52 protein-coding genes, 1 tRNA gene and 4 pseudogenes (2 of these 57 running past the window's edge) are annotated in these 56,416 nt (G+C 64.2%); 30 read left to right on the forward strand and 27 right to left on the reverse strand.

Annotated features, from left to right (window positions below):
- From hemA to ACRHIG_RS02340, 6 genes and pseudogenes are all read left to right on the forward strand, one after another.
- On the forward strand, positions 1–436 hold the final stretch of the coding sequence (gene hemA, locus ACRHIG_RS02315) for a glutamyl-tRNA reductase (protein WP_070313089.1). It extends 839 nt beyond the left edge of the window; only the last 436 of its 1,275 coding nucleotides appear in the window; its start codon lies beyond the left edge, outside the window; its stop codon occupies positions 434–436.
- 84 nt (positions 437–520) lie between these two features.
- On the forward strand, positions 521–1,597 hold the full coding sequence (gene prfA, locus ACRHIG_RS02320; RefSeq protein WP_475416953.1) for a peptide chain release factor 1: 1,077 nt from the start codon (positions 521–523) through the stop codon (positions 1,595–1,597).
- Between the two features lie 185 nt (positions 1,598–1,782).
- Entirely contained in the window at positions 1,783–2,253 is a 471-nt protein-coding gene (locus tag ACRHIG_RS02325) for a disulfide bond formation protein B (RefSeq protein WP_489629261.1), read from the forward strand.
- 10 nt (positions 2,254–2,263) lie between these two features.
- Positions 2,264–3,093, forward strand: a pseudogene (gene prmC / locus ACRHIG_RS02330) (peptide chain release factor N(5)-glutamine methyltransferase).
- Positions 3,094–3,308: 215 nt separating this feature from the next.
- Positions 3,309–4,910: a glutamate--cysteine ligase gene (gene gshA, locus ACRHIG_RS02335; RefSeq protein ID WP_475416951.1), complete on the forward strand. Its 1,602-nt coding sequence runs from the start codon at positions 3,309–3,311 to the stop codon at positions 4,908–4,910.
- A 19-nt stretch (positions 4,911–4,929) separates the two neighbouring features.
- A pseudogene (locus tag ACRHIG_RS02340) lies at positions 4,930–5,972 on the forward strand (histone deacetylase family protein).
- A gap of 98 nt (positions 5,973–6,070) precedes the next feature.
- Here ACRHIG_RS02340 and ACRHIG_RS02345 read toward each other — a convergent pair.
- From ACRHIG_RS02345 to ACRHIG_RS02355, 3 genes are all read right to left on the reverse strand, one after another.
- Positions 6,071–6,652: a PEP-CTERM sorting domain-containing protein gene (locus ACRHIG_RS02345; protein WP_489629262.1), complete on the reverse strand. Its 582-nt coding sequence runs from the start codon at positions 6,650–6,652 to the stop codon at positions 6,071–6,073.
- Positions 6,653–6,832: 180 nt separating this feature from the next.
- Positions 6,833–7,615, reverse strand: a complete 783-nt coding sequence (locus tag ACRHIG_RS02350) for a LytR/AlgR family response regulator transcription factor (RefSeq protein WP_475415721.1) — start codon at positions 7,613–7,615, stop codon at positions 6,833–6,835.
- Positions 7,602–8,867 carry a histidine kinase gene (locus ACRHIG_RS02355; RefSeq protein ID WP_489629263.1) on the reverse strand — a complete coding sequence of 422 codons (1,266 nt, stop codon included), beginning with the start codon at positions 8,865–8,867 and terminating at the stop codon, positions 7,602–7,604. The genes ACRHIG_RS02350 and ACRHIG_RS02355 overlap by 14 nt, the downstream gene beginning before the upstream one ends.
- A 284-nt stretch (positions 8,868–9,151) precedes the next feature.
- On the opposite strand from ACRHIG_RS02355, the gene ACRHIG_RS02360 reads away from it, so the two are divergent.
- Positions 9,152–9,577: an organic hydroperoxide resistance protein gene (locus ACRHIG_RS02360; protein WP_099377761.1), complete on the forward strand. Its 426-nt coding sequence runs from the start codon at positions 9,152–9,154 to the stop codon at positions 9,575–9,577.
- Between the two features lie 58 nt (positions 9,578–9,635).
- On the opposite strand, the gene ACRHIG_RS02365 is transcribed toward ACRHIG_RS02360, so the two are convergent.
- Positions 9,636–10,469, reverse strand: a complete 834-nt coding sequence (locus ACRHIG_RS02365; RefSeq protein WP_475415723.1) for a type 1 glutamine amidotransferase domain-containing protein — start codon at positions 10,467–10,469, stop codon at positions 9,636–9,638.
- Between the two features lie 107 nt (positions 10,470–10,576).
- On the opposite strand from ACRHIG_RS02365, the gene ACRHIG_RS02370 reads away from it, so the two are divergent.
- Genes ACRHIG_RS02370 through ACRHIG_RS02380 form a run of 3 tightly spaced genes read left to right on the forward strand, consistent with a single transcriptional unit; the run spans position 10,577 to position 12,661 of the window.
- Positions 10,577–11,485: a LysR family transcriptional regulator gene (locus ACRHIG_RS02370; protein ID WP_489629264.1), complete on the forward strand. Its 909-nt coding sequence runs from the start codon at positions 10,577–10,579 to the stop codon at positions 11,483–11,485.
- Between the two features lie 40 nt (positions 11,486–11,525).
- Positions 11,526–11,993, forward strand: coding sequence for a GNAT family N-acetyltransferase (locus tag ACRHIG_RS02375; RefSeq protein ID WP_475415725.1), 468 nt, complete (start codon positions 11,526–11,528; stop codon positions 11,991–11,993).
- Positions 11,990–12,661, forward strand: a complete 672-nt coding sequence (locus ACRHIG_RS02380) for a Dph6-related ATP pyrophosphatase (protein WP_489629265.1) — start codon at positions 11,990–11,992, stop codon at positions 12,659–12,661. The genes ACRHIG_RS02375 and ACRHIG_RS02380 overlap by 4 nt, the downstream gene beginning before the upstream one ends.
- 64 nt (positions 12,662–12,725) lie before the next feature.
- On the opposite strand, the gene ACRHIG_RS02385 is transcribed toward ACRHIG_RS02380, so the two are convergent.
- Together ACRHIG_RS02385 and ACRHIG_RS02390 are read right to left on the reverse strand one after the other, a co-directional pair.
- The gene (locus ACRHIG_RS02385; RefSeq protein ID WP_489629266.1) at positions 12,726–13,187 is read right to left on the reverse strand and encodes an FKBP-type peptidyl-prolyl cis-trans isomerase; all 462 of its coding nucleotides are present in this window, start codon (positions 13,185–13,187) and stop codon (positions 12,726–12,728) included.
- A gap of 155 nt (positions 13,188–13,342) precedes the next feature.
- Positions 13,343–15,220, reverse strand: coding sequence for a potassium transporter Kup (locus tag ACRHIG_RS02390; protein WP_475415728.1), 1,878 nt, complete (start codon positions 15,218–15,220; stop codon positions 13,343–13,345).
- A gap of 237 nt (positions 15,221–15,457) precedes the next feature.
- On the opposite strand from ACRHIG_RS02390, the gene rarD reads away from it, so the two are divergent.
- The gene (rarD, locus tag ACRHIG_RS02395; protein ID WP_489629267.1) at positions 15,458–16,342 is read left to right on the forward strand and encodes an EamA family transporter RarD; all 885 of its coding nucleotides are present in this window, start codon (positions 15,458–15,460) and stop codon (positions 16,340–16,342) included.
- A gap of 87 nt (positions 16,343–16,429) precedes the next feature.
- Positions 16,430–18,097, forward strand: coding sequence for an energy-dependent translational throttle protein EttA (gene ettA, locus ACRHIG_RS02400; protein ID WP_034752850.1), 1,668 nt, complete (start codon positions 16,430–16,432; stop codon positions 18,095–18,097).
- Positions 18,098–18,167: 70 nt separating this feature from the next.
- Here ettA and ACRHIG_RS02405 read toward each other — a convergent pair whose 3' ends face one another.
- On the reverse strand, positions 18,168–18,746 hold the full coding sequence (locus ACRHIG_RS02405) for a porin family protein (RefSeq protein ID WP_489629268.1): 579 nt from the start codon (positions 18,744–18,746) through the stop codon (positions 18,168–18,170).
- Between the two features lie 228 nt (positions 18,747–18,974).
- On the opposite strand from ACRHIG_RS02405, the gene ACRHIG_RS02410 reads away from it, so the two are divergent.
- Complete coding sequence (locus tag ACRHIG_RS02410; protein ID WP_475415730.1) at positions 18,975–19,556, forward strand: putative pterin-binding protein; 582 nt, start codon at positions 18,975–18,977, stop codon at positions 19,554–19,556.
- Between the two features lie 143 nt (positions 19,557–19,699).
- Here the strand turns inward: ACRHIG_RS02410 and ACRHIG_RS02415 are convergent, their stop codons facing one another.
- A complete protein-coding gene (locus ACRHIG_RS02415) occupies positions 19,700–20,062 on the reverse strand; it encodes a hypothetical protein (protein ID WP_489629269.1) in 363 nt (120 codons plus the stop codon).
- Positions 20,063–20,328: 266 nt separating this feature from the next.
- Between ACRHIG_RS02415 and ACRHIG_RS02420 the strand changes: the two genes are divergently transcribed.
- A complete protein-coding gene (locus ACRHIG_RS02420; protein ID WP_475415732.1) occupies positions 20,329–21,783 on the forward strand; it encodes a sensor domain-containing diguanylate cyclase in 1,455 nt (484 codons plus the stop codon).
- Here ACRHIG_RS02420 and ACRHIG_RS02425 read toward each other — a convergent pair.
- The 8 genes and pseudogenes from ACRHIG_RS02425 to ACRHIG_RS02460 form a co-directional block, all read right to left on the reverse strand.
- Positions 21,780–22,607: a Rossmann-like and DUF2520 domain-containing protein gene (locus tag ACRHIG_RS02425; protein WP_475415733.1), complete on the reverse strand. Its 828-nt coding sequence runs from the start codon at positions 22,605–22,607 to the stop codon at positions 21,780–21,782. The genes ACRHIG_RS02420 and ACRHIG_RS02425 overlap by 4 nt on opposite strands.
- Positions 22,608–22,616: 9 nt before the next feature.
- Positions 22,617–23,203 (reverse strand): annotated as a pseudogene (locus tag ACRHIG_RS02430) (DUF924 family protein).
- 5 nt (positions 23,204–23,208) lie between these two features.
- Entirely contained in the window at positions 23,209–23,949 is a 741-nt protein-coding gene (locus ACRHIG_RS02435; RefSeq protein ID WP_092713279.1) for an MgtC/SapB family protein, read from the reverse strand.
- The gene (locus tag ACRHIG_RS02440; RefSeq protein ID WP_046681889.1) at positions 23,950–24,204 is read right to left on the reverse strand and encodes a hypothetical protein; all 255 of its coding nucleotides are present in this window, start codon (positions 24,202–24,204) and stop codon (positions 23,950–23,952) included. It lies immediately after the preceding gene.
- A complete protein-coding gene (locus ACRHIG_RS02445; RefSeq protein ID WP_489629270.1) occupies positions 24,204–26,027 on the reverse strand; it encodes an aminopeptidase P family protein in 1,824 nt (607 codons plus the stop codon). The genes ACRHIG_RS02440 and ACRHIG_RS02445 overlap by 1 nt, the downstream gene beginning before the upstream one ends.
- 46 nt (positions 26,028–26,073) lie before the next feature.
- Positions 26,074–27,912, reverse strand: coding sequence for a DUF4132 domain-containing protein (locus ACRHIG_RS02450; protein ID WP_489629271.1), 1,839 nt, complete (start codon positions 27,910–27,912; stop codon positions 26,074–26,076).
- The gene (locus ACRHIG_RS02455) at positions 27,909–28,133 is read right to left on the reverse strand and encodes a hypothetical protein (RefSeq protein ID WP_489629272.1); all 225 of its coding nucleotides are present in this window, start codon (positions 28,131–28,133) and stop codon (positions 27,909–27,911) included. The genes ACRHIG_RS02450 and ACRHIG_RS02455 overlap by 4 nt, the downstream gene beginning before the upstream one ends.
- Positions 28,120–28,816 (reverse strand): annotated as a pseudogene (locus ACRHIG_RS02460) (Crp/Fnr family transcriptional regulator). Before ACRHIG_RS02460 ends, ACRHIG_RS02455 begins: the two are co-directional and overlap by 14 nt.
- A 180-nt stretch (positions 28,817–28,996) precedes the next feature.
- On the opposite strand from ACRHIG_RS02460, the gene ACRHIG_RS02465 reads away from it, so the two are divergent.
- From ACRHIG_RS02465 to ACRHIG_RS02500, 8 genes are all read left to right on the forward strand, one after another.
- A complete protein-coding gene (locus tag ACRHIG_RS02465; protein ID WP_489630728.1) occupies positions 28,997–30,928 on the forward strand; it encodes an AMP-binding protein in 1,932 nt (643 codons plus the stop codon).
- 14 nt (positions 30,929–30,942) lie between these two features.
- Positions 30,943–31,758, forward strand: a complete 816-nt coding sequence (locus tag ACRHIG_RS02470) for an ABC transporter ATP-binding protein (RefSeq protein ID WP_029496076.1) — start codon at positions 30,943–30,945, stop codon at positions 31,756–31,758.
- 19 nt (positions 31,759–31,777) lie between these two features.
- Positions 31,778–32,674 carry a branched-chain amino acid ABC transporter permease gene (locus ACRHIG_RS02475; RefSeq protein WP_230504509.1) on the forward strand — a complete coding sequence of 299 codons (897 nt, stop codon included), beginning with the start codon at positions 31,778–31,780 and terminating at the stop codon, positions 32,672–32,674.
- An 84-nt stretch (positions 32,675–32,758) separates the two neighbouring features.
- Complete coding sequence (locus ACRHIG_RS02480; protein WP_034752817.1) at positions 32,759–33,817, forward strand: branched-chain amino acid ABC transporter permease; 1,059 nt, start codon at positions 32,759–32,761, stop codon at positions 33,815–33,817.
- 58 nt (positions 33,818–33,875) lie between these two features.
- The gene (locus tag ACRHIG_RS02485) at positions 33,876–35,195 is read left to right on the forward strand and encodes an ABC transporter substrate-binding protein (protein WP_489629273.1); all 1,320 of its coding nucleotides are present in this window, start codon (positions 33,876–33,878) and stop codon (positions 35,193–35,195) included.
- A gap of 126 nt (positions 35,196–35,321) precedes the next feature.
- On the forward strand, positions 35,322–36,161 hold the full coding sequence (locus ACRHIG_RS02490) for an ABC transporter ATP-binding protein (RefSeq protein ID WP_489629274.1): 840 nt from the start codon (positions 35,322–35,324) through the stop codon (positions 36,159–36,161).
- Between the two features lie 90 nt (positions 36,162–36,251).
- Positions 36,252–37,508: a phenylacetate--CoA ligase family protein gene (locus ACRHIG_RS02495; protein WP_489629275.1), complete on the forward strand. Its 1,257-nt coding sequence runs from the start codon at positions 36,252–36,254 to the stop codon at positions 37,506–37,508.
- A gap of 63 nt (positions 37,509–37,571) precedes the next feature.
- Positions 37,572–38,153, forward strand: coding sequence for a hypoxanthine-guanine phosphoribosyltransferase (locus ACRHIG_RS02500; protein ID WP_086137290.1), 582 nt, complete (start codon positions 37,572–37,574; stop codon positions 38,151–38,153).
- A 109-nt stretch (positions 38,154–38,262) separates the two neighbouring features.
- On the opposite strand, the gene ACRHIG_RS02505 is transcribed toward ACRHIG_RS02500, so the two are convergent.
- The 4 genes from ACRHIG_RS02505 to ACRHIG_RS02520 form a co-directional block, all read right to left on the reverse strand.
- Positions 38,263–39,216, reverse strand: coding sequence for an NAD(P)H-dependent flavin oxidoreductase (locus tag ACRHIG_RS02505; protein WP_475415744.1), 954 nt, complete (start codon positions 39,214–39,216; stop codon positions 38,263–38,265).
- Positions 39,217–39,315: 99 nt separating this feature from the next.
- Complete coding sequence (locus tag ACRHIG_RS02510) at positions 39,316–40,239, reverse strand: MBL fold metallo-hydrolase (protein ID WP_489629276.1); 924 nt, start codon at positions 40,237–40,239, stop codon at positions 39,316–39,318.
- A gap of 8 nt (positions 40,240–40,247) precedes the next feature.
- Complete coding sequence (locus tag ACRHIG_RS02515) at positions 40,248–40,427, reverse strand: DUF1289 domain-containing protein (protein ID WP_227742078.1); 180 nt, start codon at positions 40,425–40,427, stop codon at positions 40,248–40,250.
- A gap of 50 nt (positions 40,428–40,477) precedes the next feature.
- Positions 40,478–40,627: a hypothetical protein gene (locus ACRHIG_RS02520; RefSeq protein WP_489629277.1), complete on the reverse strand. Its 150-nt coding sequence runs from the start codon at positions 40,625–40,627 to the stop codon at positions 40,478–40,480.
- 131 nt (positions 40,628–40,758) lie between these two features.
- On the opposite strand from ACRHIG_RS02520, the gene ACRHIG_RS02525 reads away from it, so the two are divergent.
- Together ACRHIG_RS02525 and ACRHIG_RS02530 are read left to right on the forward strand one after the other, a co-directional pair.
- A complete protein-coding gene (locus ACRHIG_RS02525; protein WP_034752801.1) occupies positions 40,759–41,172 on the forward strand; it encodes a CopG family transcriptional regulator in 414 nt (137 codons plus the stop codon).
- A gap of 54 nt (positions 41,173–41,226) precedes the next feature.
- On the forward strand, positions 41,227–42,504 hold the full coding sequence (locus ACRHIG_RS02530; RefSeq protein WP_489629278.1) for an extracellular catalytic domain type 1 short-chain-length polyhydroxyalkanoate depolymerase: 1,278 nt from the start codon (positions 41,227–41,229) through the stop codon (positions 42,502–42,504).
- On the opposite strand, the gene ACRHIG_RS02535 is transcribed toward ACRHIG_RS02530, so the two are convergent.
- From ACRHIG_RS02535 to ACRHIG_RS02545, 3 genes are all read right to left on the reverse strand, one after another.
- Positions 42,497–43,648 carry a response regulator gene (locus ACRHIG_RS02535; RefSeq protein WP_489629279.1) on the reverse strand — a complete coding sequence of 384 codons (1,152 nt, stop codon included), beginning with the start codon at positions 43,646–43,648 and terminating at the stop codon, positions 42,497–42,499. The two genes, ACRHIG_RS02530 and ACRHIG_RS02535, sit on opposite strands and share 8 nt — an antisense overlap.
- 31 nt (positions 43,649–43,679) lie before the next feature.
- A complete protein-coding gene (locus ACRHIG_RS02540) occupies positions 43,680–46,727 on the reverse strand; it encodes a response regulator (RefSeq protein ID WP_489629280.1) in 3,048 nt (1,015 codons plus the stop codon).
- 108 nt (positions 46,728–46,835) lie between these two features.
- Positions 46,836–47,024: a cysteine-rich CWC family protein gene (locus ACRHIG_RS02545; protein WP_475415750.1), complete on the reverse strand. Its 189-nt coding sequence runs from the start codon at positions 47,022–47,024 to the stop codon at positions 46,836–46,838.
- A gap of 231 nt (positions 47,025–47,255) precedes the next feature.
- Between ACRHIG_RS02545 and argB the strand changes: the two genes are divergently transcribed.
- Complete coding sequence (gene argB / locus ACRHIG_RS02550; protein ID WP_010393729.1) at positions 47,256–48,149, forward strand: acetylglutamate kinase; 894 nt, start codon at positions 47,256–47,258, stop codon at positions 48,147–48,149.
- 65 nt (positions 48,150–48,214) lie between these two features.
- Positions 48,215–48,289 (forward strand) — tRNA-Thr (locus ACRHIG_RS02555).
- Between the two features lie 143 nt (positions 48,290–48,432).
- Here ACRHIG_RS02555 and ACRHIG_RS02560 read toward each other — a convergent pair.
- Positions 48,433–49,302: a TraB/GumN family protein gene (locus tag ACRHIG_RS02560; RefSeq protein WP_489629281.1), complete on the reverse strand. Its 870-nt coding sequence runs from the start codon at positions 49,300–49,302 to the stop codon at positions 48,433–48,435.
- A gap of 90 nt (positions 49,303–49,392) precedes the next feature.
- Between ACRHIG_RS02560 and ACRHIG_RS02565 the strand changes: the two genes are divergently transcribed.
- From ACRHIG_RS02565 to pabB, 3 genes are all read left to right on the forward strand, one after another.
- Complete coding sequence (locus tag ACRHIG_RS02565) at positions 49,393–50,127, forward strand: pyrimidine 5'-nucleotidase (RefSeq protein WP_121670813.1); 735 nt, start codon at positions 49,393–49,395, stop codon at positions 50,125–50,127.
- A gap of 102 nt (positions 50,128–50,229) precedes the next feature.
- The gene (gene slmA / locus ACRHIG_RS02570; protein ID WP_070313104.1) at positions 50,230–50,805 is read left to right on the forward strand and encodes a nucleoid occlusion factor SlmA; all 576 of its coding nucleotides are present in this window, start codon (positions 50,230–50,232) and stop codon (positions 50,803–50,805) included.
- A gap of 21 nt (positions 50,806–50,826) precedes the next feature.
- Complete coding sequence (gene pabB, locus ACRHIG_RS02575) at positions 50,827–52,665, forward strand: aminodeoxychorismate synthase component I (protein WP_489629282.1); 1,839 nt, start codon at positions 50,827–50,829, stop codon at positions 52,663–52,665.
- Here the strand turns inward: pabB and ACRHIG_RS02580 are convergent.
- Both ACRHIG_RS02580 and ACRHIG_RS02585 read right to left on the reverse strand, forming a co-directional pair.
- A complete protein-coding gene (locus tag ACRHIG_RS02580; protein WP_475415754.1) occupies positions 52,658–53,020 on the reverse strand; it encodes a DUF1428 domain-containing protein in 363 nt (120 codons plus the stop codon). The two genes, pabB and ACRHIG_RS02580, sit on opposite strands and share 8 nt — an antisense overlap.
- Before the next feature lie 114 nt (positions 53,021–53,134).
- Positions 53,135–53,728, reverse strand: coding sequence for a glutathione peroxidase (locus ACRHIG_RS02585; protein WP_489629283.1), 594 nt, complete (start codon positions 53,726–53,728; stop codon positions 53,135–53,137).
- Positions 53,729–53,908: 180 nt separating this feature from the next.
- Here ACRHIG_RS02585 and ACRHIG_RS02590 point away from each other — a divergent pair, with 180 nt between their 5' ends.
- Complete coding sequence (locus ACRHIG_RS02590) at positions 53,909–55,039, forward strand: extracellular catalytic domain type 2 short-chain-length polyhydroxyalkanoate depolymerase (protein ID WP_489629284.1); 1,131 nt, start codon at positions 53,909–53,911, stop codon at positions 55,037–55,039.
- Positions 55,040–55,183: 144 nt separating this feature from the next.
- Here the strand turns inward: ACRHIG_RS02590 and gabD are convergent, their stop codons facing one another.
- Positions 55,184–56,416, reverse strand: the 3' portion of a protein-coding gene (gene gabD, locus ACRHIG_RS02595; protein ID WP_475415757.1) for an NADP-dependent succinate-semialdehyde dehydrogenase. The gene runs 222 nt beyond the window's last position; only the last 1,233 of its 1,455 coding nucleotides appear in the window; its start codon lies beyond the right edge, outside the window; its stop codon occupies positions 55,184–55,186.

The raw sequence follows: 56,416 nt of genomic DNA on the forward strand, positions 1-56,416 counted from the left end.
CATGGTCGACCTGGCCGTGCCGCGCGACATCGAAGCGGAAGTGGGCCGTTTGAACGACGTCTTCCTGTACACGGTCGACGACCTGGGCAAGGTCGTGCAGACGGGCCTGGAAAGCCGGCAGGCGGCCGTGGCGCAAGCCGAAGCCATCATCGAGACGCGCGTGCAATCGTTCATGAGCTGGGTCGACGACCGCGCCATGGTGCCCGTCATCCAGCATCTGCATGAAAACAGCGAAACCTTGCGCCTGCTGGAAGTGGAACGGGCGCGCAAGATGCTGGCCAAGGGTGCCGATATCGACGCCGTGCTCGAAGCGCTGTCGAAAGGCTTGACGGCCAAGTTCCTGCACGGTCCGCAGCAGGCGCTGCACCATGCGCAGGGCGACGAGCGCAAACAGCTGGTCACCCTGCTGCCGAAACTGTTCCGCCCCCGCCGTTAGCGCAGCCCCGCTGGCCGCCCAAGGCCGCCCCCTGCCCGCCTGCCGGGCTTGCATCATCCCTATACTCTTTTACCGCGAATCGCTATGAAACCATCCATGCTGGCCAAACTCGATCAACTGGCGAACCGCCTGGTCGAACTCGACGAACTGCTGATGCACCCGGACGCCACGTCGAACATGGACAGCTACCGCAAGATGACGCGCGAACATGCCGAGCTGGGCCCGCTGGTGGCCCTGTACCGTTCCTACCAGGAAGCGGGCAACGACATCGCCACGGCGCAAGAGATGCTGGGCGATCCGGACATGAAGGAATTCGCCCAGGAAGAGATCGAGGCAGCCAAGGCCACCATGGCGCGGCTCGAGCGCGAATTGCAGACCATGCTGCTGCCGAAGGACGTCAACGATGAGCGCAATATCTTCCTCGAAATTCGCGCCGGCACCGGCGGCGACGAGTCGGCCCTGTTCGCCGGCGACCTGCTGCGCATGTACACGCGCTTTGCCGAGCGCAACCGCTGGCAGGTGGAGCTGGTGTCCTCGTCCGATTCCGACCTGGGCGGCTACCGCGAGGTGATCGTGCGCGTGGTCGGCAATGGCGCGTATTCGAAGCTGAAATTCGAGTCGGGCGGCCACCGCGTGCAGCGCGTGCCGGCCACGGAAACGCAGGGCCGTATCCACACGTCCGCCTGCACGGTGGCCGTGATGCCGGAAGCGGACGAAGTGGAAGACGTCAACATCAACCCGGCCGACCTGCGCATCGACACCTACCGCGCCTCGGGCGCGGGCGGACAGCACATCAACAAGACCGATTCGGCCGTGCGCATCACCCACTTGCCCACCGGCATCGTCGTCGAATGCCAGGATGACCGCAGCCAGCACAAGAACAAGGCGCAGGCGATGAAAGTGCTGGCCGCGCGCATCAAGGACGTGCAATTGCGCGAGCAGCAGTCGAAGGAAGCGGCCACGCGCAAGAGCCTGATCGGCTCGGGCGACCGCAGCGAGCGCATCCGCACCTATAATTTCCCGCAGGGCCGCCTGACGGACCACCGCATCAACCTGACGTTATATAAACTGGACTTCATCATGGATGGGGATTTGACGGAGCTGACGAATGCGCTGGCGGCAGAGCATCAGGCGGAGCTGCTTGCCGCGCTGGGCGATTAAAAAGCGTCCATGGCGGCGTTGCATCGCCTGGCCGTACATTCGTACTGCCTGCGGCGCTGCGCCTTGCCCTGAACACTTTTTAAAGCGCCCAGCCAGATCAAGGGTTTAAGTAGCGGCTAAGCAATAAAAATCCGGCCTTGTGCGAGAATGCCTAGCTCGATTCCATCCACCTCACCGTGTCGCCCATGAAAAATTCACGCACCGTCCTCCTGTCGATCGCCGCCCTGTGTTTCCTGATGCTGGGCGTGGCCATGTATTTGCAGCATGCCATGAACATGGCACCCTGCCCGCTGTGCGTGATCCAGCGCTACCTGTTCCTCGCCATCGGCATCGCCTGCCTGGCGGGCGCCGCCGCCAACCGTCCGAAAATCGGCGCCGGCATCGGCGTATTGGCTGCCCTGGGTGGCTTGGGCGTGGGCGCCAAGCATCTGTACGTGCTGGCCAATCCCGGCTTCTCGTGCGGCATCGACCCGGTGGAAACGGCGCTGAACAAGATTTTCACGGCCGAGCTCATGCCCTTCATGTTTGAATCGTATGGCGCCTGCGAAAACGCCGGCGAGCCGTTTTTCGGCCTGTCGATCCCGCAATGGGCATTCGCCTGGTTCGCCATTTTTACCGTAGGCCTGCTGTGGACACTGCTGCGCCGCAAAAAATAATAGACTATTCATGCCAGAAACACTGATCCCCGCCGGCAGCACTGTCGGCGCCCTGCAAATCCGTCCGCTGCTCGACCCGCTCGACAACCGCATCCTGCTCGGCCACGCGCTGGGCCTGTCGCGCGTCAGCTTGATCACGCAATCGGAGCGTGTGCTCACTGCCGCTGAAGCCCTGCGTTTGTCAGCCTTGCTGGCGCGCCGCCTGCAAGGCGAGCCGATCGCCTATATCGTCGGCCAGCGCGAATTTTTCGGCTTGCCGTTCGAGGTGAACGAGGCCGTGCTGATCCCCCGCCCCGACACGGAAGTGCTGGTGGAACTGGCGCTGGAGCGCCTGCCGCCCGGCGGACGGGTGCTCGACATGGGCACGGGCAGCGGCGCCATCGCCGTCGCCCTGGCGCATACGCGGCCCGACGCCGTCGTCACGGCCCTGGACGTGAGCAGCACGGCGCTGGCCGTGGCGCGCCGCAACGCCAGCGCCAACGGCGTCAACATCACCTTCATGGCCAGCGACTGGTTCGAAGCGCTGGGCACGGAAAAGTTCGACCTGATCGTCTCGAATCCCCCTACATCGCCAGCGGCGACCGCCACTTGGCCGAAGGCGACCTGCGCTTCGAACCGGCAGGCGCGCTGACCGACCATGCGGACGGCCTGTCGGCCCTGCGCACCATCGTTGCCGGCGCCGCCCGCCACCTGGCAACGGGCGCCTGGCTGCTGATGGAACATGGCTACGACCAGGCGGCATCCGTGCGCGAGCTGCTGGCCGCTGCCGGCTACAACAAGGTGCAAAGCTGGCGCGACCTGGCCGGCATCGAACGGGTCAGCGGCGCCCGTCTGGGCTGACGTTGCCACCTGCGCAAAGCTTGACCCGGCGGCGCGCCAGATCCCCCGCAGTTTGTTAAAATATCAAGCGAATTCCTGACCGAAGCGCCGTCCCCGTTCCCCGGGGCGGACGCTGGCGACGCGGCGTTTTTTGGGCCGGCGCCGACGCATTTGCCAAAATTCGGTTAATCTCAGCACAAATTATTTTATATGCTGCACAAGAAAGGAAGCTCAAATTGCCCAACCTGTTGACTCGCCGCCTGGCATTGCTGACCGAAGATGCCAACCGCGCGCTACTGGGCGGCTTGCGCGGCATCGAGCGTGAAACCCTGCGCGTCGACCATGCCGGCCATCTGGCTTCCACGCCCCACCCCGCCGCCCTGGGCTCGGCGCTGACGCACCCTGAAATCACCACCGACTACGCCGAAGCGCTGCTCGAATTCATCACCCCAGCGGAAGCCGACATCGCCGTCACGCTCGACAAGCTCGATACCGTGCACCGCCATGCCTACAGCCGCCTCGGCGACGAGTTGCTCTGGAGCCAGTCGATGCCCTGCCAGCTGCCGCCCGAGGAGGATATCGAGATCGCCAACTACGGCAGCTCGAACATGGGCATGCTCAAGCACGTCTACCGGCGCGGCCTGGCATTGCGCTACGGCAAGGCCATGCAATGCATCGCCGGCATCCATTACAACTATTCGCTGGACGAACAGCTGTGGCAAGTGCTGGCCAGCCATCCGGACACCCGCGCCAGCGCGGCGCACGCGGCCGCGACGCCGAAAGACGTGCAGTCGGAAAGCTACCTGGCGACGATCCGCAATTTCCGCCGCTACAGCTGGCTCTTGATGTACCTGTTCGGCGCTTCGCCGGCCCTGTCCGCCGGTTTCCTGCGCGGCCGCGCGCACAAGCTCGACACCTTGTCCGACGACACCCTGTTCCTGCCGTACGCGACCAGCCTGCGCATGAGTGACCTCGGCTACCAGAACGACGCCCAGTCCGGCCTGCGCCCGCACGAAAACAGTCTCGATGATTACGTCAACGCGCTCACGCACGCCGTCAACGACCCGTATCCGCCGTATGCGGCGCTGGGCACAAAGCAGGATGGCGAGTGGATTCAATTGTCCACCAACGTGCTGCAGATCGAAAATGAATACTATTCGACCATCCGCCCGAAACGCGTGATCCGCACGGGCGAGCGCCCCATCCAGGCCCTGTGCCTGCGCGGCGTGCAATACATCGAAGTGCGCTGCATGGATGTCGACCCGTTCGAACCGGTGGGCATCAGCCTGGAAACGGGCCGCTTCCTCGACGCCTTCCTGCTGTTCTGCGCGCTCGACGACAGCGCGCCGATTTCTGCCGAGCAAAGCGCCTGCTACACGCACAATTTCGCCCGCACCGTCAAGGAAGGCCGCAAGCCGGGCTTGACCCTGCGCCGCGATGGCGAGGAAATCCGCTTGCAGGCCTGGGGCGAGGAATTGCTGGCGCGTATCGCGCCTGTGGCGGCCCTGCTCGATGCGCGCCATGGCGGCACGCAGCATGCGGACAGCCTGGCGGCGCAAGCCCGTAAACTGGCCGACCCGGACGCGACGCCATCGGCAAAGGTATTGGCCGAGCTGCGCGCCAACGGCGGCTCGTTTGCCGCCTTCGGCCTGCGCCAGAGCGAACGCCACGCCGCCTGGTTCCGCGCGCATCCGCCCACACCCGAGCAAAGCGCGTACTTCGACCAGCTGGCGGAAAGCTCGCTGGCCGAGCAGCGCGCCATGGAAGCGGCACCAGCCGGCAGCTTCGACGATTTCGTCGCCGCCTACCGCGCCAGCACCCTGTGCTCGCACACCTGACCTTGCGCAAAACGCCCCGATGCTGACCTTCTACAATGAATTGCACGGCCAGCACCGGGGCCGCTTCGAGATGTTTCGCGGCGCCATGGTGCCCTGCTTCGAGACACCGGAGCGGGCCGACATGGTGGTGGCCGAGCTGGGGCGGCGCAACCTGGGCCGCATCGTCACGCCGCACGGCGTGCCGCTGACGTCGCTGGAACGCATCCACACGCCCCGCTACCTGCATTTCCTGCGCCACGCCTGGCACGACTGGCTGGCGCTAGCCCCGACAACGCCAGCAAGGACGCCTTGCCATCCGTGTGGCCCGTGCGCACCCTGCGCAGCGACATCGAACCGGACGACTTCACGGCCAAGCTGGGCCTGTATTCGATGGACAACGGCACGCCGCTGACGGCGGGCACCTGGACGGCGGCCAAGACGGGGGCCGACTGCGCCGTCAACGCGGCCCACGCGCTGCGCCTGGGCGAGCGAGCCACGTTCGCCCTGACGCGCCCGCCCGGCCATCACGCGGGCAGCGATTTCTTTGGCGGCTACTGTTTTCTGAACAACGCGGCCCTGGCCGCGCAGCACCTGCTCGACGACGGCGCCCGCAAGGTCGCCATCCTCGATATCGACTACCACCACGGCAACGGCACGCAAAGCATCTTTTACGGACGCGACGACGTGCTGTTCGCCTCCATCCACGCCGATCCGCGCAGCGAATACCCGTTTTACCTGGGTCACGCCGACGAGACGGGCAGCGGCGCGGGACTCGGCTACAACGTCAATCTGCCGCTGCCGGCCGGCACATCCACGGCCAGCTGGTTCGCCGCGCTGGAGACGGCCTGCCTGCGCATCAAGATGTATGCACCCGACGCCCTGGTGGTCTCGCTCGGCGTGGATACGTTCGCCGGCGACCCGCTGTCGCATTTCTCCCTGCAAAGCGGCGACTACCTGCGCGTGGGCGAGCGCCTGGCGCATCTGAACCTGCCCACCGCCTTCATCCTCGAAGGCGGCTATGCGGTGAAGGAAATCGGCATCAATGTGGTGAACGTGCTGGAAGGCTTCGAGACGGCAGACTAAGCGTCTGACGATGTGACTTTGTGTACAACAAGGCCGTGTGCGGCTGCTCACGGCCCAGGCTGCCGGATGCGTTTTCCGGCGCAGCGGACAAGGCGGGCTTATGCTGAAGTGTTACGGCGGCGTCCCCGCACAAGGTACATGAGCGCCAGGCCCGCGGGCAGCATCAACGCGACCGCTGGTTCAGGAACGGGCGCCGGAGAAATCGTGAAGGTCGTCTGGTCGGTCCAGTTATAACGCCGTTCCCAACTTGTGCCCCGCATAAAATCTCCTCCACCGCTGAGGAAGTGACTGCCGATAACGGCATTGCTATACCAGGACGTGGAACCTTCGTCATTGCCGCTGGTGCTGGCTTCGTAGTGAAGTTTACCCGTCAGTGTATAACTGAAATTCTTGACGTTACACCGGAGGTAAGAGGAAGTATTGCACCCATATTGGCCTGGCTGGACGGGAAAAAACAGGTAGTCCTGGGTAACGAAATAGCTCAGCTCATCCAACACAATCACGCCGTCCAGATTGCTGTCCTCCCCGACAAAACTGCCCCCGAACTCCTTGCGAGAATCGAATACGCCGGTAGCCGCATCGACAAAGCCTCGATAAGTAAAATCCCACGTCGTCGGCTGCGCATGGGCAGCGGATATTCCGGCGACAAGCAATGCGGCGCACAACAGGTTCTTTTTCATGGTTTCCTCATATTTTTGCAGAGCGTTAAAAAGCGCTTCAGGAAGACGTATCCATCACATCTGACGGCATGCCGCCATGTTAATTTTATCATAATTAAATATAAATATGATAATTATCAATGGCCAGGAAAGACATGAAAAAAACAGGCGCGAGATTGTGGAAATGGCGCGCAATCATGGCTACATATTGCGGAACAACGCCATGAAAGGCTGGCTCACGGCCAGGGTTTCCGGCCGCGATTTGAGGCGCAGGGTGCCGCGTCCCACCTCGTCGCGCGTGACGGAGGCCACCATCTTCATGTTGACGATGGTGGAACGGTGGACCTGTTTGAAGATGGCCGGATCGAGCACGTCGAGCAGTTCGCGGATCGGCTTGCGCAGCAGCGCCTCGCCCTCGGCCGTCATGACGGCCGTGTACTTGGTGTCGGACTGGAAATAGGCGATGTCTTCCACCATGATCAGCCGCGTATCCTTGCCGCTGCTGGCCGTCAGCCACACCAGCGGCGGCGACTTGGCGGCCGCCGGCAAGGCGCTGCTCAATTGCTGCAGCAAGCCGGCCAGCGCGCCGTCGCCCGCCCGGGTCTTGCCGGCCCGCGCCCGCACGCGCTGCAGGGTCGCCTGCAGGCGCTCGCGGACGACCGGTTTCAGCAGGTAATCGACGGCGCCCTTGTCGAAGGCGTCGATCGCGTACTGGTCGTAGGCCGTGACGAACACCACCTGCGTGGCGGGACTCGCTTCCAGCGCGCCGGCCGCCACTTCCAGCCCCGTCAGGCCCGGCATGCGGATATCGAGAAAGGCGACGTCGGGCTTGCGCGTGGCGATGGCCTCGAGCGCCGTGCCGCCGTCGTCGCAGGCGGCGACGATGCGCAGTGCCGGCCACTCTTCGGCCAGCAGGGCCACCAGCGCATCGCGCAGCAGGGTTTCATCTTCGGCGATGACGCAGGTCATTTCAGGCGGATGCATACGACACTCCTTGCGCCGTGCTGTCCGGCACCGTGATGGTGGCCGTCACGCCATCGGGGAAGTTGGCGACGATGGCAAACGCGGCGGCATTGCCGTAGGTCAGGCGCAGGCGCTCGCGCACATTGCGCAGGCCAATGCCCGTGCCGGCGCCGTCGTCGCTGAAACCCTGGCCGTCGTCGGCCACCGTGACGATCACCGTGCCATTGCCGCTGCGCGCCATGATCCAGATGGTGCCGCCGCCGCTTTTCGGCTCCAGCCCATGCTTGATGGCGTTTTCCACCAGGGTTTGCAGCATCATCGGCGGCAGCTCCACCTGGCGCAGGTATTGCGGCACCTCGATTTGCAGGTTCAGGCGCCCGCCCATGCGGATTTTCAGGATGTCGAGGTAGGCGCGCGCCCGCTCCAGCTCCGTGCCCAGGGTCGACATGGCTTGCTCCGTGCGCGGCAGCGAGTGGCGCAGATATAAAATCAGGTTGCCCAGCATTTCATCGGCGCGCACGGGGTCGCTGCGCGTGAGCAGCTGCGCGCTGGCCAGGGTGTTGTACAGGAAGTGCGGCTCGACCTGCGCATGCAGCAGGCTCAGTTTGGCCACCGTCAGTTCCTTTTCCGTCGCCGTCTGGCGCGTCTCGGCCTGCTCGCCGCGGCGGCGCTGCGCCACCCGGCGCGTGATGGCCCGCGTCACCGCTTCCGCATTTTCCAGGTTGCTGCCATGGTCGACGAGGAACCAGTCGGTCCACGCATTGCGCGCCGGCTCGCAGATCAGGGTCACGCTGCCCGCCTCGCCATTCGGCGTGACGGTGGCGAGGATCTGGTTCGGCCGCGGTTCGAGGAAACCCAGCAAGCGCATGCGCGGCAGGCCCGTGTGCGTGTACGGCGCCGCACGGCGCACGCGGGCCTGCACCTGCAGGCTGTCGCGCGCGCTTTCGACCACTTCGCTGCCGGGCAGTTCGCGGATGGCCGCGTCGATCATGTCGAACGCCTCGCCCGCCTCGAACGGGATCTCGATCTGGCGCCGCTGGCGGCTCGACAAGGTGCCGGCATTGACGGCGCCGGCGATCAGGCGCACGCGGCGCACGTGCGAAAACGCATTCGTGACGACGGTGCAGGCCAGCAAGGCGCCGACGATGACGAAGAAGCCTTCCGTATGCCCGAAGATATAACGCAGGAAGTTCTCGACCAGGAGAGCGGTGGCGATGACGTACGTGAGCATCGTGGCCAAGGTGAGACGAAGGATAAAGAAGAGGCTGGTCATGGTTTTTCCCTGGAACGTAGAAGTGGGCCAAGAATAGCAATCGGCACCAGCGGCGGTGGCCATTATGCGATGGAAGCCCGGTAGTAGCGACAAAGGCATCAAAATAAAGCATCAATCCGCGCCACCGCGAAATAAAATCGCTTGCAATTAAATAGTGCACGATATATATTGAGCACATGGACGCCGGATTTACTTCTTCAGACGGGCATCCTGGGGCCACGGCCCGCGAAACAAGTAGCACACTATTTAGTAGTCACCTATTTATCTACCTAAAGGAAACCATCATGTCGATCAAACAAGTCCTGTACCGCGCTCAAGCCACCGCCACCGGAGGCCGCGAAGGCCGTGCCGTCTCGTCCGACAATGTGCTCGACGTCAAGCTGACCACGCCAAAAGAACTGGGCGGCAATGGCGCCGTCGGCACCAATCCGGAACAGCTGTTTGCCGCCGGCTACTCGGCCTGCTTCATCGGCGCCATGAAATTCGTCGGCGGCCGCGACAAGATCGCCGTGCCGGCGGACCTGTCGATCGAAGGCAACGTCGGCATCGGTGCCATCGACACGGGCTTCGGCATCGAAGTGGAACTGAAGATCTCGCTGCCGGGCATGGAACGCGCCGCCGCGGAAGCGCTGGTCGCCGCCGCCCACATCGTGTGCCCATACTCGAACGCCACGCGCGGCAACATCGACGTCACCCTGACGATCGTGTAATAGACGCAACACCTTGCGCCTCCCCGGCCGCGCCTTGGCGCCGCCGGGGATTTTTGCTTTAGCGCAGCGCCTGCAGCAGCTTGTCCGCCAGCGCCGGTGCCGAGGCCGGATTCTGTCCCGTGATCAGTTCGCGGTCGACCACCACGTTGCTGGTCCACGGCGCCTGATTCTGCACATATTGCGCGCCGGCCGCCTGCAAGCCCGACTGCGGATAGAACTTCATCCATCCGCCCTTCAAGGCGCCCTGCGCCGCCAGCTCTTCCTCATTGCTGATCACCGTCATGCGGTAGCCCTTGTAGATCCAGTCCGCCGGCGTGGGCGGCGTCCGGCCCGTTTCCAGCGCGGCCGTAAACTGGGCCGCCTGCGGCAGGGCCGACAGCAGGGCGATGGGACCATGGCACAGCAGCGCCGTCGGCTTGCCGTCCGCGTGGAACTGGCGCAGCAGCGCGCCCAGGCTGGCATCCTTCAATAAGTCCTGCATGGGCGCATGGCCGCCCGGCACCAGCACGGCCGCGTAGTGGCCATAGCCGATCTGTTCCACCCGTTTCAGGCTGATCACGGGCGAGCGGCCCGGCACCGTCAGCGCCAGCTGGTCGAGCAAGGCCTTGTGCGCCGCGTGGGCGACCGCGTCGCCGCCAAAATAGGCGTCCGTATCGGAGCTGGCGTCCAGGGTCGGCGCCTGGCCCTGCGGCGTGGCGAACGTCACCGTGTGGCCCGCGTCGAGCAGCTTTTTCACGGGCTGCATCAGTTCATTCAGATAAAAGCCCGTCTGAAAAACCTTGCCGTCGCGCAAGTCGAGGTGATTCGCGTCCGACAGCACGACGAGCACTTCGGCCGCCTGGGCGCTGGAAAAGGCGGCGAGCAACAGGCTGCTGAGCAGTAATTTTTTCATGGTATGGCCTTTCTGTAGAGAGGACACCAGCATATTCCGAATCAAAATGCGAAAAAATGATGAATAATGCACAGCACTGATGCGGAATACGACCGAATGGAGCCGGGATGGATAAATTACAGGCGATGCAGCTGTTTCGCCGCGTGGCCGAGCTGGGCAGCTTTCGCCGGGCGGCCGATGAACTGGACTTGTCGGCCTCGTACGTGAGCCGGCGCATCGGCCAGCTGGAGCAGGAACTGGGCGGGCGCCTGATGACGCGCACCACGCGCCAGCTGGCCCTGACGGAAACGGGCGCCGCCTACCTCGAGCACTGCCGCAAGCTGCTCGACGAGCTGGCGCAGGCGGAGGACATGGTGGCCCATTCCACGGCGCACGTGACGGGCCGCTTGCGCATCAACGCGCCGCTGACATTGGGCGTGGGCGAGCTGGCCGAGGGCCTGGCCGATTTCATGGCCGACTGGCCCGCGCTGCGCCTCGATGTCGACCTGAAGGATGAATACGTGGACCTGGCGGCCGCCAACTACGACCTGGGCTTTCGCGTCACCACCGCCCTCACCGATTCGAGCTACGTGGCGCGCCACATCCACGACTATCGCCTGCACATCTGCTGCGCGCCCGCCTACCTGGAGCGCCACGGCCCCTTGGCCGAACCCACGGATCTGACGCGCCAGCGCTGCTTCATCTACAGCCACGCCCTGTTCGGCAGCCGCTGGCCGCTGCGCCATACGGGTCCCCACAGCGACATCGAAGTGCCGAACTGGGTGCGCACGAACAACACGCTGTTCATGCGCAGCCTGATCCTGCGCGGCCTGGGCATCGGCATCCTGCCCACCTTTGTCTGCCGCGAAGAGCTGGCCAGCGGCGCCCTGGTCGAGCTGTTCCCCGACGTCGAGCGCCCCAGCCTGGCGCTGTTCGCCATCTACCCGTCGCGCCAGCTGGTGGCGCCCCGCGTGACGCGCTGCATCGAGCACCTGAAGCAGTGGTATGCGCAGCGCTATCCCACGCCGGCGGCGTGAAGCCGGTAAAATCATGGCCACTCTCAATCAAGGATGACCCATGATCAGCTGGCAATGGAACACGTTCGACGAACTCGGCCCCCACGATTTGTACCAGGTGCTGGCCTTGCGCCAGCGCGTGTTCGTCATCGAACAACAATGCATTTATCCGGACCTGGACGGCCATGACCAGCAGGCGATGCATCTGCTGGGCTGGCAAACGGACGATGGCCAGCGCCGGCTGGCCGCCTACCTGCGCGTGCTGGCGCCGGGCGCCAAGTATGTGGAAATGTCGCTGGGCCGCGTGCTGACGGCGCCCGAGGCGCGCAGCACGGGCGCCGGCAGGCAGTTGTTGCTTGAGGGCATCGCGCGGGCGGAACGCCAGCACCCTGGCCACGCCATCCGCATCGGCGCCCAGCACTACCTGGAACGCTTCTACCAGTCGTTCGGCTTTGTCACCGTCAGCGCACCGTATGACGAAGACGGCATCCAGCACGTTGACATGCTGCGCGCGGAGCCAGCGGCATGACGACGGCCCTGATTTCCTGGAGCGGCGGCAAGGATTCCTGCCTGGCCCTGTGGCGCGCGCGCAATGCCGGCCTGGCCGTGCCGCTGTTGATCACGGCCATGGATGAAGATGGCCGCAAGTCGCGCTCGCACGGCGTGCCGCCCGAGTTGCTGGCGGCGCAGGCGGCCAGCCTGGGCGCGCGCCTGCAGCGCTATCACGCCAGCTGGGCCAGCTATGAAGAGAAATTCATCGCCATGCTGCGCGCGGCGAAGGAGGACGGCATAGCCCACGCCATCTTTGGCGACATCGATCTGCAGCCGCACCGCGACTGGGAAGAAAAGGTCTGCGCCAGCGCCGGCCTGACGGCGCACCTGCCCCTGTGGGGCGAAGGGCGGCGCGCGCTGGTCGACGAATTTCTCGCCGCCGGCTTCAAGGCCATCGTCGTGTGCATCAATGGCCAGCATCTGCCGCGTGAATTTTGCGGGCGCGAGTTCGACGCCGCCTTTTTGGCCGACCTGCCGCCCGGCGTCGATGCCTGCGGCGAAAACGGCGAATTCCACACCTTCGTCTACGACGGCCCCGCCTTCAGCGCGCCCGTGGCACTGCGCCGCACGCAAGTGCTGCAATATGATGCGCCGGCCAGTCTGGGCGGCGCCACGTATTACTTCCAGGAGCTGGCGCCCGCTTAAACCGGCCAGCAAAGCAAAAAGGGCGATTCCGTGGAATCGCCCTTTTCATGTGCCTTGCGCGTGCTTACTTTTTCGTCACGGCCACCAGCTTGACCTCGAACAGCAAACCCGCGTAGCCAGGAATCTTCGGCGCGCTGCCCGCCTTGCCATAGCCAAGGTCATACGGAATGGCCAGGGTGCGCGTGCCGCCCTCCTTCATGCCGACCAGGCCGCGGTCCCAGCCCAGGATGACCTGGCCGATGCCCAGGGTGAACTTGAAACCGCTGCCGGCCAGGCTCGCATCGAACTGCACGCCCTTGTTGCCCGGCTTGCTTGCGTCATACAGCCAGCCCGTGTACGTCACCAGCAGGGTATCGCCCGCTGCCGCCGCCGTGCCGGTGCCCACCACCGTATCGGTAATGGTCAGTTCCTTCACTTGCGTATTCGGGTCCAGCACGACCGGCTTCTCCGTGTTGGCAGCGGCACCGCAGGCGGTCAGGGCCACGGCGCAAGCGAGGGTGGCGATCAATTGAAATACCGATTTCATGGTTTCCCTTTAAATATTGGAGTGTGGCTGAGGCCCGTACGGTGCGGACCGGTACGGGCTGCAGTTTAACAGGACTCACGCAGCCCATTTGTAAGCAGACGTAAGCATGGCGCGAGTTGTGTGCCGATACAACGTTGACACAATAGCCACACCATCTAGATTTCCACCTGCGTGCCCAGTTCGATCACCCGGTTGCTCGGGATCTGATAGTAGTCGGCCGCCGTGCGCGCATTGCGCGACATGGTGACGAACAGGTGCTCGCGCCACGGCATCATGCCGGCGCCCGGGGTCGAAATGATGGTCTGGCGCGCGATGAAGAACGACGTTTCCATCATCTCGAAATCGAGTCCCTGCTCGGCGCATTGCGCCAGCGCCGCCGGAATGTCCGGCTCATCCTTGAAGCCGTAATGCACGTTGACCTGGTAGCACTGGTGGCCCAGGTCCACCACGCGCACGCGCTCGGACGGCGCCACCCACGGCTCTTCATGCATGAAGACGGTGAGGAAAATGACGCGCTCATGCAACACCTTGTTATGCAGCAAGTTATGCAGCAGCGCATGCGGCACGCCATCCGTTTCGCCGCGCAGGAAGATGGCCGTGCCCGGCACGCGCAGCGGCGGCGCGATGAACAGCGACGAGAGGAAATCGGCGAGCGGAATCGCATGCTTTTCCAGGTTCTGGAACACCAGCTGGCGGCCCCGTTTCCAGGTCAGCATGACGATGAACAAAATCGAGCCCAGCAGCAGCGGGAACCAGCCGCCGTGGAACAGTTTCAATGCGGTCGCCGACACCAGGTTGACGTCGATGATCAGGAAAAAGCCCGTGGCGGCCCAGCACAGGGCCAGGTTCATCTTCCAGCGGTAGCGGATGACGAAGAAGGTCAGGATGGTGGTCGACAGCATGGTGGCCGTGACGGCGATACCGTAGGCGGCGGCCAGGTTTTCCGAAGAGCCGAAGCCGACGACGGCCAGCAGCACCACGGCCAGCTGCAGCCAGTTCACGGCGGGGATGTAGATCTGCCCGATTTCGCTTTCCGACGTGTGGCGCACGCGCATGCGCGGCAAGAAACCCAGCGCGATGGCTTGCTTGGTCATCGAGAAGGTGCCGGAAATGGTTGCCTGCGAAGCGATCACGGTGGCCATGGTCGACAAAATCACCAGCGGGTACACGCTCCACGCGCCCAGCTGCTGGTAAAACGGATTCGAGACGGCTTCCGGATGGGCCAGCAGCAGGCCGCCCTGGCCCAGGTAGTTCAGCGCCAGCGCGGGAAAGGCGATCAGGAACCAGGCCAGGCGGATCGGCTTCTTGCCGAAGTGGCCCATGTCGGCGTACAGCGCCTCGGCACCCGTCAGCGCCAGCACCACGGCGCCCAGGGCGACGAAGGCGACGAAGCCGTTATTCATCAGGAAGGTCGCCGCGTGCAGGGGATTGAGCGCGGCCAGGACGGCGGGCGACTTGATGATGTTGACCACGCCCATGCCGGCCAGCGCGGCAAACCACAGCACCATGACGGGGGCGAAATAGCGGCCGATGCCGGCCGTGCCGTGCGACTGCACCGAATACAGGCCCACCAGCACGGCGATCGTCAGCGGCACCACGTAGGGACTGAAGGCGGGCGTGGCCACTTCCAGGCCTTCGATCGCCGACAGCACGGAAATGGCCGGCGTGATCACGCTGTCGCCATAGAACAGGGTGGCGCCGAAGACGCCGATCACCATCAGCGGGAAATGCCAGCGCGACAGGCGGCTGACGGACGACAGCACCAGCGCCATCAGGGCCATGATGCCGCCCTCGCCGCGGTTGTCGGCGCGCAGCACCAGGGTCACGTACTTGAGCGAGACGATCAGGGTCAGGCCCCAGAAAATCAGCGAGACGATGCCCAGCAGGTTCTCGTGCGAGAGCGCCAGGCCGTGGGCCGGGTCGAAGACCGTCTTCAGGGTGTACAGCGGACTGGTGCCGATATCGCCGTAAACGATGCCGACGGCGGCCAGCGTCAAGCCGGCCAGGCCGCTTTTTTTATGTTCCGACGTCAAGATTGCACCCGTTTTTGTTTTGTTGCATCGCACAATATGATAGGTATTAGCAAATAGCAAGAGTATTTTTGCATGGTTCCGGGCTGCCCCAATGTCGTGGTTTTGTGCCGCTCCGCCTTGCTGCGCGGGCTTGCGGCCATTGATTTGTTGCCATTCTACGCCTCGCCAGCGGCGCCGGGCAGCCCCCGATGTTTTCGGACATAATGACAGACTGTCTACTCTCCAGCGAAGCCCATCATGAATCCAGGCATGCTCTACGCCTCCCTCGCCTTCCTGTGCTGGGGCCTGTTCCCCCTGTATTTCCATGCCATCGGCGAGATCGCGCCGCAGGAAATCCTGGCGCACCGCATGGTCTGGTCGCTGTTGTTCCTGGGCATCGTGCTGACCGTGCGCCGCCAATGGAGCTGGCTGGCTGCCCTGAAAGGCCAGCCGCAGGTGGTGGCCAGCTTCGTCGCCAGCGCGTTCTTGCTGTCCGCCAACTGGTTCATCTATATCTGGGCCGTCAACAACGGCCACGTGGTCGACGCCAGCCTCGGCTACTTCATTACGCCCCTGATCAATGTCATGCTGGGCTTTTTGCTGCTGCACGAGCGCCTGCGCCGCCTGCAGTGGCTGGCCATCGGCCTGGCCGCCTGCGGCGTGGCCTGGCTCACTTGGCAGGCGGGGCAGGTGCCGTGGATCGCCCTGCTGCTGGCGGCTACCTTCGGCGGCTATGGCTTGCTGCGCAAGACTGCCGCGCTGGGCGCGCTGGAAGGCTTGTCGTTCGAAACCTTGATCCTGTTTCCCCTGGCGCTGGCCTATATGCTGTGGCTGGCCTGGCATGGCCAGAGCGGCTTCGTCAATACGGACTCCACCGCCACGCGCGCGCTGCTGCTGGCGTCCGGCCCCATCACGGCCATTCCCCTGCTGCTGTTCGCGGCCGGCGCGCGCCGCCTGCCGCTGGCCGTGCTGGGGCTGTTGCAATACATCGCCCCCACGGGCCAGCTCCTGATCGGCGTATGGGTCTTCCACGAATCGTTCACGCCCGAGCGCATGCTGGGCTTCCTCGTCATCTGGACGGCGCTGGGCCTGTATGCGGCCGAAGGCCTGTGGAGCAGCCGCCGCGCGCGCCTGGCCGCCTGATCGGTCCGTTCCGGCAGCGCACAGCGCTGGCCGGAAGCGGGCGTTTACCGTATCCTGTCCGTCTTTGTATATCACCCGAGATTTCTAATGGCAAATTACGTCTACACCATGAATCGCGTGGGCAAAATCGTCCCGCCCAAGCGCCAGATTCTGAAAGATATTTCCCTCTCCTTCTTCCCAGGCGCGAAGATCGGCGTGCTGGGCCTGAACGGCTCCGGCAAATCGACCCTGCTGAAAATCATGGCAGGCATCGACACCGACATCCAGGGCGAAGCCGTGCCGATGCCGGGCCTGAACATCGGCTACCTGCCGCAGGAACCGCAGCTGGACCCGGCAAAAACCGTGCGCCAGGAAGTCGAATCGGGCCTGGGCGAAGTGTTTGAAGCGCAAGCCAAGCTGGAAGCCGTGTACGCCGCATATGCCGAGGAAGACGCCGATTTCGACGCCCTGGCCACGGAACAGGCGCGCCTGGAAGCGATCATCTCGACCTCCGACGGCGGCAATCTGAATCTGCAGCTGGAAATGGCCGCCGACGCGCTGCGCCTGCCGCCATGGGACGCCACCATCGGCGTGCTGTCCGGCGGTGAAAAGCGCCGCGTGGCGCTGTGCAAGCTGCTGCTGTCCAAGCCCGACATGCTGCTGCTCGACGAACCGACCAACCATCTGGATGCGGAATCGGTGGACTGGCTGGAACAATTCCTGCTGCGCTTCCCCGGCACCGTGGTGGCCATCACCCATGACCGCTACTTCCTCGACAACGCGGCCGAGTGGATCCTGGAGCTGGACCGCGGTCACGGCATTCCATGGAAGGGTAACTACTCGACCTGGCTGGACCAGAAGCAAGCCCGCCTGAAACAGGAAGAAGCGACGGAATCGGCGCGCCAGAAGGCGCTGCAGAAGGAATTGGAATGGTCGCGCCAGAACCCGAAAGCGCGCCAGGCCAAGTCGAAAGCCCGCCTGGCCCGCTTCAACGAGCTGTCCGAGCACGAATACCAGAAGCGCAACGAAACGCAGGAAATCTTCATTCCCGTGGCAGAGCGCCTGGGCAATGAAGTCATCGAGTTCAAGAACGTGTCGAAAGCGTTCGGCGACCGCCTGCTGATCGACAACCTGAGCTTTACCGTGCCGCCAGGCGCCATCGTCGGCATCATCGGCCCCAACGGCGCCGGTAAATCGACCCTGTTCAAGATGATCACCGGCAAGGAAACGCCGGACAGCGGCGAAGTGGCCATCGGCCAGACGGCGCGCGTGTCCATCGTCGACCAGAACCGCGATAGTCTCGCCGACAACAAATCCGTGTTCGAAGACGTCTCCGGCGGCGCCGACATGCTGACGGTCGGCCGCTTCGAAATGCCGTCGCGCGCCTACCTGGGCCGCTTCAACTTCAAGGGCTCGGACCAGCAGAAGCAAGTGGGCAACCTGTCCGGCGGTGAGCGTGGCCGTCTGCACCTGGCGAAAACCTTGCTGATGGGCGGCAACGTCCTGCTGCTCGATGAACCGTCGAACGATCTGGACGTGGAAACCCTGCGCGCGCTGGAAGACGCCCTGCTGGAATTTGCCGGCAGCGTCATGGTCATCTCGCATGATCGCTGGTTCCTCGACCGTATCGCCACGCACATCCTGGCGTTCGAAGGCAATTCGCAGGTCACCTTCTTTGACGGCAACTATCAGGAATATGAAGCCGACAAGAAGAAACGCCTGGGCGAAGAAGGCGCGAAACCGAAGCGTATCCGCTACAAGCCTTTGACCACGTAATTTCGGTCCGGCAATGCAAAAAGGCAGTTACCTCGCGGTAACTGCCTTTTTTCAGCAAACTTCCAGTAAATTAGAAGTTGTAGCGTGCACCTAAAGCGAGCCCGGTTGCCTTGCGGCCCTGGTCGGCGCTCTTGCCGAAGTGTTCCACTTCCGCCGTCAGCGAGACTTTCTCGTTGATCGCGTACTGGGCGCCGACGGAAGCGTACACGCCCGTCTTGTCGTTGCCGCTGATGCCGGTCGACAGGCCCGTGCCGCTCAAGCTGTTCTTGACCTTGGCCACGCCCAGCTTGCCGAACACGCCGACTTTGTCGCTCACGGGCATGGTGGCCTTGCCGGCCAGGTAGTAGCCATGCGAATCGCTTTTCACGGAACCGTTGCCGGCACCCGTGACATAGCTGTAATCCTTGCTGCCGAAATCGGCGTAGCCGCCCTCGACCGCCCAGGTTTTATCGAAATCGTAACCGGCGAAGATCTTGGCGCCGGCCTTGTAGCCGCTGTGATTGTCGGCGCTGGTGGCGCCAGGAATATCGAAGTTGTAGCGGTTACCCGTGACGCCGGCGCCCACATAGGCGCCTTCGGCGTGCGCGGCGCTCATGCCGGTGAATGCGGTAACGGAAGCGATCATTGCAAACAGGATTTTCTTCTTCATCATGTTCTCTCTCTCAATTAGTGAATGGTGCCTGGATTCGCAGTTCAGCGAAGTGCGATGAGTACACAATAACAGCCGAAAAAAGCTACGTCTTTCTCCATTCCGTAAGAACTGTGACAAGATGTAAGCGGACATTGCAAACTGACAATAACCGTAAAATGCGCACCGTTGAGCGAACTTAAGATAGACTTAAGGACATTAACGATTTTCAGTCAAGAGGAGAAGTGCATGCATAAACGCCAGTTTCTCGCCGCCGCCATGGCCGGTGCGGCCCTGCCCGCCATCGCCCGGGCGGCGCCCGCCGGCCTGCGCGGTCCTGCCCTGCTGACCGTCACGGGAAGCATCGACAAGCCGAACCGGGGACCGTTCGACGCCGTGCGCGACCAGATGATGCACAAGCAAAAAATCAGTTTTGAGCGGGCGCGGGCATTCGACTTTGCGGCGCTGGCGAACTTGCCTGCGCGCACTATCCACCCCACCCTGGAATACGACGGCAAGGCGCACGCCCTGCGCGGGCCTCTGCTGGCCGATGTCTTGAAGGCGGCGGGCGCGCCCGAGGAAGATGCCGTGCGGCTGCTGCTGCGCGCCGTGGATGGCTATGCGGCGGCGCTGACCATGGCGCAGGCGCGCGCACAGCGTTTTATCGTCGCCACCCACCTCGATGGGCAGCCGATGGCGCTGGGCGGCCTGGGCCCGCTATGGGCGATCCATGACGCCGACCGCATCGCGGCCGTGGCGGCACTGCCCCTGGCCGAACGGTTCGCCAGCTGCCCGTGGGCGCTGTATCACATCGGCGTGGAGGCGGGTTGAGCTGACTTGCAACGCCAGACAAAACCGTAGCGAGCGGAAGGGAGAGGTGGCTGAGAAGCGGAGCTGTGCTAATGCACGGGGCCGCCGAGGCAGTGAGCATCGCAGGCCGCCTATACCGACGCGCAGCAGGTTTTGACAGGCGTTTAGGCGTAGGCTTCCGCCATCGACATGACCCGTGGCGAGATAGCAATGCCATGCTCCTCGAACAGGGCCGTGATGGCCGCCAGGTTGTGCGTGCACTCTTCGGTTTTCCAGCCCTTGAAGATATCCGTGCCATCCTTCTGGAAATGCAGGTCCAGCACTTTGCCTGAATCCTTGTGCAGGTAGGGAGAACTATAGGTGTTCTCGAAGCCGAGCGCCTTCAATTGCCCCAGCAAGGCCAGCGGCGGATGGTCGGGATCGGTGGCGAGAAAAATGCCGAAGGTCTTGCCGGGCGGCTTGGCCGCGATGTCGACCTCGTAGATGCCGGGGGCCTTGCTGACGGACGTACTCTTTAAAAATAACATGCAACACTCCCTGCGCGGAATGTCCCGCGCCTGAAACGGGCGGCAAGACAGGGGCGGTGCGCAATGATTCCCCTCGTCAAATCTTATTGCTAATTTGCATCTTTGTCGACAAATCGGCACTTTTATTTAGTAAGTCGTGGTTATCTTGTCGCGTTCGCCGGCGTAAATTATCAAGAAAACCAGTTATCATTGCGCCAATATCCGCCCTGTTGCATACTTTTAGCTTGCCTCACGATGGCCTTCCCGCCTGCCACTACCTCGTCTCCATGCGTCTTCTGTCGATCAAGTACCGCCTGCTCATCCTCCTGACCCTGATCCTGGGGGCGGGCTTCATGGCGACCAGCCTGGCCAGCTACCTGGCTTCGCGCCAGGCCATCGAGCACGGCATCGCCGACCAGACCTTGCCGCTGACGGGCGACAACATTTACTCGGAAATCCAGAAGGACATGCTGCGCCCCGTCTTCATCTCTTCGCTGATGGCGCACGACACCTTCGTGCGCGACTGGATACTCGCCGGCGAAAACAAGCCGGAACAGATCGTGCGCTACCTGGCCGAGGTCAAGAAGAAATACGGCGCCATCACCAGCTTTCTCGTGTCGGACAAGAGCAGCAAATATTATTATGCGGAAGGCACCTTGAAATCCGTCAGCCCGCAAGCGACGCGCGACATCTGGTATTACCGCGTGCGCGCCATGGACAAGACCGACTATGAAACGAATGTCGACGTGGACATGGCCAACCGCGACAGCATGACCATCTTCATCAACCACCGCGTCTACGATTACAACGGCCAGTTCATCGGCGCCACCGGCATCGGCCTGACCCTGGCCACCATGAGCCACATCATCGACCGCTACCAGGCGCGCTTCCACCGCAACATCTATTTTGTCGATGCCGCCGGCACCCTGGTGCTGGCTGGCAAGACCATGCGCAACGGGCATGGCAACATCCGCAGCTTGCCCGGCGTGAACGCCATTGCCGGGCAAATCATCAATCACCGCAGCGAACCGACGCATCTGTCGTACCAGCTGGGCCGCGCGCAAATCCTCGTCAACTCGCGCTTCATTCCCGAACTGGGCTGGTATCTGGTGGTCGAGCAGAACGTCAGCGACGAAGTCCAGTCGCTGCAGCGCGTGTTCATCTTCAATCTGGCCATCAGCTTCGGCGTCACCCTGCTGGTGCTCGTGCTGACCCTGCTGACGGTGAACCGCTACCAGCGCCGCATCGAGCGCATCGCCTCGACGGATGCGCTGACCGGGCTATTGAACCGCCAGTCGCTGGAATTGCTGTTCCAGCGCGCGATGTTATTGTCCAAACGCAACGAGCAGCCGATGTCGGCCATCCTCTTCGACATCGATTTCTTCAAGCGCGTCAACGATACCCACGGCCACCTGTGGGGCGACAAGGTCATCCGTGGCGTGGCGGACGTGGCGCGCGCCACCGTGCGCGAAAGCGATGTCATCACGCGCTGGGGCGGCGAGGAATACCTGGTGCTGCTGAATGACTGCAGCCTGGCCAAAGCGGCGGAAGTGGCGGAAAGCCTGCGCGCGGCCATCGAACGCCACGATTTCGGCCTGCCCGAACCGCGCGTCCCCGTGACGATCAGCCTGGGCGTGACCGAGTACCGGCCAGAGGAAAGCGAATCGGCCTTCTTTTCGCGCGCCGACAGCGCCTTGTACCAGGCCAAGGAGCAGGGCCGCAACCGCCTGCACGCCGCCTAAAGCACGGACTTGCGCCGGGCCAGATCCTGCGTGGGCGCCACCAGCGCCCGGTACAACTCGCCCGTGGCGGCATCCCAGCTTTGCACGGCCAGCTGCTGGCGTTGCACGGTGGCCGAATCGCCGCGCGCGATGGGACCGGACAGCGCGGGCGCGGCGCCCAGGCGGAACACGTTCGCCACCGCTTCCGTCACCAGCGGCTGCGCCAGTTCGCGCGCCACCGGTTCCGGAATGCCGGCCGCCTGGTAGGCGCGCAAGGCCGCGTCGAGCACCGTCACCAGGTAATTGCTGGCGAAGACGGCAGCGGCGTGATACAGGGTCTTGGCGGCCGGATCGATGGGCACGGGGCGCGCGCCGATGGCGATCAAGGCCGGCGTGAGGAAAACCAGCGCCAGCGGGTCGCCTTCGACGCCGCAAAACGTGCCGTCGAAGGTGGCGGCCACCTGCCGCGGGTCGGCAAAGCTGCGGATCGGGTGGGCGCTGGCGACAAAGGCGCCGGCCTGCGTGGCCGCCAGCAGCACGTTCGAGGCCAGCGCGCCGCTGCAGTGAAACACGATGGCGCCCGCCTGGCGTCCCTCCGCCACCAGCGCCGCGCAGGCCGGGCCGATCTGGTCGTCCGACACGGCCAGCAGGGTGACGTCGGCGCGCCGCAAGGCCGCATAGCTGTCGACGGGGGTGCCGGCGCCGATGAAGTCCACGGCCGCCTGCGCCGACGCCATCGAGCGCGTCAGCACATCCTGCAGCGCGATCCCGTCCACGCCGGCGAACAGCCGGCCCAGCACCTTGCCCACGTGGCCGGCGCCGATGATATTCAATGTCACGTTCATGATGATTGTCTAAAAGCTCGATCCCGGCTGGCGCAGGAATTCCACTTCTTCGGGCGTGGAGGGGCGGCCGAGGATGGCATTGCGGTGCGGGAAGCGGCCGAAGCGGGCGATCACTTCCTGGTGGCGCCCGGCGTAGTCGAGCATGCTCTCAAACCGGGCTGCGCCTGCGACAGGCGCTGGAACAGCTCGACGGCGCGCGCCTGCATGGCCAGGTCTTCCGCATGTTCGAACGGTAAATACACGAAGGCGCGCAGCATCGGCGGCAGCTGCTGGTCGAGTCCCTGCTGCGTCATGGCGACGGCCAGCGCCAGCGCCAGGGCGTCGCCGGCAAAGGCGCGCGGCGTGCCGCGGTACACATTGCGCGTAAACTGATCGAGCACGATGAGGCGCGCCAGCGCGCCATGCGGCGTGGCATCCCATTCACCCAAGCCGCCGGCTATGGCGGCATCGATCAGCGCGCCGAAACGCGCGCGTATCTGCGCATCGAAACCGTCGTCCTTGCGAAACCATTCCATGCGCGCCTGGCCGTGGCCGGGGAGATCCGGCGGCAGGAACCAGAAATCGAGTACTTTTTGAGCCCGGGCGTCCATGTCCATCCTTTTCAGTTGCGTGCATGCGACAGCTGGAAGCCGGCGATGCCTTCGAAGGCGGCCAGTTCGGCCGACATGGCCGACAGGCTGGCGCCCGTGTTCTTGCCATGCGCGATGGCGACAAAGCGCCATTCCTGCATGCCGTCGTTGCTGCCGATGGTCAGCGAGCCGCCCGCGATGTCGTAGCCGCGCTTGGCGGCCATGCGCCGCAGCGCGTCCTCGCGTGGAATGAAGCCTTGCTTGAAACGCATGGTGATGGCCACCGCGTGGCGCGACGGCAGCCAGTTCTCCAATTTTGACAGGAAAATCATCGCCATCGCGCACAGGAAGGCCAGGCCCATGGCCGACAGATAAAAGCCGATGCCGACCATGATGCCGATCACGGACGAGGCCCAGATCGAGGCGGCCGTCGTCAGGCCGCTGATATTGAAGCCCTCGCGCATGATGACGCCGGCGCCGAGAAAGCCCACGCCCGTGACGATGCCCTGGATGACGCGCGTGGGATCGCTGCCGACGATGGCGCCATGGCCGCCGTACCAGAACTCGGGATAGCCGCCCAGCACCGTCAGCGCGGCCGAGGCCATGCAAACGAGGCTGTAGGTGCGCATGCCGGCCGCGCGCCCGTGATACGAACGTTCATAACCCACCAGCAAGCCCAGCAGCAGCGCGCCCAGCAGATTCAGCAGGATCACGCCGTTCGTCGCCAGCTCGGCCGGCGACCAGTAGGCGCGCAGGAAGTCGATGGTCGGCATTTAATCCTGGGGCTTTTTGGTCAGCTGCTTTTCAAACGCCACGTCGAGCTTGCTGACGCGGCGCGCCTTTTGCGGCCCCAGGCCATTCACGAAGGCGACAAAGGCGTCCAGTTCCAACGGCGGGCACAGGGGCGGCAAGCCGGGGCCTTCCGTGAGGAAGAACAGTTCATCGCCCGTGCGCGCCATCGTGTAGAGGCGGTTGCCGGTGCGTTCCTTGAGCCGCTCGATGGCGGACGTGGCGCGGGTCGAGCGCATCAGATGGCTCCCGTGCGCTGTTCCAGCCACGCCAGCGCAGGCGCATCGGCCGGCGCCGCCAGGTGCGGCGCCAGGCGCGCGCGCACGGTGGCGTGGTAGTCGTTGAGCCAGGCCGCCTCGTCGTCGCGCAACAGCGAGCGTTCCACGCAGCGCGTGTCGATCGGGCACAGGGTCAATGTCTCGAAGCGCAGGAATTCCCCGAACTGCGTCGTATCGGCCGGCACGTTGAGCACCAGGTTCTCGATGCGGATGCCCCACTGGCCGGGACGGTAGATGCCCGGCTCGATGGAGGTGATCATGCCCGGTTCCATCGCCGTCTGCGGCTCCGGCATGGCGGACTGCGAAATCGATTGCGGCCCTTCGTGGACGTTGAGGAAAAAGCCCACGCCATGGCCCGTGCCGTGGCCAAAGTCGATGCCTTCGGCCCACAGGGGCGCGCGGGCAATCGAATCGAGCATGGGCGACTTCACGCCGCGCGGGAACTGCGCGCGCGACAGGGCGATCATGCTGCGCAAGACGAGGGTGAAATCGCGCCGGTGTTCTGCCGTGATGGTGCCGACGGGGACCACGCGCGTGATATCCGTGGTACCGCCCCAGTACTGGCCGCCCGAGTCGATCAGCAGCAAGCCATCGCCTTCGATGGTGGCGGCCGAATCCGCATGCGCGTGGTAATGCATGATGGCGCCATGCGCATTGAAGCCGGCGATGGTGCCGAAACTGGGGCTGACAAAACCGGCGCGGCGGGCACGCGCGGCCGTCAGGTGCGCGTCGACGCCGATTTCCGTCAACGGCGCGCGCTGCGGGTCGGCCAGGGTGCTGTCCAGCCAGCTGAAGAATTCGCACAGGGCGGCGCCGTCCTGCTCCATGGCGGCGCGCACGTGCGCCGCTTCGCTGTCCGTCTTGCGCGACTTGGCCAGGGTGGTGGGGTTGATCGATTCGACCACGCGCACGCCGTCGGCCACGGCCTGGCGCGTGCCGAACGTGATGCGGCGCGGATCGAGCAGCAGGGTGGCGCCGGCCGGAAGGGCGGCCAGCGCGGCGGCCGCGCGGTCATACGCGGCCACGTCCACGCCTTCGCTCTCCAGGATGGCGCGCAGGGCGGCGGGCAGCTTGCCGTCGGCGACGAACAGGGTGGCGCGCTCAGGGCCCACCAGCGCATGGGCGAGGAAGACGGGGTTGTAGTTCACGTCGGCGCCGCGCAGGTTGAACAAATACGCGATATCGTCGAGGGTGGAAATGACGTGGTGGCTGGCGCCGTGCGCCGCCATGCCGGCGCGCAGGGCCGCCAGTTTCTCACTGCGCGACAGGGCCGGATACGCTGCCGCATGCTCGTACACCGGCGCGGCAGGCATGGCCGGGCGATCCGGCCAGACGGCTTGCAGCACGTCGGTACCCGTGCGCAGGGTCACTTGCTCGCCCAGCGCCTGCTGCAGCAGGCGCGCATTGGCCAGGCCCAGCACGGCGCCATCGACGGCCACCGTCTGCCCCGGCTGCATGGTCTCGCCCAGCCAGTCGATATACAGCACGCTGGCGCCGGACGGGATTTTCTTCAGGACGATGCCGCTGCCGGCCAGTTCGTCTTCCGCCTGCTCCCAGTAGCGGCCATCGGTCCACACGCCGGCGAAATCCTGCGTCACGACCAGGGTACCGACCGACCCCGTGAAGCCCGACAGCCACTCGCGGCCCTGCCAGCGGGCCGGCAGGTATTCGGACAAATGCGGGTCGGCGGATGGCACGATCAGGGCATCGATGTGCTGCGCGCGCATGGCGTCGCGCAGCTGCGATAAACGGGAAGCGGGAGTGGATTGGTCTGGTGTCTGCATGGGAGCGAAAATGGAGCGGTACCGGGAAGCGTCTATGATACCGCGATTAGCGGCCGGACTGCACTCGGTGCTGCGCCAGCAGCGCCCCGGCGGCGGCGGCGATTTTTTCCAGCAGCGCCTCGTCGTAGGGCAGCCACGGCACGGCGCCCAGCTTGCTCCCCATCGCTACCACCTCGATCACCGCCTCGGCGCCCTCCTTCGTGGCCCTGCCGGTGCTCAGGTGGATCGCATGCCCGCCCACCATCAGGTGGCGCGCTTCGAACGCCATGCGGCCGTCCTCGATCTGGTCCGCGAATACCTGTTCCAGCACGGCGCGCCGCATGCCGGCCATCGGCCCCGGTGCCAGGTTGGACAGGTAAAACAGGCGCTGTTCGCGCTCCACGCTTTGCTCGTCCTCGACCAGCGCCAGCGCGCTGGCGCTGACCAGCAGGTCCACCGCGCGGCACGCTTCCGAATAGGCCACCGGCGTCATCGGCATCATCTGCGCGGGCGCCAGCCCGTTTGACGTGCAGGCGCCGCCCGCCCCCGGATACACGTGCCCCTCGAGGCGAAGCAATACGCGCCAGGCGCCGAACTGGCGCGACAAGCCTTCATCGCGGTCCAGGCGCCAGCCTTCGCGGCGCGCCAGTCCCAGCAAGGTGGGCAGCGACAGCTGGTAGCCGGCAAATGCGGCACTGCCGTCGCCGGGCGGCGCATATATTTCGCGATAGACCTGGCGCAGCGGCTGGCGCAGGCGCCGCTGCGCGATCAGCGCTTGCCAGGCGGCGCGCTCCTCCCCGCTGCCATGCAAGGGGTGCCACAGGCCGATCTCGCCTTGCCCAGGCAAATCCACTGGCTGCCCCTGCGCATCGATGGCGCCTTTCCCGTCGAGCATGAAGGCCAGCCCATCGCCCGTGCGCCAGACCAGCGCGCGCGCCACCGCGTCGATATCGGCATCGTCGCGCAGGGCACGCCATTGGTCCAGGCCAAACCACACCTCGCTGGCGTAGCCCGCTTCCAGGCGGCGCGCCAGCATGGCCTGGCGCCGCTTGCCCATGGGGCCCGGCATGCCGACCCTCCAGGCGATATCGGGCCGTTCGGCCAGCGCCCGTTCGGCCGGTTTCAGATTGCGTTCCAGTTTCTTGCGGATGCCCGCATGGCGTACCTGGGCCAGCGCCGCGCGCAGGGCCTGCAGGCTTTCGGGCGTGGGGATGGTTTCCACCGCATGGCCCAGCGCCATCGCCAGCGACTGCGACGGCGCGCTCTTGGCCGCGCCGGGCGCCACGCATGCCAACGGCAGCAAGACGGTAATCACGGGCCTGAACCAGGCATCATCGCGATAGGACGCCACCCGCGCGGCGCGCGCCAGCACCGGAGAATCAGCCGTGGCAAAGGCGGCATCGGCCGCATACGGCACGCTGCCGTCATGGATGGCGGCGATATGGCGCGCCGCCTGTTCCAGTATCGTGCGGGAAAAATCCACATACGCCGCATCGTCGGCCAGCACGTCGGCGGGATCGGCCTCGCCGATGCTGTCGCGGTTCCAGTGGCCGCTGTAGCGCGAGCCGGCCAGCGCCAGCAGGGATGCTCGCGCCAGTTGCGGCAGTACGGTGAGTTCCTGCAAGGTCAAGGGCATCGGGTAGCGCGCATGGCGCTCCTCCATCATCTGCCCGAACCGGGCCGGGGCGTCGCCGCCGGCCAGCTGCGCCAGCAGCCAGGCGGCAAAATGCTGTTCGCCCCAGTGCTTCGGTTCATCCAGGATGCGCAGCGCCAGCTGCGCGCTGCCTTCCGGTGGCGCGCCGCGCAGACAATCCAGGCAGCCGATTGCGTAGTCCCAGTCGTGCACGCGGGCCGCATCCAGCGCGTCGAGGAACACATCGCCTGCCAGCGCCGGTGCCAGCTTCATGCTGCTCGCTTGTGCCAATAGCGCCATCGCCAGTTCGCGCCGCGCAGGATCGTCATGGCCAAAGCGCGCCGCGCGGTGCAGCGCCCCCAGACAGCGCCCAGTTCTTCGGGAGTCCAGTCGCTGAAATCGACCGGCGGCCCCGTGAAACGCGTATGCTCGACAAAGCCGCCATCGAGGCGCGCGCGCAGCGCCGCGGCGCGAGTGGACTCAGATGGCATCATCGGCCTCGTAGCGGCGCAAGCCTTCCAGGTCCAGCACGCGGATGCCGCCGTAATCGAGGCGCAACAAACCTTTTTTCCAGCACCTGCAAGGCCTGGTTGGCACGCTGGCGCGAGGAGCCCGACAGCAGGCCGATCTCTTCCTGCGACAGCTGCACCAGGGTTTCCACGCCCGGGTACAGATGCGAGTTGAACATCGACGCCAGGCAGCGCGCCACGCGCGTATTCAGATCCAGCAGGCGCTCGTTTTCCACCATGCCGATGAACTGGCCCAGGCGCTCGTTGAGCTGCATCAGCAAAAAGCGCGTGAATGGCAGGCTCGTTTCCAGCAGCCAGTGGAAAGTGGCGCCGGGCAGGCGCGCCACGCGCGTGTCGCGCAGGGCCATGGTGTCGTATTTGCGGATCTCGTTCTTCAGCAATGAACCTTCGCCGAACCAGCTGCCGGGTGGCACGCCGATGAAGGTCATGGCCTTGCCGGAAGCGGAAAAATTATTCATCTTGACCATGCCGCTGATGACGCCGATCCAGTTGTCCACCGGTTCACCCTTGCGGCAGACAAAGCCGCCTTTCGGCACGAAAGTCTCGAACACATCCGCCTCGACCCGGGCCATTTGCTGGGGATCGAGCAGCTGCGCCCAGTTGGCCGCGCGCACGGCATCCTTGAGGCTGATATCAGGGTTGGTCATTGTGCGATGCACCATCGAAAAGTGGGTAAATGTCCCCGAAAAGACAACTCGGCAAACTAACGCAAGCTACTATCATTGCACAAACGCCTTACACATAAAAAATACAGAGCGCCATCCGACGAGGTGGGGCCTGAGACAAGCAACAGGGAGACACTGGTGCAAACGCATACCACAGCAGCAATGCCGACTTTTCCGCGGCGCTTATTGCAACACGGGACAGTACGATCCGACAAGCCCGCCTTTCGCGAAAAACACCTGGGCATCTGGCAGACCTGGACCTGGGCCGAGGTCAACGAGGAGGTGCGCGCGCTGGCCTGCGGCCTGGCCGCCATCGGCTTCCAGCGCGGCATGAACCTGGCCATCATCGGCGACAACCGTCCCCGCCTGTACTGGGCCATGCTGGCCGCGCAAAGCCTCGGTGGCGTGCCGGTGCCCCTGTACCAGGATGCGCCGGCCGCCGACATGGCGTACGTGCTGCAGGATGCGGAAATCCGCTACGCCATCGTCGAAGACCAGGAGCAGGTCGACAAGCTGCTCGAACTCAAGGCCCTGTATCCGCACGTCGCCCACATCGCCTATGACGATGAACGGGGCATGCGCCATTACCGCCAGCCGGAGCTGACGTCCTTTGCCGCCCTGCAGACGCTGGGCCGGGCCTACGACCGCGAGCATCCCGGCTTCTTCGACGCCGCCGTGGCAGCGGGCCAGGGCAGCGACTCGGCCGTGATCCTGTACACCTCGGGCACCACGGGCAAACCGAAGGGCGTGTGCCAGAGCCATACGGCGCTGCTGGCGGCCGGCGAAGGCGGCGTCGCCTTCGACCAGCTCACCGACGAGGAAGACATCCTGTCCTACCTGCCCATGGCGTGGGTGGGCGACTGCCTGTTCTCGCTGGCGCAGGCCATGGTGGCCGGCTTTACCGTCAACTGCCCCGAATCGGGCGACACGGTGATGATCGACATGCGCGAAATCGGCCCCACCTGCTACTTTGCGCCGCCGCGCGTGTTCGAGAACATGCTCACCAGCGTGATGATACGCATGGAAGACGCGAGCAGCATCAAGCGCCGCATGTTCAGTCATTTCATGGACGTGGCCAAGCGCTGCGGCGCGCAGATCCTGGATGGCAAGCCCGTTTCGCTGGCGGACCGCCTCGGCTACAAGCTGGGCGAGCTGCTCGTCTACGGCCCCCTGAAAAACGTGCTGGGGCTGTCGCGCGTGCGCGTCGCCTACACGGCCGGCGCCGCCATCGGCCCCGACCTGTTCCGCTTCTACCGCTCGATCGGCGTCAACCTCAAGCAGCTGTACGGCTCCACCGAAACCTGCGCCTACGTTTGCTTGCAACCGGACGGCAATATCAAGTTCGACAGCGTCGGACTGCCGGCGCCAGGCGTGGAAGTCAAGCTGGCGGCCAATGGCGAAGTGCTGGTCAAGTCGCCCGCCACCATGAGCGGCTACTTCAAGCGCCCTGACGCCACCGCCGAAGTGATCGACAATGACGGCTACTTCCATACGGGCGACGCGGGCGTGTTCGACAGCGAAGGCCATCTGAAAATCATCGACCGCGCCGCCGACGTGGGCAAGATGAATTGCGGCGCCATGTTCGCCCCCAACTACATCGAAAACAAGCTCAAGTTCTTCCCCTTCATCAAGGAAGTAGTGGCCTTCGGCAATGCGCGCGACCAGGTTTGCGCCTTCATCAACATCGACATCGAAGCGGTGGGCAACTGGTCGGAGCGGCGCGGCATCGCCTATTCCGGCTACACGGACCTGGCGGCGCGCGCCGAAACCTATGGCCTGATCCGCGACTGCATCGAGCAGGTCAACGCGGAACTGGCGGCCGACCCGCTGATGGACCGCACGCAGGTGCACCGCTTCCTGGTGCTGCACAAGGAACTCGACCCGGACGACGACGAGCTGACGCGCACGCGCAAGGTGCGCCGCAAATTCATCGCCGAAAAGTACGCGGTGCTCATTTCCGCCCTGTACGAGGGCAAGGCAACGCAATACATCGAGACCCAGGTGAAATTCGAGGATGGCCGCCTTGGCTCGACCAGCGCCGACCTGCAGATCTGGGACAGCAAAACGTACCGGCCGCAGGGCCTGGCCGCATGATGGAGCACAGCACGATGCAAATGAACGAACCCGACGCCCATTTCGGCACGGCCCGCAAGACGGGCCCCGTGATCCTCGACCTGAAGAACATCTCGCTGTCGTTCGGCGGCGTGAAAGCGCTGACCGACATCTCGTTCGACGTGAAACAGCATGAAATCCGCGCCATCATCGGTCCGAACGGCGCCGGCAAGAGCTCGATGCTCAACGTGATCAATGGCGTGTACCGCCCGCAGCAGGGCGAGATCATCTACCGGGGCGAGCACCGGCGCGGCATGGACTGCTACGCGGCCGCCAAGTCCGGCATCGCGCGCACCTTCCAGAACATCGCCCTGTTCAAGGGCATGACGGTGCTCGACAACATCATGACGGGGCGCAACCTCAAAATGAAGTCGAATTTCCTGCTGCAGGCCCTGTACTGGGGCCCGGCGCGGCGCGAGGAAATCGAGCACCGCAAGAAGGCCGAGGAAATCATCGACTTTCTGGAAATCCAGGCCATCCGCAAGACGCCCGTGGGGCGCCTGCCCTACGGCTTGCAAAAGCGCGTGGAACTGGGCCGCGCGCTGGTGGCCGAACCGGAGATTCTGCTGCTGGACGAACCGATGGCCGGCATGAACGTGGAGGAAAAGCAGGACATGTGCCGCTTCATCCTCGACGTCAACGACCAGCTGGGCACGACCATCGTGCTGATCGAGCACGACATGGGCGTGGTGATGGATATCTCCGACCGCGTGGTGGTGCTCGACTACGGCAAGAAGATCGGCGACGGCACGCCCGACGAGGTGCGCAGCAACCAGGACGTGATCAATGCCTATCTCGGCGTGGCGCACTAGACAAGGAATAGCAATGAATATCAATTTTTTCTTTGAAGTGCTGATCGGCGGCCTGCTGTCGGGCGTCATGTATGCGCTGGTGGCGATCGGTTTCGTCCTGATCTACAAGGCCTCGGGCGTATTCAACTTCGCGCAGGGCGCGATGGTGTTCTTCGCCGCCCTCACCTGCGTCGGCATCATGGACAAGTTCGGCCTGTCCTTGTGGCTGGCCATCCCGCTGACGATGGTGACGATGATCGTGCTGGGCATGGCGATTGAAAGGGTGGTCTTGCGCCCGCTCGTCAACCAGCCCGAAATCACGCTCTTCATGGCCACCATCGGCCTGACCTTTTTCATCGAGGGCCTGGCGCAGCTGATGTGGGGCTCGCAGGTGCACAAGCTGGACCTGCCCATCGAAGACGTGCCGATGCCCTTCCTGATGGACCATTTCAATATCATCATCTCGCAGTTCGACATGGTGGCGGCCGGCATCTGCGCGCTGCTGGTGATTTGCCTGGCCTTGCTGTTCTCGAAGACCAAGGTGGGCCGCGCCCTGCGCGCCGTCGCCGACGATCACCAGGCGGCGCTGGCGGTCGGCATTCCGCTGCAGCGCATCTGGGCCGTGGTGTGGGGCGTGGCGGGCCTGGTGGCGATGGTGGCCGGCTTGCTGTGGGGCGCGCGCAACGGGGTGCAGTTCGCCCTCACCTTCATCGCCCTGAAAGCGCTGCCCGTGCTGATCCTCGGCGGCTTTACGTCGGTGCCGGGCGCCATCGTCGGCGGCCTGATCATCGGCGCGTCGGAAAAGCTGGCCGAAGTCTACCTCGGCCCCATGGTGGGCGGCGGCATCGAAGGCTGGTTCCCATATGTGCTGGCCCTGCTGTTCCTGCTGGTGCGCCCGGAAGGCCTGTTCGGCGAAAAGATCATCCGTCGCATATAACACCACCGAAACAGCATCGTAGGTCGGGTTAGCGCATGGCGCGTAACCCGGCAACAGCCAAAACAGCCCGCAAAGGACCACCCCATGATTTACCGTGAAGCAGGACAATTCAAGACCAGCTACCAGGCTGACAACCAGATTTTCCCGATCCGGCAAGACCGCCTGGCGCTGACGGCCACACTGCTCGTTGCCGTCTTCCTCCTGCCGTATTTCGCCTCGCCGTACATGCTGTCGGCGATCCTGATCCCCTTCCTGATCTTCGCCCTGGCGGCATTGGGCCTGAACATCCTGACCGGTTACGCGGGCCAGCTGTCGCTGGGCACGGCCGCCTTCATGGCCGTGGGCGCGTTTGCCTCGTATAACTTCATGGCGCGCCTGCCCGGATTGCCGCTGCTCGTGTCGTTCATCCTGGGCGGCCTGTGCGCGGCCATGGTGGGCATCGCCTTCGGCCTGCCCTCCCTGCGCATCCGCGGCTTTTACCTGGCCGCCTCCACCCTGGCGACGCAGTTCTTCGTCGTCTGGTGCCTGACCAAGATACCGTATCTGACCAACTACAGCTCCTCGGGCGTGATCACGGTGCAGAAGATGACCATCCTCGGCTACCAGTTCGACACGCCGCAAAGCAAATACCTGCTGGTGCTGGCCATCGTTGCCGGCATGGCGCTGCTGGCCAAGAACATGATCCGCTCGAACGTGGGCCGCTCGTGGATGGCCGTGCGCGACATGGACATGGCGGCCGAAGTGATCGGTTTTCGCCTGATGCGCACCAAGCTGCTGGCGTTTGCCGTCAGCTCGTTCTACTGCGGCGTGGCCGGCGCCCTGTATGCGTACGCCTACCTGGGCACGGTGGAACCGGAAGCCTACAACCTGGACCTGTCCTTCCGCATCCTGTTCATGATCATCATCGGCGGTGTCGGTTCGATCCTCGGTTCCTTCCTCGGCGCGGCCTTCATCGTGCTGCTGCCCGTCTTCCTGAACACCATCGCGCATGGCCTGGCATTGCCGACCAGCGTGGCCTCGAACCTGGAACTGATGGTATTCGGCGCGCTGATCATCTTCTTCCTGATCGTCGAGCCGCACGGCCTGGCCAGGCTGTGGCAGATTGCGAAGGAAAAGTTGCGACTCTGGCCCTTCCCCCATTAAGTTTTTGCAGTCGATGTCGGTTCACTTGAATACCAAATAAAACAAGAGGAGACACACAATGAAACACATCAAATCGCTCATGCTGGCCGCCGCCATCGCCAGTGCCGCACTCACCATGGCCGGCAGCGCCCAGGCGCAGGACAAGGAACAGTACATCGCCCTGCCCTCCTACCGCGTGGGTCCCTACGCGGCCGGCGGCTCCGGTTTCTACGGCGGCATCATCGACTACTTCAACCTGGTCAACCAGGCCGGCGGCGTCAATGGCGTCAAGATCAGCTGGGAAGAATGCGAAACCGAATACAACCCGTCGCGCGGCGTCGAATGCTATGAACGCCTGAAAACCAAGCAGGGCGGCGCCACCCTGGTCGAAACCCTGTCCACGGGCGTCGCCTACGGCATCCTCGACCGCGTGGCGCAGGACAAGATCCCCATGACGATGATCGGCTACGGCCGCTCGGATGCCGCCAACGGCAAGGTCTTCCCGTATGTATATCCGCTGATCTCCAGCTACTGGAGCCAGGCCGCCGCCATGATCAAGTATTTGGGCGACAAGGATGGCGGCATGGACAAGCTGAAAGGCAAGAAGATCGTTCACCTGTACCACGATTCGGCCTTCGGCAAGGAGCCGCTGCCCGTGCTCGAAGCGCTGTCGAAACAGTACGGCTTCGAGCTGATCAAGATTCCCGTCGCGCCGCCCGGCAGCGAACAGCAATCCCAATGGCTGCAAATCCGCCAGGCCAAGCCGGACCACGTGATCCTGTGGGGCTGGGGCGTGATGAACTCCGTGGCCATCAAGACGGCGCAGCGCAACGGCTTCCCGCGCGACAAAATGCTGGGCGTCTGGTGGGCCGGCTCCGAGGAAGACACGATTCCATCGGGCGACGCGGCCAAGGGCTACACGGCGATGACGTTCAATACGCCGGGCAACTACCCCGTGCTCGACGACATCCGCAAGAAACTCTACGCCACCGGCAAGGGCAACCTGTCCGACCAGTCACGCATCGGCTCCGTCTACCACATGCGCGGCGTGACGGCCGGCATCCTGTGGGTCGAAGCGATCCGCGTGGCGCAGGAAAAATTCGGCAAGGGCAAGCCGATCACGGGCGAGCAGATGCGCTGGGGCCTGGAAAACCTGAACGTCGACGATGCGCGTCAAAAAGCTGTGGGGGCGCTGGGCATGTTCCCCACCGTGAAAACCAGCTGCGACGACCATGAAGGCTCGGGCGCCGTGAAGGTGCAGCAGTGGGATGGCAAGAAGTGGACCGCCATCACGCCGAAATGGATCGTCGGCGACAAGGCCCTGGTGCGCAAGCTGGTCGAGGAATCCTCGAACAAGTACGCCGAAGAGAAGAAGATCACGCCGGCGTGCATGAAGTAAATCGCTGCCGATGGTGGTGTCGGATTACGGCCTGCGGCCTAATCCGACCTACGCCGCATTCACGTAGGTCGGATTAGCGTAGCGTAATCCGACAGCATCGCCAACACATATGAAAACGAAGCAGCCATGACACACACTGCCACGCAAACACCAGACGCCGCACCGCCGCCCTACCTGTCGGTGAACAATATCGAAGTCATCTACGACCACGTGATCCTGGTCCTGAAGGGCGTGTCGCTGCAAGTGCCGCAAGGCAAGATCGTGGCGCTATTGGGCGCCAACGGCGCCGGCAAGTCGACCACCCTGAAAACCATCTCGACCCTGCTGCGCGGCGAACGGGGCGACGTCACCAAGGGCGAAGTCCAGTTCAAGGGCGAGCGCGTGGACCAATTGACGCCGAATGAGCTGGTCAAGCGAGGCCTGTCGCAAGTGATGGAAGGCCGCCACTGTTTCGGCCATCTCACCATCGAGGAAAACCTCTTGACGGGCGCCTACACGCGCAGCCTGTCGCGCGGTGAACTGAAAGACGCGCTGGACAAGGTGTATCACTACTTTCCGCGCCTCAAAACGCGGCGCAGCAGCCAGGCCGGCTATACCTCGGGCGGCGAGCAGCAGATGTGCGCCATCGGCCGCGCGCTGATGGCCAAGCCGTCGATGATCTTACTGGACGAGCCTTCGATGGGCATCGCGCCGCAGATCGTCGAAGAGATCTTCGGCATCGTCAAGGACCTGAACCACAAGGAAAACGTGTCCTTCCTGCTGGCCGAACAGAACACCAACGTGGCGCTGCGCTACGCCGACTTCGGCTACATCCTGGAAAACGGCCGCGTCGTGATGGAAGGGCAAGCGCAGGAACTGGCCAGTAACGAAGACGTCAAGGAGTTTTATCTGGGCGTCTCCAGCGCCGGGCGCAAGAGCTTCCGCGACATGAAGTTCTACCGCCGCCGCAAGCGCTGGCTGGCCTGATCCATCAAAAACCTTGGCTGCAACGCGCCCGGCGGTCCTGATGGCCGGGCGTGCGAATCAATATGCACTGACAATTGGAGAATGACTGACATGACCGATACGCTCGACAGTCTGGAAGCACGCGCTCCCGAAGCGCGCGAACGCGAATTGATGGCCGGCCTGCCGCAGCTGATCGCGCGCGCGCAACAGGCGCCGGGCTGGGCCCGCATCCTCGACGGCGTCAACGCGGCCGGCATCACCAGCCGCGCCGCGCTGGCGCAGCTGCCCGTCACGCGCAAGTCCGACCTCAAGCAACTGCAGCACGCGCAGCTGCCGTTCGGCGGCTTGAACACGACGTCGAAAAACGCCCTGTCGCGCGTGTTCGTCTCGCCCGGCCCCATCTTCGATCCGGAAGGCCGCGGCCCCGACTGGTGGCGCTTCGCGCGGCCCATGTATGCCGCCGGCGTGCGCGCCGGCGGCTTGCTGCAGAACTGCTTTTCGTATCACTTCACGCCGGCCGCCTTCATGGTCGAAGGGGGCGCCGCGCGCATCGGCTGCACCGTCATCCCGGCCGGCATCGGCCAGACGGAAATGCAGGTGCAGGCGATGGCCGACCTGAAGCCGGACACGTATATCGGCACGCCCTCATTTTTAAAACTGATCATAGAGAAGGCGCGCGAAATGGGCGCCGACATCAGCAGCGTCACCAAGGCCGTGATGGGCGCGGAAGCCTTGCCCGAATCCTTGCGCAGCTGGTTTGCCGAGAACGGCGTGCCGCACGTGTTCCAGACCTATGCCTCGGCCGATATCGGCAGCATCGCCTATGAAACGGCCAGCAATGGCAAGCTCAATCCCGGCATGGTCGTCGACGAAAACGTGCTGCTCGAGATCGTCCATCCGGGCAGCGGCATTCCCGTCGCGCCGGGCGAAGTGGGCGAAGTCGTCGTCACCGTCTTCAATGCCGACTACCCGCTGATCCGCTTTGCCACCGGCGATCTGTCGGCCGTGCTGATGGACGCGCCGGAGTCGCCGTGCGGGCGCACGAATACGCGCATCAAGGGCTGGATGGGACGCGCGGATCAAACCACCAAGGTGCGCGCCATGTTCGTGCATCCGTCGCAGGTGCATGAGATCGCGCGCCGCCACCCGCAAATCAGGAAGGCGCGGCTGGTGGTGTCGGGTCGCATGGCCAACGATGAGATGGCCCTGCATTGCGAAGTCGACGATCCGGCGGACGCCAGCGGCGTGGAAGCCATCATCGGCTCGATCCGCGAACTGACCAAGCTGCGCGGCGACGTGGTGCTGGTGGCGGTGGGCAGCCTGGCCCAGGACGGGAAAATCATCGACGACATGCGCGATTACAAATAAGGCCGATTTGCGGGATAATACCGGCATTGACCATCAGCCCTATTCATCGCCATGCAAGAGTCCATGCAAGAATTTCATCACAACCGTGCCCGTGACCTGATCAAGAACGCGGAACTGCTGTTCGACCAGGAGGCCGTGCAGGCGTCGATCACGCGCATGGCCGATGTGCTCAACACGCGCTTCAACGCCGAGGATTCGAAAGAGTTCCCGCTGGTGCTGGGCGTGATGGGCGGCGCCGTCGTGTTTACGGGCAGCCTGCTGCCGCAACTGAGCTTCCCGCTCGAATTCGACTACATCCACGTCAGCCGCTACGGCGACGACGACAAGGGTGGCGAAGTGGTGTGGAAAGTCATCCCCCGCTCGAACGTGGCGGGCCGCACCGTCATCGTGCTCGACGATATTCTCGACGAAGGCGAAACCCTGGCGCACGTCAAGCAGCGCCTGCTGGACATGGGCGCCTCGGAAGTCATCCTGGCCGTGTTCGCCGACAAGGCCATCGGCAAGAAAAAGCCCGTACAAGCCGACATCGTCGGCCTGGTGATCCCGAACCGCTTCGTCGTCGGCTTCGGCATGGATGCGTACGGCTACTGGCGCAACCTGCCGGGTTTGTGGGCCATCAAGCCGGAGGATTTGAAGCAGGAGTGATTGTGGTGTTGTCGGATTACGCGCTGCGCGCTAATCCGACCTACCGAATCCATGGTCGTAGGTCGGCTTAGCGCAGCGTAATCCGACACCACCATCATCGCAACAACGATTACAGCTTCAACCGCGCGCGCGCCGCATCGTATTCGGCCTTCAGGCGCGCCACCATCTCTGCCACGCTGGGCACGTCGTCCATCAAGCCCACGCCCTGGCCCGCGCCCCAGATGTCGCGCCAGGCCTTGGCGCTGCCGGAGCCGAAATTCATCGCGCTCTTGTCCGCTTCGGGCAAGGCTTCCGGATCGAGTCCGGCCGCTTCGATCGATTTTTTCAGGTAATTGCCGTGCACGCCCGTAAACAGGTTCGTGTAGACGATGTCCGCCGCGCTGGAATCCACGATGGCGTCGCGGTAGCCGTCGCTGACGTTCGATTCCTTGGTCGCCAGCCAGCGCGAGCCGATGTAGGCAAAGTCGGCGCCCATCGCTTGCGCGGCCAGCACGGCGTCGCCCGTGGCGATGGAGCCCGACAGCGCCAGCGGGCCGTCGAAGAATTTGCGCACTTCGCCCACCAGCGCGAACGGCGACAGGGTGCCCGCGTGGCCGCCGGCGCCGCTGGCGACCAGGATCAAGCCATCGACGCCCGCTTCCAGCGCCTTTTTCGCGTGGCGGATCGAGATCACGTCGTGCAGCACGATGCCGCCATAGCTGTGGATGGCGTCGAGCATTTCCTTGGGCGGCGCGCGCAGCGAGGAAATGATGATGGGGACCTGGTGTTTCACGCACACTTCCACGTCGTGCGCGAGGCGGTCGTTCGACTGGTGCACGATCTGGTTGACGGCGATCGGCCCGACTTTTTTATCGGGATTGGCGGCCTGGAAGGCGGCCAGCTCGGCCTGCAGGTCGGTCAGCCACGTGTCGAGCAATTCGGCGGGACGCGCGTTCAGGGCCGGGAAGGAACCGACGATGCCGGCCTTGCACTGCGCCGCGACGAGGGCCGGGCCGCTGGCGATGAACATCGGCGAAGCGATAACGGGTAAGGAGAGGTTTTGCAACGCAACAGGCAATGCCATGGCGGACTCGCTGGAAAGTTGATCGGGATGAAAGACACACTGAACGTTGATTATAGTGCAGAAAAAGTACGATCGTGCTGAATTTATCGCAAGTCCCGCTCAACCCTCGTTGAGCAAGTACTCACCCTCGACCCGCGCCGCAGCAGCCCTGCATAGCTGCGATACGGCCCACTCGGCCAGCGCGGCCGCCTCCTGGCGCAGGAAGCGCCGGTTGGCCTCCTCGAAGATCGGCATGCCGCGCAGCAGGGCCGGTATCCCGGCCAGGGCGATGCGCTGGCGCTCCAGCAGCAAAAACTTCAGCAGCACTTTGACCGCATTCTGCGCATTGCGCACGGGGTCGGACGCCAGGTAATCGAGGCGCGAATAGGCGCGCTGCAGGGCGCCGGCGGCATCCGTAAATGGCCGCCCGTGGCCGGGAATGACGACGCGCACGTCCAGGCCCGCGATCAGGTCCAGCGTGGCGCGCGCTTCCGAAAAGCCGGAGCCGCCATCGAGTTCCGGGAAGATCACGCCAAAGCCGTTTTCCCACAGGGCGTCGGCGGAGATCAGGATGCCCTCTTCGGCACAGTAAAAAATCAGCGAGTGCGGGTCGTGGCCCGGTGCGCCCAGCGCCTGCCAGGCCATGCCGGCCAAAGTCAAGGTGTCGCCGGGAGAGACGGTGGCGTCAAAGCCGAAGCGCGGGCATTGCTGGCCCGTGGCCTGGAAGCTGAGGGCATCGGCATCCCACGTGCGCACCTTGTCCGCTTCCGCCACGGGAATGGCCGTGTGGCAGCCGTATGCGGCTTGCAGCAGCGCGTTGCCGCCGCAATGGTCGGAGTGCAGGTGGGTGTTGAACAGGCGGTCCAGCGGCCGGCCGGCCAGGCTGTGGCGCAGCAGGGCCAGGGTTTGCGGCGCATGCGTGACATAGCCGCTGTCGATCAGGGCCGTGTCATCCGTCCCCTGGAACAGGATGTTGTTCGACGACAGCCAGCCGCGTTCGAACACCTGCATGGCATCGGGGAACAGCGCTGGCGATCGCGGCATGGGCTTCCTCAGTAGTCGGGCTCGAAATCGAGCAAGGATTCACGGCCTGGCAATTCGGCCCACACGGCGCGCTTGAAGTCGTCGTCGGCCTTGCTCCAGGCGATGATCTCGTCGAGCGTGCGCAGGCAGCCTTCGCACAAGCCGCTGTTGCGGTTCATCTTGCACAGGCTGACGCAGGGCGACGGCACCGGCGACGGCAAAGAAAGCGGAACGGCTGGCGGAGGTGGGGGAGCGACCATCATGGAGCGGCATCGGTAAACGTGAAGGCTTTCATTATGCCGCGAAACGGCGCCGGCGAGGCGATGGCATCGCCTTGCAATGTTTCCGTGAATATATTTTCCAGCGAAACAATGGTCAACAACTGCTCTTCCGGAAATATATTTTTCACACATTCTCACTCTACGGGTGCCCGTCCTACACCACGATCAGGCCAGATCCTGCTTGACTTGAGACATTTCAGAACTATACTACCATCCATACAGATGGCAAATGGATGCCACGTGGAGTTTTTGGAGAGATATGGCCAAGCAAGACAGCAAGCCCAAAATTGGGGAATCCGAGAAAATCACCATCAACCTGGGCTTGATCGACCTGGGGCAGATCGATCTGCTGGTCCAGGAGGGATTTTATTCCAACCGCACGGATCTGATCCGTACGGCCATACGCAACCAGCTGGGCACCCACGCCGACGTGGTGAAACAGACCGTCGCCCGTAAAAGCCTGGTATTGGGCATGCAGCATTACTCGCGCGCCGACCTGGAAGCGATCCAGGCAGCCGGCCAGCGCCTGCAGATACAGGTGCTGGGACTGGCCAGCATCGCCAGCGACGTCTCGGTGGAACTGGCACTGGCCACCATCGAGTCGATTTTCGTATTAGGTGCCCTGCACGCCAGCACCGTCGTCAAGACGGCGCTCGCAGGGCGAATTCACTAGCGTATTGGTTCGCGGCGATGACCCGGCCGATGCGCGGCACCGTTAAGGATGGTCATGAAACTACCTCTCAACATGCTGGCGCAGATGCGCGCCGCGACCCGTAATCTGATGGGCAGCGGCCCTGCCGCCGCCACCGAAGCGATCCAGCAGGCGCTGTCTGCGGCCGGCCTGGCGCCGCAAGCGGCCGCCACGCAAGCGCCGCCACCGCAGCCGATGCGCGACATTAATCCGCCACCTGCGCCGCCACCGGCACAGGCCCGGGCCGGGCAGCCGCAAGCTGACGCCGCACCGGAAGCGGCATCGGTGCCGCCCACGCCCGCGCAGGCGGCGCAGGACTTCGCACAGGATTTCATGGCGCGCCTGGGCGTGCCGGCCGGCCTGGGCCAGCACAGCTTCGACATGCCCAGCTTCGAGCTGCCGAATTTTCATCCGCCCGGCTTCAACGCGCCGGCCGCCACGCCGGCGGAGATCCCCGCCGGCGCGCAGTTCATCGATGGCGTGTACCGCAACCATGCAGGCACGCGTTCGTACAAGCTGTATATCCCCAGCAGCTACCACGGCCAGGCCATGCCGCTGATCGTCATGCTGCACGGCTGTACGCAAAATCCCGACGATTTCGCCGCCGGCACGCAGATGAATGCGCTGGCCGAAGAAAAGGAGTGTTTTGTCGTCTACCCGGCGCAGACGCAGGGCGCCAACAGTTCGCGCTGCTGGAACTGGTTCAACGCCATCGACCAGCAGCGCGGCCAGGGCGAACCGTCGCTGATCGCCGGCATCGCGCAGCAAGTCATCGACGACTACCCGGTCAACGAGCGTGAAGTGTTCGTCGCCGGCCTGTCGGCGGGCGGCGCCATGGCCGTCATCGTCGGCACCCTGTACCCCGACCTGTTTGCCGCCGTCGGCGTGCATTCGGGCCTGCCCTTCGCCTCGGCGCAGGACTTGCCGTCGGCGCTGGCCGCCATGAAAGGCGGCGCCATGCCCAATGCCCAGCGCAAGGCGCCGGCCGGCGGCGTGCCCATCATCGTTTTTCACGGCGACCGCGACACCACCGTCAACCCGCGCAATGGCGATGAGCTGATCGCCCAGGGCGTGCGCAGCCAGGCGGGCGGCAAGTCGGCCAGGGCCGCCTCCGTCGACGGCAGCGTGCCGAACGGCCACCGCTACACGCGCACCACGCACAGCCAGGCCGACGGCTCGCCGCTGGGCGAACACTGGGTCATCCACGGCGCCGGCCATGCCTGGTCCGGCGGCAGCAACAACGGCAGTTATACGGACGGCAAAGGACCGGACGCCAGCCGGGAGATGCTGCGCTTCTTCAAGACCGTCAGCTGATGTTTCCGGTGTATGGCGCGATCTGCCGCTGCTTGTCGGCGATCTCGCACACGCCGTCGGCATAGCGGTTGGAGATGGCGATGAACTGGTCCTGGATCTGCAGGAAGGCGTCGACGATCTCGGCGTCGAAGTGCGAGCCGCGTCCTTCGACGATGATCCGCACGGCCTGCGCATGGTCCATGCCCTGCTTGTAGATGCGCCGGCTGATCAGGGCGTCATACACGTCGGCCAGCGCCATCAGGCGCGCCGAGATCGGGATATCTTCGCCCGCCAGGCCTTGCGGGTAGCCGCTGCCATCCCATTTTTCATGGTGGCTGTAGGCGATCTCTTTCGCGTACTTGAGGAAATCGACTTCGATGCCCAGCTCGTGTTCGGCCGCCAGGATGGCGTCGCGCCCCAAGGTGGTGTGCGTCTTCATGATGGCCATTTCGTGCGGCTCGAAGCGCCCCGGCTTGAGCAGGATATGGTCGGGGATGCCCACCTTGCCGATGTCGTGCAGCGGCGCCGTCTTGAACAGCAGTTCGATATTCTTGTCCGTCAAGAAATCGCGGAAACGCGGCAAGTTGCGCACCTTCTCGGCCAGCGCCTTCAGGTAGTGCGAGGTGCGGCGGATATGGTTGCCCGTCTCGCTGTCGCGCGTCTCGGCCAGCGACGCCATGGCGTGGATGGTGACGTCCTGCAGCGCCGCCACTTCCTGCACGCGGCGCTCCACTTCCGTTTCCAGGTACTGGTTCTGGTCGCGCAGGAAATCCTGCATCTGCTTCATCGCCAGCTGCGTCTTGATACGGGCCAGCACGATGGGCGCGGAAATCGGCTTGGTGATGTAATCCACGGCGCCCAGGGCCAGGCCCAGCTGCTCGTCGGCCACCTCGCTCATGGCGGTGACAAAAATCACGGGGATGCCGGCCGTGGCGGGATCGGCCTTCAGCGCGCGGCACACATCGTAGCCGCTCATGCCCGGCATCATGATGTCGAGCAGGATCAGGTCGGGCTGGTCGCCGCCGGCGGCGATCTTCAGGGCGCGCTCGCCATTGACGGCGATCTTGGTGCGGTAGTCGTCTTCCAGCACCGCGCGCAGCAGGTCGATATTGTCTGGCGTGTCATCGACCACCAGGATGGTTGGCTTGCTTGCCGGCGCTCTCATGCCCGTCCTTCGCTCTGCATAGTTATCCTTGTCACAGTGTCAGCTCCAGCGCATCGGCCACCTCGCCCAGCTGCGCCAGCGCACCTTCGAAATCGTATTGTCCCAGCATGCGCTTCAACTGGCGCGCATGTTCCGCCTGCCCCGCCGCGACCAGCACGGGACCGATGCCGTCAAGGTGCTTGACGGCCTGCGCATCGTCCTGCTGCAGCAGCTGCGACAGCTCGCGCAAGCCCGCTTCCAGGCAGGCCCGGTCCACCGGCGCCACGTGCGCCACCGGCGCGCCGCCCGCCTCGGCCGCGTTGCCGCGCGACTGCATCGCCAGCACGATCTTCGGCACCAGCTCGTCGAGCGCCAGGGTGCAGGCGGACAGCGCCTGCGGCAAGCCATCGTGCGAGCCCAGGCTGAGCAGGTGCTCGACCCGCGCGGCGCTGTCGGCCAGGCCGCCGGCGCCGATATTGCCGGCCAGGCCCTTCAGGGTATGCGCTTCGCGGATCGCCGTCTCGAGCTGGTTGTTCTCGATGGCGGCCACGATGCGCTGCATGGCGTCAAACTGGGTTTCCACGAAGCGGTCCAGTAATTTTCGCATCAAAGCGGCATTGCCGCCCACGCGGCGCATGGCTTCCGCCATTTTCAGGCCGGCGATCACGGGCAGCTCCGCTTCCGGCTGCGCCGCTACCGACGTCATTGCCTGCGGCGCGGCCGGCGCGATCCAGCGCGCCAGGGTGCCGAACAGCTGCGCCACGTCGATCGGCTTGGCGATGAAATCGTTCATGCCGGCGTCCAGACATTTTTCCTTGTCGCCGACCATGGCATTGGCCGTCATGGCGATCACGGGCAGATTCGAGTAACGGGGATCCTGGCGCAGCTTGCGCGTCGCCTGGTAGCCATCCATCACCGGCATCTGGCAATCCATCAGCACGCCGTCATAGGCGTTTTCCTCGATCTTCGCCAGCGCGATGGCGCCATTGCCGGCGATGTCGACGCGGATGCCGGCGTCGTTGAGAATATGCTGCGCCACTTCCTGGTTCACTTCATTATCCTCGACCAGCAGCAGCCAGGCGCCGCGCAGGGCGCGTTCGTCGTCGCGGTAGCTGCTCTGGCGCTGCGTCTTGCGGCTCTGCCCCGTCACGCCGCCAAACACGAACGATATCTGGTCGAGCAGGGTCGAAGCGCTGACGGGCTTGTTCAACACGCCGTCGAGCGGCAAATCGCGCTGGCGCGCCGCCTCCAGCAGCGCTTCGCGATGGAAGGCCGTGACCATGATGCAGGCCGGCGTGGCATCGATGCCGGCGGCATCGGCGCGGATGCCGGCCAGGGTATCGAGGCCGTTCATGCCCGGCATTTTCCAGTCCATCAGCACGAGGCCGTACGGCCGCCCCTCGGCGCGCGCCTGCGCCACGGCGCCGATGGCCGGCACGCCGCCAAACACGGCCCGCGCCTCGAAGCCGAGCGCCGTCAGCATGCTGACGAAGATTTCACGCGCGCTGGGGTTGTCGTCGACCACCAGCACGCGCAAGCCCTCGAAGCGCTGCGGAGCAAGCAGGCTGTCGCGCGGCACGGCGGCCAGGCCGAAGCGGGCCGTGAAGAAAAAGGTGCTGCCAACGCCCGCTTCGCTGACCAGGTCGATCTCGCCTTCCATCATCTCCACCAGGCGCTTGCTGATGGTCAGCCCCAGGCCCGTGCCGCCATGGTGGCGCGTGGTGGAGGTGTCGGCCTGGGTAAAGGCCTGGAACAACTTGCTGCGCTGGGGCGGCGTCAGGCCGATGCCCGTGTCGCGCACGTCCACGCGCAAGACAGCCGCATGCTCTTCCAGCTGCTGCAGGCGGATGGTGACGACGATCTCGCCCTTGTCCGTAAACTTGATCGCATTGTTGGTGAGATTGATCAGCACCTGGCCCAGGCGCAGCGGGTCGCCCTGCAAGGCGTTCGGCACGTCGGGGGCGATGTCGAACAGCAGTTCGAGCCCCTTGTCCTGCGCCCGCATCACGGACAGGTCGGCGATCTGCGCCAGCACGTCCTCGAGGAAGAAATCGACTTTTTCAAAGGCCATCTTGCCCGCCTCGATCTTCGAGAAATCGAGAATGTCGTCGATGATGGCCAAGAGGTTCTTCGAAGCCGACTCCACCTTCTCCAGGTAGTTGCGCTGGGTCGACGTGAGCTCCGTCTGCAGCGCCAGGTGAGTCATGCCGATGATGCCGTTCATCGGCGTGCGGATCTCATGCGACATATTGGCCAGGAAGTCCGACTTCATCTTGGTCGCATCCTCGGCCACTTCGACGGCATGGCGCAGGTCCTGCTCGACGGCCAGGCTGGTGCTCATGTCCTTGAGCGCCTGCAGCAATTCGCCCGTCTCGTCGCGCGACGTCACTTCGATGACGGAACTGAGATCGCCATTGGCCACGCGCGTGGCGATCGCCACGGCCTCGCCCAGCGGACGCGTGATCGAGCGCGCCGACCAGGCAAAGGCCAGGCCCGTCAGCAGGGCCGCCAGGCCGATGCCGCCCATCAGCAGCAGCGAGGTATCGATGTCGTTGCGTATCCTGGCCGCGCTGTCGCGGATCAGCTGCTGCTGCAGGTCGTCGAGCTGGCCCACGTACAGCAGCACTTTTTCCAGCACCGGCAAGGTCTGCGTCTGCATGGCCTGCTCGGCGCGGGCATCCTCGCCGCGCTCGACCAGCTCGAACATCGTCTTGAGCGAGCCATAGTAATCGGCGCGCGCCAGGTGCATCTGTTCCAGCAGGCGCCGTTCCTCGGGCCGCGCATCGAGACCGTCGAGGATGCGCACCTGCTCGTCGATGCCTTGCTTGATCGCTTCCAGGCGCGCCTGGTTCGCCTGGCGCAGCGCCAGCTCGTGCTGGTTCGGCAGGTTGCCGATGCGCGTGGCCGCCTCGCGCGCCAGCCCGTGGATCTTGCTGGTGGCCTTGGCGGCGACCCAGTCGCGCTGCAGGATATCGTCGGTCTCGGCGCGGATGGCATAGATGCGGCTGCCAGACAGGACGATGACGACCAGCATCAGCGCGATCAACATGGCATAACCGGCATTGATGCGCACGCCGATACTGATATCCCTGAAGCGCATAACTTTCCTATAAGAAATTCTTGAAAATCGAAGTCTGAACGTATTCCCCTACGGAAAGCAAGGTTTATTGCAAAGCAATTGCATGCCGAAGCACTTAATTAGCCGACGTTAGGGCTTGGCAGGAGGTGCCAGGGAGGCGATGTGCGCTTGCAGGCAGGCGGGGCACCAGCAGCCCGCGGCGGCGCTGCCGGGCACGGGAACGGCGGGCGGCAGGGCGAGGCACCAGCAGGGTTCCTTGGCGTCCGGGTCGAGCTGGCCGCACTGGAAAGTGGCGCCGCACAGGGTGCACTGGCTCATGGCTGTGTTTGAATTGGCAAGTGTGTGTCATGCTGCGCCGGGATGCGACGCAGATGTAACGGGCGGTAAAAGGGCTGGCTGGGGCACATATCGGGCCAGACTATAGGATCATCAGGGAAAATACAACAAGATCGCCCTATAATGCCTCCAGGATTTTCTTCTTCCCTGTAAAATCGCACAAATCTATTTTCCGGACTCGCCATGAATCAACTAGCTAACTTGAACCTGGACATGAATGACGACTTGACGGCGGTGTCGCCGCAAATCAAGGCGCAGATTCTGGCCGAGGCCCTCCCCTACATCCGCAATTTCCACGGCAAGACCATCGTCATCAAATACGGTGGCAACGCCATGACGGACGAACGCCTGAAGCACGGCTTCGCGCGCGACGTCATCCTGCTCAAGCTGGTCGGCATGAACCCGGTCGTGGTGCACGGCGGCGGACCGCAGATCGACAACGCGCTGAAAAAAATCGGCAAGCAAGGCACCTTCGTGCAAGGCATGCGCATCACCGATGAAGAAACCATGGAAGTGGTGGAGTGGGTGCTGGGCGGCGAAGTGCAGCAGGATATCGTCATGCTGATCAACCATTACGGCGGCCAGGCCGTGGGCCTGACGGGCAAGGATGGCGGCTTGATCCGCGCGCGCAAGATGCAGATGCCGGACCGCGAACATCCGGGCGAATTCCTCGACATCGGCTTTGTCGGCGAGATCGACGCGATCAACCCGGCCGTCGTCAAGGCGCTGCAGGACGACGCCTTCATTCCCATCATTTCGCCGATTGGTTTCGGCCAGGATGGCCAGGCCTACAACATCAACGCCGATGTCGTGGCGGGCAAGATCGCGGAAATCCTGAAGGCGGAAAAGCTGATCATGATGACCAACATCGCGGGCGTCCAGGACAAGCAGGGCAACTTGGTGACCGACCTGTCGGCGCGCGAAATCGACGAGATGTTCGCCGATGGCACGATCTCGGGCGGCATGCTGCCGAAGATCTCGTCCGCGCTCGACGCCGCCAAGTCCGGCGTGAACACGGTGCACATCATCGACGGCCGCATCGAACACTCATTATTGCTGGAAGTGTTGACCGAGCAGGCTTTTGGTACTATGATCCGTTCGCACTAAAAAAATCGCAATGCATCACAGCGAGTAGTTTGGCGGCGCAGATCACCTGGCGCCGCTTTTAATTTGCCCTTGTAGCTCAGTGGTAGAGCACTCCCTTGGTAAGGGAGAGGCCACGTGTTCGATCCACGTCAAGGGCACCAGTATCTTTTCCCCGCAGCTGTAAAAATGCCCATGGCGGCGTTGTCCTTCCTCGCCGTACATGCGTACTGTCTTCGTCAGTCCGCCTTGCCCTGAACATTTTTCCATCTGCTCTGCTATCTGTCGCCCGCATCGCCTCCGCGTTTCAATACACCCGCTCGACCTTCAAGCCCTTCTGACGCAATAAATCCGGCACGCTTTTCGCTCCGACCAGGTGCAGCACACCGATGGCGGCCAGGCTGTGCTTTTCGCGCGCCAGCAGCTTGGCGATGCCGTCGGCCAGGGCCGGGTTGCGGCCGTCCAGCAACACCTTTTGCACGAACTGCGCGGCGAACGAGGGGTCTTGCGCAGCCTTGGCCGCCAACTTGTCGAAGGCAGCCGCGTCGGCGTTGCGCCAGGCGTCGGCGATCTCGCGCGCTTCCTGGCTTTGTTCCTGGTCCTCGATCGAGGCCACGCCGTCTTCCAGGAAGCGGCACTGCTCAAACGGCGACATGGCGCCAAACAGCGCCATCTGGCCTTCCATCGATTCGAGTTCCAGCACGGGGATCTTGCGCGCCCTGGCTTGCTGCGACAGATAATTGTCGACAGCCAGGTCGGAGCGGTAGCCCAAGGTGGAAAATTCGCCGATGGCCAGGATGCTGGCCAGCATCCATGGCTTCATCGGCGCCACCGATTCGGCCGGAATGCCGTATTTTTGCAACAGCGGCGCCAGACGCGGGGCCAGGGTCTGGCGGCAGTCGGCAGGCGCTTTGCTGCCCGGCGCCTCCATGCCGTATTTCAGCACGGCGCCCATGGCGGCGCGCGGATCGGCGCCGGGATCGATCTCCAGCGCCAGCGCCCCGGCCTGGTGCAGCGCCTGCGTTACCGTCGGCTCGAGCGGATAAAAATCGGGCGCGCCGACATGGATGGTGCCGAACAGATACAGGGTGTGGGCCGCGTCCTGCACCTTGAACAGCGCGCCCCGGTTTTGCGCCACGGGCGGCGCTTCGGCGAAGGCTGCCTGCAACGGCAGCAAGAATAATCCGCAAAACATCACTATAATCTGGCGTCGCATGGTTTTCCTGATTGTTGAATTTTTCATCTTCTCTCGCTAGCAAAGACTCTCGTGCCTGTGTCCCATCTTAACCGCTCGTCGCCGGTCTGGCTGTTTGACCTCGACAACACGCTGCACAATGCCTCGCACGCCATCTTCCCCACCATCACGGCCAATATGAACACGTATATTGCCCGGGTGCTGGGCGACGGCGTGACGCCGGCCGACGACGCCATCGTCAATGCGGCGCGCGCGGCTTACTGGCGCCGCTATGGCGCCACCTTGCTGGGCATGGTCAAGCACCATCAGGTGCAGGCCGCGCATTTTTTGCACGAGACGCACGCCTTCGACGATTTGCGCGCCATGATACGCGCCGAGCGGGGACTGGGGGCTTTACTCAAACGCCTGCCTGGCCGTAAAATTTTACTCACCAACGCGCCGCTGCGCTATTCGAGCGACGTGATGCGCCACCTGGGACTGCGCCGGCACTTTTCACACCACGTCGCCATCGAGGCGATGCAGGTGCACCGCCAGCTGCGGCCCAAGCCATCGACGCTGATGCTGCGCAAACTGATGCGCAAGCACCAGATCCGCCCTGGCCGCTGCATCCTGGTGGAAGACACTCTCGCCAACCTGAAGGGCGCAAAAAGACTGGGCCTGCGCACGGCCTGGGTCACGCAATACCTGAAAATGGCCGATCCGATCGGCGTGGCGAAGCTGCCCAAGGCGTTAAATCGCCCCGCTTACGTCGATGTCAAAGTAAAATCTGTCCGGCATTTGGCACGCCGCCTTCACCGTCTGCGTTGAAGGGGACTCCTGGGCTTGCGGCTGACGCCGGAAGCCGCACCGCTAGCGGCGGTGACGGACCTCCCCATCAAGGCAGCATTTTTTTTAACGACAAGAGAAAATATGGCAAGCACACCGCCGGGCCAACGCAGGCTACAAATTCTTCAGGCCCTCGCCGCAATGCTGGAGCAGCCGAAAGGCGAAAAGATCACCACCGCCGCACTGGCGGCCAGACTGGCCGTCTCGGAAGCGGCCCTGTACCGCCATTTCGCCAGCAAGGCGCAAATGTTCGAAGGGCTGATCGAATTCATCGAGTCGAGCGTCTTCGGCCTGATCAACCAGATCGCGGAAAAGCACAGCGACGGCATGACGCAGACGCGCGACATCATCGGCATGCTGCTCAATTTCGCCATCAGCAATCCGGGCATGACGCGCGTGCTGATCGGCGACGCCCTGGTCAATGAGGACGAGCGCCTGCAAGTGCGCATGAACCAGTTCTACGACCGCGTGGAGCTGGCGCTCAAGCAGGCCTTGCGCGTGGCCGCCGCCGAAGGCCATGGCAAGGAAAGCGAAGTGGCGGCACGCGCCACCCTGATCGTCAGCTTCGTCATCGGACGCTGGCACCGCTACGCCAAGAGCGGCTTCAAGATCAATCCCTCCCAGGAAGCGGCGCTGCAAATCGCCATGCTGCTGGGGTAAGTCACCGCCGCGGCTGTCCCCATGCATACCGACTGTTTCGCCCTGCTCGACGACGCCAGCACGCCCGGCGCCGCATCGCGCCTGTACACGGGCCTGACGGCGGTCCTGCGGTGCAGCGAGGGGGAGCAGTGGCCGGCCCTGCTCGAAGGGCTGCAAGCGGCCTTGGAACGCGGCCAGTACGCCGTCAGCGTGTGCAGCTACGAGCTGGGCGCGCACTTGCTGGCCATGCCGCCGCGCGCGGCGGATCCCGGTGCGCCGCCGCTGGCGCAGGTGCTCGTCTTCGAACACTGCACCCAGCTGTCGCAGGACGAGGTGCTGCAGTGGCTGGCCGCACGTACGCCGGCGATGGAAACGCCGGCCGGCATCGCCGGCATCCGCGCGAATGTGGATCAGGCCGAATTCACGCGCGCGCTGGGGCGCATCCACGACTACATCGTGGCCGGCGACACCTATCAGGTCAACTATACGTATCGGCTGCGCTTCGATGCCTTCGGCTCGCCCCTGGCCCTGTATGCGCGGCTGCGGGAACGCCAGCCCGTGCCGTATGGCGCGCTGGTGATGCTGCCCGATGGCGGCGCCCTGCTGTCGCTGTCGCCGGAACTGTTCGTGCGCCATGCGCAGGGCGAGCTGACGGCGCGCCCGATGAAAGGCACGGCGCCGGCGGCCCCGCCTGAACAAACGGACGAAAACGCGCGCCGCGCCGCCGCCCTGGCCAGCGACCCGAAAAACCGCGCGGAAAACCTGATGATCGTCGACCTGCTGCGCAACGACATCGGCCGCATCGCCGCCACGGGCTCCGTCAAGGTACCGGCCCTGTTCCAGGTGACGCGCTACAGCAGCGTGCTGCAGATGACGTCCACCGTGCAGGCGCGTTTGCGCGGCGACGCCAGCCTGGCCGACATCTTCCAGGCCTTGTATCCGTGCGGCTCGATCACGGGCGCGCCGAAACGCCGCACCATGGAGATCATCGCCGAACTGGAGCCGGCGCCGCGCGGCATCTACACGGGCGCCATCGGCTGGTTCGATCCGCCGGCCATCGGCACGGCCCACCCGGTGGGCGACTTTTGCATGTCGGTGCCGATCCGCACCCTGGCCCTGCAGCCGGCCGGCCCTGGCGGCCTGCGGCGCGGCGAGATGGGCGTGGGCGCCGGCATCGTCTTGGACAGCGACCCGCGCGAGGAATTTGCGGAATGCCGGCTCAAGGCCCGCTTCCTGACGGAGCTGGGCAATGACTTCGAACTGTTCGAGACCCTGCACGCGAGCCGCGCCGGCGGCTGCCGCCAGCAGGAGCGCCACCTGGCGCGCCTGGCCGCCTCCAGCGCCTACTTCGGTTTTGCCTGGGACCAACATGCTGCCCGCGCCGCGCTGCAGGCAGCCTGCGCGGCGCGTCCCGACGATATCCCCTTCCGCCTGCGCCTGGCGCTGCGCCAGGATGGCCGCTTCACGACGCAAAGCGGTGCGCTCAGCGCCTTGCCGGACACGGTCACCATCCTGCTGGCGTCCGACGCCACCACGGCGGATGACCTGTTCCTGCGCCACAAGAGCAGCGTGCGCGCGCGCTATGACGCAGCCTGGCGCGCGGCCGAGGCGCAAGGCGCCTTCGACATGCTGTTCTTTAACGAGCGGGGCGAGCTGACGGAGGGCGGGCGCAGCAATGTCTTCGTCCGGCTCGATGGCCGCTGGCATACGCCGCCCCTGTCCTGCGGCCTGCTGCCCGGCGTGCAACGCGCGGCCATGCTGGCCGATCCCGCCTGGAGTGCGCAGGAAACCATCATCACGCGCGCCATGCTGGCGCGGGCAGATGCCATCGTCGTGTGCAATGCGCTGCGCGGGGCGCTGCTGGCAAAACTGATTACTTGATGTCAACCTGCATCTCGTAGCCGCCGTAGATCATCCGCTTGCCATCGAACGGCAGCTTGGCCGGATCCATCATCTCGGCCAGGCGCGGGTCTTTCATGACCTTGTCGTTGATTTCATCGCGCTTGGCGCGCGACGCATACACGATCCATGAAAACACCACCACTTCGCCATCCTGCAAGTCCACCGCCTGCGGAAACGAAGTCAGCTTGCCCGGCTTGACATCGTCGCCCACGCACTCGCGAAATTCCAGCGCGCCATACTCGCGCCAGACGGCGCCGCAGGCGCGCGACATGGCCAGATAGGTATCGAGCTTGGCCTTCGGTACGGGCACCACAAATCCATCGACATACGCCATGATGTTCTCCTTTGTTGTGACAAACGCGAACAACCAGCTTAGGACAATGATGGCAAGACGACAAGCGCGGCATTGAAAAAAGCAGGCGCGCTGGCCTGCTTGTGTGTCGGCAACTTACATCGCCAGCGCTTTTTCCACCGCGCCAACGAGCTTCTTGTCGTCCGGCGTCACCTTGCTGGGGAAGCTTTCCACCACTTTACCGTGGCGGTCGATCAGGTATTTATGGAAATTCCAGGCCGGGGTCTTGCCCGTCTGCTTGATCAGGTCCACGTACAGCGGGTTCGGATTGGGGCCGGAGACGACGGACTTCGAAAACATGGGGAACTTCACGCCGTAGGTGTTGTAGCAGAAATCGGCGATTTCCTTGCTGTTGCCCGGCTCCTGCTTGCCGAAATCGTTCGACGGAAAGCCCAGCACCACCAGGCCCTTGCTGCCGTACTTGGCGTACAGCGCCTCGAGTCCTTCATACTGGTTGGTAAAACCGCAATAGCTGGCCGTATTGACCACCAGCACGACCTTGCCCGCGTACTGGCACAGGTTTTGCGGCGCTTCATCCTGCAGGCGGTTGAAGGTCTGCTTGAGGATGGCGGGGCAGGCGGCTGGCGCGGCGGCGGCTGGCGCGGTTTCGGCGGCATGGGCCGGCATGGCCAGGCTGGCGCCGGCGGCAAGGGTGGTGAGCGCAAACAGCTGGGCTAGGGTCTTGGACATGAGGGGCACCATGGTTGAACGGAAAAAACCATTCTATGTCAAACGCGGCGCGCACGTACAAGACGGTCAACAACAGCGATAGCTTGAGCGACATCAACGACGGTGCAGTACTTGCCCAGCGCACAGTTTTTTTACCTATGCTCGGCCTTCCTGTCCCTTTTCTTGCCTTTTGGAGTAGCCATGCCCTTCCCGCACCTGACCGCATTACCCACCGCCCTGCTGGCCGCCAGCCTGCTCATCCTGGCGCCCGGCGGCGCGCACGCCGCCACGGCCGCAAAAGCAGCCGTCAAGCCCGCCGCGAGCAAGGACGCCCCCGCCCTGCCCGCCTACCAGGCCGATCTGAGCCAGACCACGGTGTCCGGCCTGTCCTCGGGCGGCTTCATGGCGGCGCAGTTTGCCGTCGCCTACTCGGCCACCGTCGCCGGCGCCGGCATCATCGCGGGCGGCCCGTATTTCTGCTCGGGCCAGCCGGGCCGCTTCCCGTATATTCCCTACCTGACGAATGCCCTGACCACCTGCATGAATCCAGGCAGCTCGCAAGTGGCGCCGCCCGTGGCCAGCGAATTGCTGCGCGCAGCGAACGATTTTGCGCAGGCCCGTCTCATCGACGACACGGCCAACCTGAAACGCCAGCGCGTATATCTGTTCAGCGGAACGAAAGACCAGACCGTGACGCGGCCGGTGGTGGAACAGGTGGGAAAATTCTATCAACTGGCGGGCACGCCGGCGGCGCAGATCCGCTTCGTCGACACGCTAGGCGCGGGCCACGCCATCCTGACCGACAGCAATCAGGACAAGCCCTGCGCCGTGACGGAGTCGCCCTTCATCAACGACTGCGACTACGTGCAGGCGCGCGACATCCTGCAGCACCTGTATCCGGACCTGCAACCGTCGTCGACCACCCTGACGGGCAAGCTGATCGCCTTCAACCAGCGCAGCTTCATCCAGAACGCGTATTCGAGCATGAACAATACGGGCTATGCCTACATCCCGAAAGCCTGCGACAGCGAGAGCTGCCGCGTGCACGTGGTGTTCCACGGCTGCCTGCAAACGACGCAGGCGATCGGCGACCGTTTCTATACCAGCACCGGCTACAACCAGGTGGCGGACGCCAACAAGATCATCGTGCTGTATCCGCAGGCCGAACCGAGCCCCGTCTATCCGTACAACCCGAAAGGCTGCTGGGATTTCTGGGGCTACACCAGCATCAACCCGATCGATCCGGATTTCTACCGCAAGAGCGGCACGCAGATGGAAGCGGTCAAGGGCATGCTGGACAGGTTGGGATCGGCTCGCAACAGCCGCCGATAACGGACGTCACGGATGCTTGAGAAAATCGTAGCGAGCGGCAACGAGGCTCGGCGCCCCCATCTGGCTAAGAAGCGCAGCTGTACTAAAGTACAGCGAGCATCGCAGGCCGGAAAGCGCGCCGCGCAGCAGATTTAATCAAGCATTCTAGATGCCGCCCATGCAGATGTACTTGATCACGAGGTAGTCTTCGATACCGTAGGTCGACCCTTCGCGGCCCAGGCCCGATTGCTTGACGCCGCCGAAGGGCGCGATCTCGTTCGAGATCAGGCCCGTGTTGACGCCGACCATGCCCGTTTCCAGGCCTTCGGCCACGCGCCAGATGCGGCCGATGTCGCGCGAATAGAAGTAGGCGGCCAGGCCGAATTCCGTGTTGTTGGCCAGGGCGATCACTTCATCGTCCGTCTTGAAGCGGAACAGGGGCGCCAGCGGGCCGAAGGTTTCCTCGGTGGCCACGCGCATGTCGTTCGTCACGTCGGCGATGATGGTCGGCTCGAAGAAGCCGTTGCCCAGCGCATGGCGCTTGCCGCCGGCCAGCAGGCGGCCACCCTTGCCCAGCGCGTCGGCCACGTGCTCTTCCACCTTGGCGACGGCCTTGGCGTCGATCAGCGGGCCTTGCGTGACGCCCGCCTCGATGCCATTGCCCACCTTCAGCTTGGCCACGGCGGCCACCAGCTTGGCGGCAAACGCGTCGTACACGCTGTCCTGCACGTACAGGCGGTTGGCGCACACGCAGGTCTGGCCCGCATTGCGGTATTTCGAGGCGATGGCGCCTTCCACGGCCGCATCCAGGTCGGCGTCGTCGAAGACGATGAACGGCGCATTGCCGCCCAGTTCCAGCGACAGTTTCTTGATCGTCGGCGCGCACTGTTCCGCCAGCAAACGGCCCACCTGGGTCGACCCTGTGAACGTCAGCTTGCGCACGATGGGGTTCGAGGTCATTTCGCCGCCGATGTCTTTCGGCGCGCCCGTGACGATGCTGAACACGCCCGCCGGCACGCCGGCGCGTTCGGCCAGCACGGCCAGCGCCAGCGCGGAAAACGGCGTCGCTTCGGCCGGTTTGAGGACCATCGGACAGCCGGCGGCCAGGGCCGGGCCGACCTTGCGGGTGATCATGGCGGCGGGGAAATTCCACGGCGTGATGGCGGCGCACACGCCGATCGGCTCCTTGGTGATGACCAGGCGGCGGTCGGGCCACGGCGATTGCAGGGTATCGCCCGCCACGCGCTTGCCTTCTTCGGCAAACCACTCGATGAACGAGGCGCCGAACTGCACTTCGCCCTTCGCTTCCGGCAGGGGCTTGCCCTGCTCGGTGGTCATGATCAGCGCCAGATCGTCGGCGTTTTCCAGGATCAGGTCATGCCAGCGGCGCAGCACGGC

This window comes from Janthinobacterium sp. C22, assembly GCF_057919405.1.

Excerpts from the sequence above, each read along its gene's own strand:
- prfA (WP_475416953.1), top strand. The coding sequence starts at position 521 with ATGAAACCATCCATGCTGGCCAAACTCGATCAACTGGCGAACCGCCTG.
- ACRHIG_RS02325 (WP_489629261.1), top strand. The coding sequence starts at position 1,783 with ATGAAAAATTCACGCACCGTCCTCCTGTCGATCGCCGCCCTGTGTTTC.
- ACRHIG_RS02345 (WP_489629262.1), bottom strand. The coding sequence starts at position 6,652 with ATGAAAAAGAACCTGTTGTGCGCCGCATTGCTTGTCGCCGGAATATCC.
- ACRHIG_RS02350 (WP_475415721.1), bottom strand. The coding sequence starts at position 7,615 with ATGCATCCGCCTGAAATGACCTGCGTCATCGCCGAAGATGAAACCCTG.
- ACRHIG_RS02355 (WP_489629263.1), bottom strand. The coding sequence starts at position 8,867 with ATGACCAGCCTCTTCTTTATCCTTCGTCTCACCTTGGCCACGATGCTC.
- ACRHIG_RS02360 (WP_099377761.1), top strand. The coding sequence starts at position 9,152 with ATGTCGATCAAACAAGTCCTGTACCGCGCTCAAGCCACCGCCACCGGA.
- ACRHIG_RS02365 (WP_475415723.1), bottom strand. The coding sequence starts at position 10,469 with ATGAAAAAATTACTGCTCAGCAGCCTGTTGCTCGCCGCCTTTTCCAGC.
- ACRHIG_RS02370 (WP_489629264.1), top strand. The coding sequence starts at position 10,577 with ATGGATAAATTACAGGCGATGCAGCTGTTTCGCCGCGTGGCCGAGCTG.
- ACRHIG_RS02375 (WP_475415725.1), top strand. The coding sequence starts at position 11,526 with ATGATCAGCTGGCAATGGAACACGTTCGACGAACTCGGCCCCCACGAT.
- ACRHIG_RS02380 (WP_489629265.1), top strand. The coding sequence starts at position 11,990 with ATGACGACGGCCCTGATTTCCTGGAGCGGCGGCAAGGATTCCTGCCTG.
- ACRHIG_RS02385 (WP_489629266.1), bottom strand. The coding sequence starts at position 13,187 with ATGAAATCGGTATTTCAATTGATCGCCACCCTCGCTTGCGCCGTGGCC.
- rarD (WP_489629267.1), top strand. The coding sequence starts at position 15,458 with ATGAATCCAGGCATGCTCTACGCCTCCCTCGCCTTCCTGTGCTGGGGC.
- ettA (WP_034752850.1), top strand. The coding sequence starts at position 16,430 with ATGGCAAATTACGTCTACACCATGAATCGCGTGGGCAAAATCGTCCCG.
- ACRHIG_RS02405 (WP_489629268.1), bottom strand. The coding sequence starts at position 18,746 with ATGAAGAAGAAAATCCTGTTTGCAATGATCGCTTCCGTTACCGCATTC.
- ACRHIG_RS02410 (WP_475415730.1), top strand. The coding sequence starts at position 18,975 with ATGCATAAACGCCAGTTTCTCGCCGCCGCCATGGCCGGTGCGGCCCTG.
- ACRHIG_RS02415 (WP_489629269.1), bottom strand. The coding sequence starts at position 20,062 with ATGTTATTTTTAAAGAGTACGTCCGTCAGCAAGGCCCCCGGCATCTAC.
- ACRHIG_RS02420 (WP_475415732.1), top strand. The coding sequence starts at position 20,329 with ATGCGTCTTCTGTCGATCAAGTACCGCCTGCTCATCCTCCTGACCCTG.
- ACRHIG_RS02425 (WP_475415733.1), bottom strand. The coding sequence starts at position 22,607 with ATGAACGTGACATTGAATATCATCGGCGCCGGCCACGTGGGCAAGGTG.
- ACRHIG_RS02435 (WP_092713279.1), bottom strand. The coding sequence starts at position 23,949 with ATGCCGACCATCGACTTCCTGCGCGCCTACTGGTCGCCGGCCGAGCTG.
- ACRHIG_RS02440 (WP_046681889.1), bottom strand. The coding sequence starts at position 24,204 with ATGCGCTCGACCCGCGCCACGTCCGCCATCGAGCGGCTCAAGGAACGC.
- ACRHIG_RS02445 (WP_489629270.1), bottom strand. The coding sequence starts at position 26,027 with ATGCAGACACCAGACCAATCCACTCCCGCTTCCCGTTTATCGCAGCTG.
- ACRHIG_RS02450 (WP_489629271.1), bottom strand. The coding sequence starts at position 27,912 with ATGAAGCTGGCACCGGCGCTGGCAGGCGATGTGTTCCTCGACGCGCTG.
- ACRHIG_RS02455 (WP_489629272.1), bottom strand. The coding sequence starts at position 28,133 with ATGATGCCATCTGAGTCCACTCGCGCCGCGGCGCTGCGCGCGCGCCTC.
- ACRHIG_RS02465 (WP_489630728.1), top strand. The coding sequence starts at position 28,997 with ATGCCGACTTTTCCGCGGCGCTTATTGCAACACGGGACAGTACGATCC.
- ACRHIG_RS02470 (WP_029496076.1), top strand. The coding sequence starts at position 30,943 with ATGCAAATGAACGAACCCGACGCCCATTTCGGCACGGCCCGCAAGACG.
- ACRHIG_RS02480 (WP_034752817.1), top strand. The coding sequence starts at position 32,759 with ATGATTTACCGTGAAGCAGGACAATTCAAGACCAGCTACCAGGCTGAC.
- ACRHIG_RS02485 (WP_489629273.1), top strand. The coding sequence starts at position 33,876 with ATGAAACACATCAAATCGCTCATGCTGGCCGCCGCCATCGCCAGTGCC.
- ACRHIG_RS02490 (WP_489629274.1), top strand. The coding sequence starts at position 35,322 with ATGACACACACTGCCACGCAAACACCAGACGCCGCACCGCCGCCCTAC.
- ACRHIG_RS02495 (WP_489629275.1), top strand. The coding sequence starts at position 36,252 with ATGACCGATACGCTCGACAGTCTGGAAGCACGCGCTCCCGAAGCGCGC.
- ACRHIG_RS02500 (WP_086137290.1), top strand. The coding sequence starts at position 37,572 with ATGCAAGAATTTCATCACAACCGTGCCCGTGACCTGATCAAGAACGCG.
- ACRHIG_RS02505 (WP_475415744.1), bottom strand. The coding sequence starts at position 39,216 with ATGGCATTGCCTGTTGCGTTGCAAAACCTCTCCTTACCCGTTATCGCT.
- ACRHIG_RS02510 (WP_489629276.1), bottom strand. The coding sequence starts at position 40,239 with ATGCCGCGATCGCCAGCGCTGTTCCCCGATGCCATGCAGGTGTTCGAA.
- ACRHIG_RS02525 (WP_034752801.1), top strand. The coding sequence starts at position 40,759 with ATGGCCAAGCAAGACAGCAAGCCCAAAATTGGGGAATCCGAGAAAATC.
- ACRHIG_RS02530 (WP_489629278.1), top strand. The coding sequence starts at position 41,227 with ATGAAACTACCTCTCAACATGCTGGCGCAGATGCGCGCCGCGACCCGT.
- ACRHIG_RS02535 (WP_489629279.1), bottom strand. The coding sequence starts at position 43,648 with ATGAGAGCGCCGGCAAGCAAGCCAACCATCCTGGTGGTCGATGACACG.
- ACRHIG_RS02540 (WP_489629280.1), bottom strand. The coding sequence starts at position 46,727 with ATGCGCTTCAGGGATATCAGTATCGGCGTGCGCATCAATGCCGGTTAT.
- ACRHIG_RS02545 (WP_475415750.1), bottom strand. The coding sequence starts at position 47,024 with ATGAGCCAGTGCACCCTGTGCGGCGCCACTTTCCAGTGCGGCCAGCTC.
- argB (WP_010393729.1), top strand. The coding sequence starts at position 47,256 with ATGAATGACGACTTGACGGCGGTGTCGCCGCAAATCAAGGCGCAGATT.
- slmA (WP_070313104.1), top strand. The coding sequence starts at position 50,230 with ATGGCAAGCACACCGCCGGGCCAACGCAGGCTACAAATTCTTCAGGCC.
- pabB (WP_489629282.1), top strand. The coding sequence starts at position 50,827 with ATGCATACCGACTGTTTCGCCCTGCTCGACGACGCCAGCACGCCCGGC.
- ACRHIG_RS02580 (WP_475415754.1), bottom strand. The coding sequence starts at position 53,020 with ATGGCGTATGTCGATGGATTTGTGGTGCCCGTACCGAAGGCCAAGCTC.
- ACRHIG_RS02585 (WP_489629283.1), bottom strand. The coding sequence starts at position 53,728 with ATGTCCAAGACCCTAGCCCAGCTGTTTGCGCTCACCACCCTTGCCGCC.
- ACRHIG_RS02590 (WP_489629284.1), top strand. The coding sequence starts at position 53,909 with ATGCCCTTCCCGCACCTGACCGCATTACCCACCGCCCTGCTGGCCGCC.